40 protein-coding genes and 1 pseudogene are annotated in these 49,945 nt (G+C 72.8%); 30 read left to right on the top strand and 11 right to left on the bottom strand.

The features are described 5' to 3' along the window. Positions 1-162 precede the first annotated feature (162 nt). The 4 genes from ACFVX9_RS09075 to ACFVX9_RS09060 form a co-directional block, all read right to left on the bottom strand. The gene (locus ACFVX9_RS09075; RefSeq protein WP_380481725.1) at positions 163-2,616 is read right to left on the bottom strand and encodes a transglutaminaseTgpA domain-containing protein; all 2,454 of its coding nucleotides are present in this window, start codon (positions 2,614-2,616) and stop codon (positions 163-165) included. Beyond that, entirely contained in the window at positions 2,613-3,929 is a 1,317-nt protein-coding gene (locus ACFVX9_RS09070) for a DUF58 domain-containing protein (protein WP_380372163.1), read from the bottom strand. The genes ACFVX9_RS09075 and ACFVX9_RS09070 overlap by 4 nt, the downstream gene beginning before the upstream one ends. A 1-nt stretch (position 3,930) precedes the next feature. Continuing rightward, positions 3,931-4,875 (bottom strand): MoxR family ATPase, encoded by a 945-nt coding sequence (locus ACFVX9_RS09065; RefSeq protein ID WP_244293604.1) that lies wholly within the window; start codon positions 4,873-4,875, stop codon positions 3,931-3,933. Between the two features lie 373 nt (positions 4,876-5,248). Further along, complete coding sequence (locus ACFVX9_RS09060; RefSeq protein ID WP_063347243.1) at positions 5,249-5,791, bottom strand: carbonic anhydrase; 543 nt, start codon at positions 5,789-5,791, stop codon at positions 5,249-5,251. A 563-nt stretch (positions 5,792-6,354) separates the two neighbouring features. Between ACFVX9_RS09060 and rsmH the strand changes: the two genes are divergently transcribed. The 16 genes from rsmH (at position 6,355) to ACFVX9_RS08980 (ending at position 24,825) form a co-directional block, all read left to right on the top strand. After that, on the top strand, positions 6,355-7,329 hold the full coding sequence (gene rsmH, locus ACFVX9_RS09055; protein WP_063347242.1) for a 16S rRNA (cytosine(1402)-N(4))-methyltransferase RsmH: 975 nt from the start codon (positions 6,355-6,357) through the stop codon (positions 7,327-7,329). Positions 7,330-7,462: 133 nt separating this feature from the next. Then, entirely contained in the window at positions 7,463-7,948 is a 486-nt protein-coding gene (locus tag ACFVX9_RS09050; protein ID WP_380426413.1) for a cell division protein FtsL, read from the top strand. Continuing rightward, positions 7,945-10,137, top strand: a complete 2,193-nt coding sequence (locus ACFVX9_RS09045; RefSeq protein ID WP_380481722.1) for a peptidoglycan D,D-transpeptidase FtsI family protein — start codon at positions 7,945-7,947, stop codon at positions 10,135-10,137. Before ACFVX9_RS09050 ends, ACFVX9_RS09045 begins: the two co-directional genes overlap by 4 nt. 6 nt (positions 10,138-10,143) lie before the next feature. Further along, entirely contained in the window at positions 10,144-11,796 is a 1,653-nt protein-coding gene (locus ACFVX9_RS09040; RefSeq protein ID WP_079135533.1) for a UDP-N-acetylmuramoyl-L-alanyl-D-glutamate--2,6-diaminopimelate ligase, read from the top strand. Continuing rightward, positions 11,793-13,196, top strand: a complete 1,404-nt coding sequence (gene murF, locus ACFVX9_RS09035; protein WP_380481717.1) for a UDP-N-acetylmuramoyl-tripeptide--D-alanyl-D-alanine ligase — start codon at positions 11,793-11,795, stop codon at positions 13,194-13,196. Before ACFVX9_RS09040 ends, murF begins: the two co-directional genes overlap by 4 nt. Continuing rightward, positions 13,196-14,257 (top strand): phospho-N-acetylmuramoyl-pentapeptide-transferase, encoded by a 1,062-nt coding sequence (gene mraY / locus ACFVX9_RS09030; protein WP_063347238.1) that lies wholly within the window; start codon positions 13,196-13,198, stop codon positions 14,255-14,257. Before murF ends, mraY begins: the two co-directional genes overlap by 1 nt. Beyond that, positions 14,254-15,708 (top strand): UDP-N-acetylmuramoyl-L-alanine--D-glutamate ligase, encoded by a 1,455-nt coding sequence (gene murD, locus ACFVX9_RS09025; RefSeq protein ID WP_387981109.1) that lies wholly within the window; start codon positions 14,254-14,256, stop codon positions 15,706-15,708. The genes mraY and murD overlap by 4 nt, the downstream gene beginning before the upstream one ends. Before the next feature lie 68 nt (positions 15,709-15,776). Continuing rightward, a complete protein-coding gene (ftsW, locus tag ACFVX9_RS09020) occupies positions 15,777-17,147 on the top strand; it encodes a putative lipid II flippase FtsW (protein WP_063347236.1) in 1,371 nt (456 codons plus the stop codon). Positions 17,148-17,153: 6 nt separating this feature from the next. Further along, on the top strand, positions 17,154-18,260 hold the full coding sequence (gene murG / locus ACFVX9_RS09015; RefSeq protein ID WP_363368408.1) for an undecaprenyldiphospho-muramoylpentapeptide beta-N-acetylglucosaminyltransferase: 1,107 nt from the start codon (positions 17,154-17,156) through the stop codon (positions 18,258-18,260). Continuing rightward, a complete protein-coding gene (locus tag ACFVX9_RS09010) occupies positions 18,253-19,029 on the top strand; it encodes a cell division protein FtsQ/DivIB (RefSeq protein ID WP_387981108.1) in 777 nt (258 codons plus the stop codon). The genes murG and ACFVX9_RS09010 overlap by 8 nt, the downstream gene beginning before the upstream one ends. 363 nt (positions 19,030-19,392) lie before the next feature. Further along, positions 19,393-20,604 carry a cell division protein FtsZ gene (ftsZ, locus tag ACFVX9_RS09005; protein ID WP_063347233.1) on the top strand — a complete coding sequence of 404 codons (1,212 nt, stop codon included), beginning with the start codon at positions 19,393-19,395 and terminating at the stop codon, positions 20,602-20,604. Next, positions 20,601-21,332, top strand: coding sequence for a peptidoglycan editing factor PgeF (pgeF, locus tag ACFVX9_RS09000; protein WP_363368413.1), 732 nt, complete (start codon positions 20,601-20,603; stop codon positions 21,330-21,332). Before ftsZ ends, pgeF begins: the two co-directional genes overlap by 4 nt. Next, positions 21,332-22,138 carry a YggS family pyridoxal phosphate-dependent enzyme gene (locus tag ACFVX9_RS08995; RefSeq protein WP_079135532.1) on the top strand — a complete coding sequence of 269 codons (807 nt, stop codon included), beginning with the start codon at positions 21,332-21,334 and terminating at the stop codon, positions 22,136-22,138. Before pgeF ends, ACFVX9_RS08995 begins: the two co-directional genes overlap by 1 nt. 303 nt (positions 22,139-22,441) lie before the next feature. Next, the gene (locus ACFVX9_RS08990) at positions 22,442-23,044 is read left to right on the top strand and encodes a cell division protein SepF (RefSeq protein ID WP_031071810.1); all 603 of its coding nucleotides are present in this window, start codon (positions 22,442-22,444) and stop codon (positions 23,042-23,044) included. Between the two features lie 99 nt (positions 23,045-23,143). Continuing rightward, on the top strand, positions 23,144-23,425 hold the full coding sequence (locus tag ACFVX9_RS08985; protein WP_063347232.1) for a YggT family protein: 282 nt from the start codon (positions 23,144-23,146) through the stop codon (positions 23,423-23,425). 59 nt (positions 23,426-23,484) lie between these two features. Continuing rightward, the gene (locus tag ACFVX9_RS08980; RefSeq protein ID WP_387981107.1) at positions 23,485-24,825 is read left to right on the top strand and encodes a DivIVA domain-containing protein; all 1,341 of its coding nucleotides are present in this window, start codon (positions 23,485-23,487) and stop codon (positions 24,823-24,825) included. A 185-nt stretch (positions 24,826-25,010) separates the two neighbouring features. Here the strand turns inward: ACFVX9_RS08980 and ileS are convergent, their stop codons facing one another. Continuing rightward, entirely contained in the window at positions 25,011-28,139 is a 3,129-nt protein-coding gene (gene ileS, locus ACFVX9_RS08975; RefSeq protein WP_380372137.1) for an isoleucine--tRNA ligase, read from the bottom strand. Between the two features lie 641 nt (positions 28,140-28,780). Here ileS and ACFVX9_RS08970 point away from each other — a divergent pair. From ACFVX9_RS08970 to ACFVX9_RS08945, 6 genes are all read left to right on the top strand, one after another. Then, positions 28,781-29,248, top strand: a complete 468-nt coding sequence (locus tag ACFVX9_RS08970) for a TraR/DksA family transcriptional regulator (RefSeq protein WP_244293330.1) — start codon at positions 28,781-28,783, stop codon at positions 29,246-29,248. A gap of 165 nt (positions 29,249-29,413) precedes the next feature. Next, complete coding sequence (gene lspA, locus ACFVX9_RS08965; protein ID WP_079135530.1) at positions 29,414-30,067, top strand: signal peptidase II; 654 nt, start codon at positions 29,414-29,416, stop codon at positions 30,065-30,067. 60 nt (positions 30,068-30,127) lie between these two features. Next, a complete protein-coding gene (locus tag ACFVX9_RS08960) occupies positions 30,128-31,066 on the top strand; it encodes an RluA family pseudouridine synthase (RefSeq protein ID WP_063347228.1) in 939 nt (312 codons plus the stop codon). Between the two features lies 1 nt (position 31,067). Continuing rightward, complete coding sequence (locus ACFVX9_RS08955) at positions 31,068-31,529, top strand: GNAT family N-acetyltransferase (protein ID WP_063347227.1); 462 nt, start codon at positions 31,068-31,070, stop codon at positions 31,527-31,529. Positions 31,530-31,693: 164 nt separating this feature from the next. Further along, on the top strand, positions 31,694-34,504 hold the full coding sequence (locus tag ACFVX9_RS08950) for an alpha/beta fold hydrolase (protein WP_387981106.1): 2,811 nt from the start codon (positions 31,694-31,696) through the stop codon (positions 34,502-34,504). 56 nt (positions 34,505-34,560) lie between these two features. Beyond that, the gene (locus ACFVX9_RS08945) at positions 34,561-35,418 is read left to right on the top strand and encodes an ABC transporter permease subunit (protein WP_363368425.1); all 858 of its coding nucleotides are present in this window, start codon (positions 34,561-34,563) and stop codon (positions 35,416-35,418) included. A 105-nt stretch (positions 35,419-35,523) separates the two neighbouring features. Here the strand turns inward: ACFVX9_RS08945 and ACFVX9_RS08940 are convergent, their stop codons facing one another. Then, positions 35,524-37,245: an alkaline phosphatase D family protein gene (locus ACFVX9_RS08940; protein WP_387981141.1), complete on the bottom strand. Its 1,722-nt coding sequence runs from the start codon at positions 37,243-37,245 to the stop codon at positions 35,524-35,526. A 163-nt stretch (positions 37,246-37,408) separates the two neighbouring features. Between ACFVX9_RS08940 and ACFVX9_RS08935 the strand changes: the two genes are divergently transcribed. Next, positions 37,409-38,038, top strand: coding sequence for a dienelactone hydrolase family protein (locus tag ACFVX9_RS08935; RefSeq protein WP_063347223.1), 630 nt, complete (start codon positions 37,409-37,411; stop codon positions 38,036-38,038). Between the two features lie 28 nt (positions 38,039-38,066). Here ACFVX9_RS08935 and ACFVX9_RS08930 read toward each other — a convergent pair whose 3' ends face one another. Genes ACFVX9_RS08930 through ACFVX9_RS08920 form a run of 3 tightly spaced genes read right to left on the bottom strand, consistent with a single transcriptional unit; the run spans position 38,067 to position 40,626 of the window. Next, the gene (locus tag ACFVX9_RS08930; RefSeq protein ID WP_387981105.1) at positions 38,067-38,780 is read right to left on the bottom strand and encodes a response regulator; all 714 of its coding nucleotides are present in this window, start codon (positions 38,778-38,780) and stop codon (positions 38,067-38,069) included. After that, a complete protein-coding gene (locus tag ACFVX9_RS08925) occupies positions 38,777-40,039 on the bottom strand; it encodes a sensor histidine kinase (protein ID WP_387981104.1) in 1,263 nt (420 codons plus the stop codon). Before ACFVX9_RS08925 ends, ACFVX9_RS08930 begins: the two co-directional genes overlap by 4 nt. A 59-nt stretch (positions 40,040-40,098) precedes the next feature. Next, positions 40,099-40,626, bottom strand: a complete 528-nt coding sequence (locus tag ACFVX9_RS08920) for a GNAT family N-acetyltransferase (RefSeq protein ID WP_387981103.1) — start codon at positions 40,624-40,626, stop codon at positions 40,099-40,101. Between the two features lie 544 nt (positions 40,627-41,170). Here ACFVX9_RS08920 and ACFVX9_RS08915 point away from each other — a divergent pair. Genes ACFVX9_RS08915 through ACFVX9_RS08895 form a run of 5 tightly spaced genes read left to right on the top strand, consistent with a single transcriptional unit; the run spans position 41,171 to position 45,384 of the window. Then, the gene (locus tag ACFVX9_RS08915; protein WP_063347220.1) at positions 41,171-41,731 is read left to right on the top strand and encodes an RNA polymerase sigma factor; all 561 of its coding nucleotides are present in this window, start codon (positions 41,171-41,173) and stop codon (positions 41,729-41,731) included. Next, complete coding sequence (locus ACFVX9_RS08910) at positions 41,728-42,555, top strand: zf-HC2 domain-containing protein (RefSeq protein WP_387981102.1); 828 nt, start codon at positions 41,728-41,730, stop codon at positions 42,553-42,555. The genes ACFVX9_RS08915 and ACFVX9_RS08910 overlap by 4 nt, the downstream gene beginning before the upstream one ends. Before the next feature lie 32 nt (positions 42,556-42,587). Beyond that, the gene (locus ACFVX9_RS08905; protein ID WP_380372115.1) at positions 42,588-43,400 is read left to right on the top strand and encodes an ABC transporter ATP-binding protein; all 813 of its coding nucleotides are present in this window, start codon (positions 42,588-42,590) and stop codon (positions 43,398-43,400) included. Beyond that, complete coding sequence (locus ACFVX9_RS08900) at positions 43,397-44,797, top strand: hypothetical protein (RefSeq protein ID WP_387981101.1); 1,401 nt, start codon at positions 43,397-43,399, stop codon at positions 44,795-44,797. The genes ACFVX9_RS08905 and ACFVX9_RS08900 overlap by 4 nt, the downstream gene beginning before the upstream one ends. Continuing rightward, entirely contained in the window at positions 44,794-45,384 is a 591-nt protein-coding gene (locus tag ACFVX9_RS08895; RefSeq protein ID WP_387981100.1) for a hypothetical protein, read from the top strand. The genes ACFVX9_RS08900 and ACFVX9_RS08895 overlap by 4 nt, the downstream gene beginning before the upstream one ends. A gap of 66 nt (positions 45,385-45,450) precedes the next feature. Here the strand turns inward: ACFVX9_RS08895 and ACFVX9_RS08890 are convergent, their stop codons facing one another. Then, positions 45,451-46,407, bottom strand: a complete 957-nt coding sequence (locus ACFVX9_RS08890) for an SDR family NAD(P)-dependent oxidoreductase (RefSeq protein ID WP_387981098.1) — start codon at positions 46,405-46,407, stop codon at positions 45,451-45,453. A gap of 138 nt (positions 46,408-46,545) precedes the next feature. On the opposite strand from ACFVX9_RS08890, the gene ACFVX9_RS08885 reads away from it, so the two are divergent. Next, positions 46,546-47,139 carry a TetR/AcrR family transcriptional regulator gene (locus ACFVX9_RS08885; protein ID WP_387981096.1) on the top strand — a complete coding sequence of 198 codons (594 nt, stop codon included), beginning with the start codon at positions 46,546-46,548 and terminating at the stop codon, positions 47,137-47,139. A 102-nt stretch (positions 47,140-47,241) separates the two neighbouring features. Here ACFVX9_RS08885 and ACFVX9_RS08880 read toward each other — a convergent pair whose 3' ends face one another. Next, positions 47,242-49,233 carry a ricin-type beta-trefoil lectin domain protein gene (locus ACFVX9_RS08880; RefSeq protein WP_387981094.1) on the bottom strand — a complete coding sequence of 664 codons (1,992 nt, stop codon included), beginning with the start codon at positions 49,231-49,233 and terminating at the stop codon, positions 47,242-47,244. Between the two features lie 343 nt (positions 49,234-49,576). Between ACFVX9_RS08880 and ACFVX9_RS08875 the strand changes: the two are divergent. Further along, positions 49,577-49,945, top strand: a pseudogene (locus ACFVX9_RS08875) (two-component sensor histidine kinase); the annotation flags it as partial.

The raw sequence follows: 49,945 nt of genomic DNA, 5'->3' as shown, positions 1-49,945 counted from the left end.
CGGACGCTGTCGACGGGAAAAGAAGATTGTTAGTTTCGGACCCGCACACCCCCCGCCCGCTGGGGCGCGCACGCTGGGGACGAACGTGGGGGTGGGTGGTGGGTCGACTCCCCGCCCCGGCGTTCTCGTATCCGCGCGACGGCCCGTTCGCTCGGGCCCCGCTCAGGACTCCCCGGGGTCCTGCTCGGACTCCGGCTTGCGCTTGCGCCGGGAGACCACCCGCCGCACCGGGCCGGTGACCGCGGTGGACACCCGGCCGACCCTGGTGCCGACCGCCTCCCGGGCCGCCCGCAGGGCGTCGGAGATCCGCCACCACAGCTGGGCCGAGGACGGCGGCAGCAGCACCGCCCTGGTCCGCCCGGCCCGGCTGGCGGTGGCCCGCAGGCCCTGCCGGGCGGTCCGGACGTCGGCCGACAGCGGGGCGGTGGTGACCTGGCCGGCCGGAGCGTAGAGCACCCGTTCGGTGGCCAGCGCCAGCCGACCGGCGGCCGCCGCCGAGTCCGCGTCCAGCTCAGCCTTCTCGGTGATCCGCCGGGCGGCCGAGCGCGGGGTGTGTGACTCGTCCGGGGGAATTCCGACGTCCCAGGCGGAGTCGATCAGCTCGTCCCAGGCGGCCAGCACCTGGGCGTCGGTGAGCTCGGCCGGGCCACGGCCGGGCCCGCGCCGGCCGCCGGAGCCGAGCCGGCGCCGGCGCAGCGCCGACCGCCAGAGCATCGGCACCAGCAGCAGCGCGATCACCAGCACCACCACGGCGGCGCTGCCCAGGACCTGCCCGGACAGCAGCCAGGAGTCCTCGGCGGCACTGCTGACGGCCTTGCTCCTGTCGCCGCACTCACCCAGCTGGCGCTGCTTCGCGTCGCAGCCCTTGCTGTCGGTCGGCGCCGGGACCGGCGCCGAGCTCTGCGCGGAGGCGGTCGGCTGCTGGGACGGCGCGGTGGTCGCGGTGGTGGACTGCTCGGTGTAGCGCGGCTGGTTGCCGCGGCTCGGGGTGGGCTCGAAGCGCAGCCAGCCGTAGCCCGAGAAGTACAGCTCGGGCCAGGCGTGGTACATCCGGCCGGTCACCGAGTAGACGTTGCCGCCCTTGGCGTCGCCGGGGGTGAAGCCGACGGCCACCCGGGACGGGATCTTCAGGGTGCGGGCCATCGCCGCCATGGTGGAGGCGAAGTGGACGCAGAAGCCCTTGCGGTCGCGCAGGAAGACCGCGATCGCGTTGCTGCCGGTGCCGCCGTTGACCGCGGTGTCGTACTGGAACTGCGGGCCGGTGAACCAGTTCACCAGCGCCATCGCCCGGTCGTAGTCGTTCGTCGCCTTGGCGGTGACCTCGTGGGCCTGCTGCGCGACGACCGGCGGGAGGTCCTGGGGGAGGCTGGTGTAGTGGTCCCGGATGTCCTGCGGCGCGGTCGAGGCGGTGCGCAGCTCGTTCGCGGTGGGCCGCAGGTCCAGGGCGCTGACGTGGTAGCGCAGGCCGCGGATCGCCCGGTCGTTGGTCGGCAGGACGGTGCGGGTGAACGGGTCGAGCTTCCAGTCGGAGCGGTTGGGGACCTGGACGGAGGCGGCCGGATAGGGCATCGGCAGCCAGCTCTTCTCCAGCCGGTCGCTGATCTGGAAGTCGCCCTCGATCCGGGGGAGGTTGGCGTCCCGCAGGCCCTCGGGGGCGGGGAAGGAGGACGGGAGGTCGTTGACCGTGGTGCTGCCGAGCCGCCAGTTGGTGCCGTCGAACTGGTCCAGTGCCCCGGTGCGCAGGTAGACCTGGTCGGCGATTTCGCTGTCCAGGGTGTAGGTGAGCAGTTCGTTGTTGGTGGGCTTGGTGACCGCCGACTCCAGGCTGACCAGCGGGTCGAGGCTGGTGGCCGACCCGATGGAGCTCCTGCCCGAGGACCCCCCGGAGTCGGGGCTCAGCAGGCCGGAGTCCCAGTGCGGCAGGACGACCGGCAGCAGCAGCGCCGCGACCAGTGCGAGGACGCCGACCTGCTGGCCGCCCGGGCTGACCCGGCCGGAGCTCGTCCAGTTGCGCGAGCCGCCGTGGAAGACCCGGCCCCAGCGGGAGACCCGGTCCTGCCCCTCGGCGAACAGCAGCACCAGGTAGCCGGCCGACGCCAGGGCGAACCAGAGCCAGCTGCCGTGGTCCCCGGAGAGCCCGTTGCCGACCGAGTACAGCGCCAGCAGCGGCAGCCCGGCCAGCGCCGAGCGCCGGTACGTCACCGCGACGGTGTCCACCACGACGGCGACCAGGCCGACCGCGGCGACCAGGATCAGCCGAAGGCCCGGGTTGGGGGGCGCCGGGATGGCGTACACCTGGATGTCGTCCAGGCCGGAGCTGACGACGTGGTCGAGGGCGCGCAGCGAGGACGGCCCGGGCAGCACGCCGCCCAGCAGCGAGCCGGAGCCGGCGAAGCCGATCAGGATCAGCAGGAACAGCACCAGCAGCTGGCCGACCGGCACCGTCCAGCGGTACAGCGGGGCCCGCCGCAGGCCCGCGCCGACCGCCGCGATCACCGCGATCACCAGGAAGGCGTGGGTGACCCAGCTCCTGGTGGTGAGCAGCGGGGTCAGGCAGAGCGACGCGAGGGCGGTGGCCAGCGCCGAGTAGACGGTCAGTTTGGCCCGGGTGGTCACGCGCCGGTCTCTTCTCGGTAGGGGGAGGTCGTCTTGGCGCCGTCGGCGGCCTGCCAGAGGTCCGGGACGGAGTCCCCGGAGCTGACCGGCAGGACGGTCCAGCCGGCCTCGCGCAGCTGCCGGACCCGGTTGCGGAACTCGTCGCCGCCGGTGTTGGGGGCGAGCATCCGCAGGCCCGCCCAGGTGCCGGTGTCGAGGAGGAACGCGACGGCCCCGCCGGTGCGGTTGCGCAGCCGGGCCAGCCGGGCGGTCTGCGCCTCGTCGAGCTCGCCGAGCACGGCGACCAGCAGTCCCTCGCCGCCGGCGCGCAGCGGCTCCTCGGCGCGGGAGAGGCCGCCGCCGTCGGACAGGTCGGCCACCGCGAGCGCGTCCAGGATCAGCCCGGAGGCGTCGGCCGCGGTGTTGCCGCCGCCGGGGCCGGGCACCCACTGGCCGGTGTCGGTGAGCAGTTGGGTCTGGTAGCCGCGCTCCAGCAGGTGCGCGGCGACCGAGGCGGCGCAGCTCACGGCCCACTCGAAGGAGGAGGCGGGGCCGCTGCCCCGGTGGCCGATCTCCCGGGTGTCCAGCAGGACGGTCGCCCGGGCCCGCTGCGGCTGCTCCTCGCGGCGCACCATCAGCTCGCCGTACCGGGCGGTGGACTTCCAGTGCACCCGGCGCAGGTCGTCGCCGGGCCGGTACTCGCGCAGGATCACGTCGTCGTCGCCGGCCAGCGCCAGGGTGCGGGCACGGCTCTCGCCCTGGCCGCCCCACTCGCCGCTCAGCCGCACGTGCGGCAGGGCCTGGACCTGGGGGACGACGGTGAGGACGTCGGAGGCGGAGAAGGAACGGTTCACCTCGCACATCCCGAACGGGTCGGACAGCCGCAGCTGGAGCGGCCCGAGCGGGTAGCGGCCGCGCAGGTCGGAGCGGACCCGGTAGGAGACCTCGCGGTGGCCGCGCGGTTCGACCCGGTCCAGCACGAAGCGCGGGCGCGGCCCGAGCACGTACGGGACCTTGTCCTCCAGGAGCAGCAGCCCGGTGGGCACCCGGGAGACGTTGTCGACCCTCAGGTGGACCCGGGCCTCCTGGCCGGCCACCGCGCGACGCGGGCTCAGCCGGCGGCCGCTGGCCACCCGGTAGCGGGTGTTGGCGACCATCAGCGCGGCGGCCAGCGGCAGTGCGGCGAGCAGCACGCCGACGCGCAGCAGCGCGTCCTGGTCGAGCAGGTAGGCGCAGCCGACCGCGGTGACGCCGGCGGCGAGGAAGGAGCGCCCCCGGGTGGTGAGGCCGCGCAGCCCGGCCCGCAGTCCTGACGTCGGGTCGGACGGGGCCACCTCAGCCCCTCCGGACGGCCGGGCCGCCCTGCGGGCGCGGCAGCGGCAGCCGGGCGACCAGGTCGGTCACGATCTGCTCGGCGGTGCGGCGGCTGAGCTGGGTCTCGGCGGTCGGCATCAGACGGTGCGCGAGGACGGGCACGGCCAGGCGCTGGATGTCGTCCGGGGTGACGTAGTCGCGCCCGTCGAGCGCGGCGGCGGCGCGGGCGGCCCGGACCAGGTGCAGGGTGGCGCGCGGCGAGGCGCCCAGACGCAGTTCGTGGCTGGTGCGGGTGGCGCCGACCAGGTCGACGGCGTAGCGGCGGACCGGGTCGGCGATGTGCACGCTGCGCACCAGGTCGACCAGCTTGAGGATGTCGGAGGCGTGCGCCACCGGCTGGAGGTCCTCCAGCGGGCTGGCGCCGGAGTGCACGTCGAGCATCGCGAACTCGGCCTCGGGGCTGGGGTAGCCGATCGAGATCCGGGCCATGAAGCGGTCCCGCTGGGCCTCCGGCAGGGGGTAGGTGCCCTCCATCTCGACCGGGTTCTGGGTGGCCACGACCATGAACGGCGAGGGCAGCTCGTAGCTGGTGCCGTCGATGGTGACCTGGCGCTCCTCCATCGACTCCAGCAGTGCGGACTGGGTCTTGGGCGAGGCGCGGTTGATCTCGTCGCCGACCACGATCTGCGCGAAGATCGCGCCCGGGCGGAACTCGAAGTCGCGCTGGTGCTGGTCGTAGATGTTGGTGCCGGTGACGTCCGAGGGCAGCAGGTCGGGCGTGAACTGGATGCGGCGGACGGTGCAGTCGACCGAGCGGGCGAGCGCCTTGGCCAGCATGGTCTTGCCGACGCCGGGCACGTCCTCCAGCAGCAGGTGGCCCTCGGCGAGCAGGACGGTCAGTGCGATCCGGACGGCCTCCGGCTTGCCCTCGATCACGCTCTCGATGTTGGCGCGGATCCGGTCCACGACCGCGGCGAGCTCGGGAAGTCCGGCCCGGTGGTACCCGTCCGTCCCCTGGTCGCCCCCCGCAGAACTGCCGAGACCGGCCTGATCGCTGTAGCTCGTCACCCGTATACGCTCCCTGGCACCCTGTGCCCGCCTCACCCCGAGGCCGGACCCCACCCCATGCTTGACGCGGCCTTCCCAGGGGCGGTTCCGTCGGGGATCCGGCGCCGGGGCAGCGGCCTGCGGCCTGGCCGCCCCAGGTGGTTCGGGGTCTGACCGGCAGGCGCATTCTCCCCTGACCGGTGACCAGAAGTCACCCTCGGGAGGGCCCCGGATGCCCGGACGCCGTTGGCCGGGCGGTGCACGGTGCGGGGGCGGTGGTGCGGTACGGGGTTCAGTGGATTTCGCGCAGGAGCCCGGTGTGGACGTCGAAGACGAAGCCGCGGACGTCGTCGGTGTGCAGCAGGAAGGGCGAGGTGCGGACCCGCTGCATGGACTGGCGGACGTCGCCGTCGAGGTCGACGAAGGCCTCCACCGCCCACTGCGGGCGCTGGCCGACCTCCAGTTCCAGCTCGCGGCGGAAGTCCTCGGTCAGCCCGAGCAGGCCGCAGCCGGTGTGGTGGATCAGCGCGACCGAGCGGGTGCCGAGGGCGCGCTGACTGATGGTGAGGGAGCGGATGGTGTCGTCGGTGACGACGCCGCCCGCGTTGCGGATGACGTGGGCGTCGCCCAGTTCGAGGCCGAGCGCCGCGAACAGGTCGAGGCGGGCGTCCATGCACGCCACCACGGCGATCTTCTGGACCGGGCGGGCGTCCATCCCGCCGTCCCGGAAGGTCACGGCGTACTCGCGGTTGTCCGTGACGAAGCGGTCGATGATGGCGGGTCGCGGGGAGTCGGCAGCGTCGGTCGGCGTCGGCCGGTCGGGGGTCACTGTCATGGTGGCGACGTTAGTGCGATTCGGGCGCCCGCGGTGGGGAGGAGAGCTACAGATCGGGCCGCTGTGATCGAGCGCATAGCCACAACGGGCCGACCGCTCCACGCGTTCGGGAGGGTTTGTCCGGGCTGGTCCCGGAGCGCCCGCGGGGCGGGTGCGCGGGTGGGGCGCGCGGCCGCTCCCGCAGGCCCCCGGCCGGCACCTCCGCGGGGCCAGTCCCATGGCTGCGACCTGCGGTGATCCGTACCGCCGCCCGGGTGGTGCGCCGGAGCGGACCATTGACTGGCGGGGTCCGCGCGATAGAGTTTGCGGCGCAGTGGAGCACACCCGCCGGATCCCGTCAACCGGGCTTTTCCGGCCCGGGTGGCCCGGTCGATGCGGCCCGTGGCCTCCACCCGCTCCGTGCCCACCTGGCGCACCTTCCCCGGCGCCGGGCGGTCACGATCTTCCCCTTGGAGCGGGCGGGGACCACGGGCCGCGTCGTCGCGTCGTGCAGTGGTGGGCGAGAATGGTCGAAGCTCCCGGTCGTCGGGCTGCTCCGCACCTGAGGAAGGGCGCCACCGCGCATGACCACCAACGATCCGGGCCCCAAGCACGTTCCGGTCATGCTGCAGCGGTGCATGGACGCCCTGGCTCCGGCGATCTCGCGCCCCGGGGCGGTGGTGGTGGACGCCACCCTCGGCCTCGGCGGGCACAGCGAGGCGCTGCTCACCCAGTTCCCCGAGGTGCGGCTGGTCGCGGTGGACCGCGATCCGCAGGCGCTGAAGCTCTCCGGCGAGCGGCTGGCGCCCTTCGGCGACCGGGCCACCCTGGTGCACGCCGTCTACGACGAGATCCCCGAGGTGCTGGAGCGCCTGGACATCGACCGGGTGGACGGCGTCCTGTTCGACCTCGGCGTCTCCTCGATGCAGCTGGACGAGGCCGATCGCGGTTTCGCGTACGCGCAGGACGCGCCGCTGGACATGCGGATGGACCAGACCCGGGGGATCAGCGCGGCGGAGGTGCTGAACACCTACAGCCACGGTGCCCTGGCCCGGATCCTCAAGGTCTACGGCGAGGAGCGGTTCGCCGGGAAGATCGCCTCGGTGATCCTGCGGGAGCGGGAGAAGGAACCGTTCACCAACAGCGCGCGTCTGGTCGAGTTGGTGCGGAACGCCATTCCGGCGGCGACCCGCCGGACCGGCGGGAACCCGGCCAAGCGGACGTTCCAGGCGCTGCGGATCGAGGTCAACGGCGAGCTGGAGGTCCTGGACCGGGCGATCCCCGGAGCGCTGGAGGCCCTGGCGATCGGCGGTCGGATGGTCGTGATGTCCTACCAGTCGCTGGAAGACCGGCTGGTGAAGCAGTACTTCGCCGCCGGGTCGACCAACACCGCGCCGCCGGGGCTGCCGTTCATCCCGGAGGAGCACCAGCCCTGGCTCAAGCTGATCACCCGTGGTGCCGAGCAGGCCACGGAGGAGGAGATCGAGGAGAACCGGCGCGCCGCGCCCGTACGGCTGCGGGTGGCGGAGAGGATCAGGGACCGTAGCAAGCGGGGCTGAAACGTTGGCCCCGGCGGGGTCCGAAGGGCGGAGGAGAGCAGTGGGGCCGGTGGCCGGTGAGGTCCGGGCGGGGCGGGGATCGTTCCCCGGACAGGGCAGGGCGCGGATCACGGTCCGGCCGGGGCGGCGTCCGGTGCGGGGCCGCACGCCGTTCGCGGTGCTCGTGGTGGTGCTGCTCGCGGCGGGGCTGCTCGGGCTGCTGGCGCTGAACACGGCGCTCAACGAGGGCTCCTTCGAGCTGTCCCGGCTGCAGAAGCAGACCACCGTGGCGACCGACGAGAAGCAGGGCCTCCAGCACCAGATCGACCAGAGCTCGGCGCCGGACGCGCTGGCCCGGCGGGCCGCCGAGCTGGGCATGGTCCCGGCCGGCGGGATGGCCTTCCTGGACGTCCCGAACGGCGGCAAGGTGATCGGCACGCCCGGACCGGCGCAGGACAGCCCGCCGGTCAAGCGTTCGACGGTCGACCCGTGGCCGATGAAGCAGCCGGCGCCGAGCGCCCCGACGGGTGCGCCCCCAGGTGCACCGAGTCCGGCGGCGACGGCCGGTGACTCCGTGGTCCAGATCAACCCGGCCTCCCCGGCCGCGCCCGCACCGTCGACCGGAGGTGCGGGCCGATGAGCACGCCACGTCAGCCGTCCGGAGGCTCCGGCAACGGCCGCCGCCAGCCGCCCAAGGGCGCCGCGCCCCGCGCGGCCGCGCCGCGCGGCCAGTCCGCCGGCAAGGCCCAGCCCGCAAAGGGGCAGCCCGCGAAGGGACAGCCCGTCAAGGGACAGTCCGCGAAGGGGCAGCCGGCCAAGGGCCAGCCCGCCAAGGCCGCCGCCGCCCGTACACCCCGGGCACCGCAGCAGCGCCGCCCCGAGGGCCGCCCGCCGGCCCGGAGCCAGGCCGCCGTCCGGCCGCGCCGCCCGCAGCGCCCCAAGGCGCTCCGGCTGGCCGAGCCCAAGCGCCGCCTGCGGGTGATCACCGTGGTGATGTCGCTGGTGTTCTCGGTGTTCGCCGGCCGCCTGGTGCAGCTCCAGCTGCTGGACTCCGACGCGCTGGCCGCCGACGCCAACACCAACCGCTACCTGAACATCCCGATCACCGCCGAGCGCGGCTCGATAACGTCCTCCGACGGGGTGGCGCTGGCCGCCACCGTCGACGCGTACGACATCACCGCCGACCCGGCGATGTTCACCCCGGCGGCGACCGGCATCCCGGACGCCCCGGAGCAGGCGGCCGCCCTGCTGTCGCCGATCCTCGGCGTGCCCAAGGACAAGATCGCCGCCGACCTGCACACCCCCAAGACCCGCTACAAGCGGCTCGCCGCCCAGCAGACCCCGGCCACCAAGAGCCAGATCAGCGACCTCAAGGCGGGCCTGGAGAAGCAGGCCGGCTCGCGGACCTGCCAGGCCCAGAAGCGGCTGCTGACCAAGGCCGCCGACCAGGGCGGACGCACCCGGGTCGACAACGAGTGCGCCAACCCGCTGGCCGGGGTGTTCAACCGGGAGACCCAGAAGCGGATCTACCCCGCCGACGGCCTGGCCGCCAACCTGGTCGGCTTCGTCAACGGCGAGGGCGAGGGCGCCGGCGGCCTGGAGCTCCAGTACCAGAAGCAGCTCGCCGGCAAGGACGGGCACAGCAGCTACGCCCAGGCGGGCGGCCGGCTGGTGCCCACCGCCGGGGGCTCGATGGACCCGGCCGTGCCCGGCACCGACGTGAAGCTGACCATCAACCGGGACATCCAGTGGGCCGCCCAGCGGGCGCTCACCGACCAGGTCGCCAACTCCGGGGCGGAGAAGGGCTACGTCGTCGTCCAGGACGTGAAGACCGGTCAGGTCCTCGCGATGGCCACCGCGCCCGGCTTCAACCCGAACGACCTGAGCACCGCCAAGCAGTCCCAGATGGGCAACGCCGCGCTGGTCGACGCGTACGAGCCGGGCAGCACCGCCAAGCTGATGACCCTGGGAGCCGTCCTGGACACCGGCAAGGCCACCTGGGACACCAAGGTCACGGTGCCCTACCCGCTGGTCCGGGCCGGCCAGCAGTTCAAGGACGACATCGAGCACAAAACCTGGTACCTGACCCTGGCCGGGGTGCTGGCCAAGTCCTCCAACATCGGCACCATCGAGGCCATGGAGACGCTCGGCGACGGCGACCAGCTGAAGGCCAACCAGATCCTGGACAGCTACATGCGCAAGTTCGGCGTCGCCCAGCCGACCGGTCTGAACTTCCCCGGCGAGACGGCCGGGAAGCTCAAGAAGCCGGAGGACCTGGTCGCCTCGGAGAAGTACAACACCTCCTTCGGCCAGGGCCCGATGCAGATGAACGCGCTGCAGGCCACCTCGGTGTACTCGACCATCGCCAACGGCGGCGTCCGGGTCGCGCCCAGCATCGTCCAGGGCACCACCAGCCCGGACGGCAAGTACACCGCGACCCCGCCGGGCGAGCAGACCAGGGTGGTCGGCGAAGAGACCGCCAAGACCCTCACCTCGATGCTGGAGTCGGTCGTCGACGACGAGCAGGGCACCGGCGGCAAGGCCGCCATCCCCGGCTACCGGGTCGCCGGCAAGACCGGCACCGCCAACCGGGGGGCCGCCAACGGCGTCGGCTACGACGGCTACACCGCCTCCTTCATCGGCTTCGCCCCCGCCGACGCCCCCCGGTACACCGTCTCCTGCACCCTCCAGGGGCCGGTCAACGGCCACTTCGGCGGCCAGCTGTGCGGACCGGTGTTCAAGCAGGTGATGGAGTTCACCCTGAAGACCATGCAGGTCCCGCCCAGCGGCAGCGAGGCGCCCAACCTGCCCGTCGAGTGGAAGCCGTGAGCGAGCATGAGCAACGAGCGGGTCGGGCCGGACGGCGGCGCGGCGAAGGGCCGGTTTGGCCCTGGACACCCTTCGGCGGATAGCCTTCCCGCCGTGCCGAAACCCGATCAAATCACCGTGAGTCCGCCCCGCCCGGCCGGGACCGCCGCCCTGCCGCTCGCCGAACTGGCCCGCCAGCTGGGCCTCGACCCCGTCGAGGGGGGCCTCGTCAGCGGCGTCACCCACGACTCCCGGGCGGTGCGCCCCGGCGACGTGTACGTGGCCTTCCCCGGCGCCAACCACCACGGCGCGGCCTTCGCGGCCCAGGCCGCGGCGGCGGGCGCGGCGGCGCTGCTCACCGACCCGGCCGGCGCCGAGCTGGCGGCCGGCACCGGCCTGCCGCTGCTGGTCGTCGACCGGCCGCGGGCCCGGATGGGCGAGCTCGCGGCCGCCGTCTACGGCCGCCCCTCCGAGCGGCTGCTGATGATCGGGCTGACCGGCACCAACGGCAAGACCACCACCTCCTACCTGGTCGAGGGCGGCCTGCTCGGCGCCGGACGCGCCCCCGGGGTGATCGGCACCGTCGAGATGCGGGTCGGCGACGAGCGGATCAAGAGCGAGCGCACCACCCCCGAGGCCACCGACCTGCACGCGATCCTCGGCGTGATGGCCGAGCGCGGCGCGGACGCGGTGACCATGGAGGTCTCCAGCCACGCGCTGGTCTACGGCCGCACCGACGGGGTGACGTACGACGTCTCCCTGTTCAACAACCTCACCCCCGAGCACCTCGACTTCCACCCGGACATGGAGGACTACTTCCAGGCGAAGGCCCGGCTCTTCCAGCCCGGCAAGTCCCGCCACGGCGTGGTCAACGTGGACGACGAGTACGGCCGCCGGCTGGCCGCCGAGGCCAAGATCCCGGTGACCACCTTCTCCGCCACCGGCGCCGTCGAGGCCGACTGGCGGGCCGTGGACGTCCAGCTCGGCCCGGTCGGCTCCACCTTCCGGGTGCTCGGCCCGGACGGCGCCGAGGCCGACGCGGCCGTGCCGCTGCCCGGCCCGTTCAACGTGGCCAACGCGCTCGCCGCGATCACCCTGCTGGTCGCCGCCGGCCTGCCGCTGGAGCGGGCCGTGGCCGGCGTCGCCGCGGTGCCCGGCGTGCCGGGCCGGCTGGAGCGGGTGGACGCCGGACAGGCGTTCGTCGCCGTGGTCGACTACGCGCACAAGCCGGATGCCCTCCAGGCCGTCCTCGGCTCGCTGCGCGAGGTCACCAAGGGCCGGCTGCACGTCGTCGTCGGCTGCGGCGGAGACCGCGACCCGCACAAGCGCGGCCCGATGGGCGCCATCGCCGCCCGGCTCGCCGACACCGCCCTGCTGACCAGCGACAACCCGCGCAGTGAGGACCCGCTGGCGATCCTCGCCAGCATGCTGACCGGCGCCGCAGCGGTGCCCGAGGCCGAGCGCGGGACCGTCCTGGTCGTCCCCGACCGGGCCGAGGCGATCCGGATCGCCGTCGCCCGCGCCCACGCCGGGGACACCGTGCTGGTGGCCGGCAAGGGCCACGAACTTGGCCAGTACGTACGAGACGAGATCCGCCCCTTCGACGACCGGGAGGTGCTGCGCGAATCCATCACGCAGACCACGGCCGCCCGGGGCGACCGAGGAGTAGAGCAGCAGTGATCGCACTGACCCTCGCCGAGGTGGCCGCCGCAGTCGGGGGCACCCTGGACGGCGCCGACCCCGGCGCCCTGGTGACCGGCCCGGTCGAGGTCGACTCGCGGAAGGTGCGCCCCGGCGGCCTGTTCGCGGCCTTCGTCGGCGAGCACGTGGACGGCCACGACTACGCCGCCGTCGCGGTCGGGGCCGGCGCCGTCGCGGTGCTGGCCGACCACCCGGTCGGCGTGCCCGCCGTCCTGGTCGACAGTGTGGTGGACGCGCTCGGCAAGCTGGCCCGGACCGTGGTCGCCCGCGCCGAGGGCACCGCCGTCGTCGCGCTGACCGGCTCGGCCGGCAAGACCAGCACCAAGGACCTGATCGCGCAGCTGTTGCAGCGCATCGGCGACACGGTCTACCCGCCCGGCTCGCTCAACAACGAGATCGGCCACCCGATGACCGCGCTGCGGGTCGAGCCCGGCACCCGGCACCTGGTCATGGAGATGGGCGCCCGACACAAGGGCGACATCGAGTACCTCACCACGATCACGCCGCCCCGGATCGGCCTGGTGCTGAACGTCGGCACCGCGCACGTCGGCGAGTTCGGCTCGCAGGAGGCGATCGCCGAGGCGAAGGGCGAACTCGTCGAGGCGCTGCCCGCCGACGGCGCCGCGATCCTCAACGCGGACGACCGGCTGGTGCGCGCGATGGCCAGCCGTACCAGGGCGAAGGTGGTCCTGTTCGGGGAATCCCCGGACGCCCACGTCCGGGCGACGAACGTTCAGCTGGACGCCGCCGGACGGCCGTCCTTCACGCTCACCACCCCGGCCGGTTCCGCGCCCGTGCAGCTGCGCCTGTACGGTGAGCACCACGTCTCGAACGCCCTCGCCGCCGCTGCGGTGGCGGTGGAGCTCGGGATGTCCGTCGACGACACCGCGACCGCCCTGGGCGAAGCGGGTGCGCTGTCCCGCTGGCGCATGGAGGTCGTCGACCGGGCCGATGGTGTCACCGTCGTCAACGACGCCTACAACGCGAACCCCGACTCGATGCGGGCCGCGCTGCGGGCGCTGGTCTCGATGGGGGGACGCGGCCCGGAGCGCCGCCGCACCTGGGCGGTGCTCGGCGAGATGCGGGAGCTCGGCGAGGAGAGCCTGGCCGAGCACGACGCCATCGGGCGGCTCGCCGTCCGACTGGACGTCACCAAGCTGGTGGCGGTCGGTGGACGCGAGGCGGCCTGCATGGAACTCGGCGCGAGGAACGAAGGTTCGTGGGGTGAGGAGTCGGTGCTGGTGTCCGACGCGGACGCGGCGGTCGAGCTGCTGCGCAGTCAACTTCGGCCGGGGGATGTGGTCCTGGTGAAGGCGTCCCGTTCGGTGGGGCTGGAGAAGGTGGCCGAGGCCCTCCTCTCGGACGGTGTGGCCGCGTAATGAAGCAGATCCTCTTCTCCGGCATGATCGGCCTGATCCTGTCGCTGGCCGGCACCCCCGCCCTGATCAAGCTGCTCGCCCGGCAGGGCTACGGCCAGTACATCCGTGACGACGGGCCGAAGGCGCACCACAGCAAGAAGGGCACGCCCACCATGGGCGGCATCGCCTTCATCCTGGCGACCCTGATCGCCTACTTCGGGACCAAGGCGATAACGGGCGAGAGCCCGACCGCCTCCGGCCTGCTGGTGCTCTTCCTGACGGCGGGTCTGGGCCTGGTCGGCTTCCTGGACGACTACATCAAGGTGGTCAAGCGCCGCTCGCTCGGTCTGCGGGCCAAGGCGAAGCTGGCCGGCCAGTCCATCGTCGGCCTGGCCTTCGCCGTGCTGGCGCTGCAGTTCCACGACGACCGCGGGCTCACCCCGGCGTCCCAGCACCTGTCCTTCGTGCGGGACTACGGCTGGTCGATCGGCCCCGTGCTGTTCGTCATCTTCGCCTACTTCATGATCGCCGCGACCTCCAACGGCGTGAACCTGACGGACGGTCTGGACGGCCTCGCCACCGGTGCCTCGGTGATGGCCTTCGGCGCCTACACCTTCATCGGCGTCTGGGAGTACGGGCAGAGCTGCGCCTACTCCGTCACCGCGACCGTCAGCTGCTACGACGTCCGCGACCCGCTGGACCTCGCAGTGGTCGCCGCCGCCCTGATGGGCTCCTGCTTCGGTTTCCTCTGGTGGAACACCTCGCCCGCCAAGATCTTCATGGGCGACACCGGCTCGCTCGCCCTCGGCGGCGCCCTGGCCGGCCTGGCGATCTGCTCGCGCACCGAGCTGCTGCTGATCCTGCTCGGCGGCCTCTTCATGATCATCACCCTGTCGGTGATCATCCAGGTCGGCTCGTTCCGGATGACCGGCAAGCGCGTCTTCAAGATGGCGCCACTGCAGCACCACTTCGAACTCAAGGGCTGGAGCGAAGTCCTGGTCGTGGTCCGGTTCTGGATCATCCAGGGACTCTGCGTGGCCGTCGGCCTCGGCCTCTTCTACGCGGGATACCGGACCGGATGACGAACCCCCAGTTGATCAATTCGCAGTTCGTGAAGCTGCCCGTCGTCGTCGCCGGGCTCGGCGTCTCCGGCATCAGCGCCGCGCGCGTCCTGCACGGCCTCGGCGCCCACGTCACCGTGGTGGACGGCGGCAGCGGCGCGGGCCTGGCCGCCCGGGCCGCCGAGCTGGAGGCGCTCGGCGTCACCGTCCGCCTCGGCGACGGCGACAGCCTGCCCGAGGGCACCCGGCTGGTCGTCACCTCGCCCGGCTGGGCGCCCGACCGCCCGCTGTTCGCCGCCGCCGGGGCGGCCGGCATCGAGGTCTGGGGCGACGTCGAACTCGCCTGGCGCCTGCGCCGGCCGCTGCCCGCCACCGGCGAGCCCGCCCCCTGGCTGGCCGTCACCGGCACCAACGGCAAGACCACCACCGTCCAGATGCTCGCCTCGATCCTCACCGCCGCCGGCAGGCGCACCGCCGCCGTCGGCAACGTCGGGGTGTCGGTGCTGGACGCGGTCCTCGCCGAGGAGCCCTACGACGTGCTCGCCGTCGAGCTCTCCAGCTACCAGCTGCACTGGGCGCCCTCGCTGCGCCCGCACTCGGCGGTCGTGCTCAACCTGGCCCCCGACCACCTCGACTGGCACGGCTCGATGGAGGCGTACGCCGCCGACAAGGGCCGGATCTACCAGGGCAACGCCGTCGCCTGCGTGTACAACCTGGCCGACCCGGCCACCGAGGCGCTGGTCCGCGAGGCCGACGTCGAGGAGGGCTGCCGGGCGATCGGCTTCGGCCTCGGCGCGCCCGCCCTGTCGAACCTCGGCGTGGTCGACGGGCTGCTGGTGGACCGCGCGTTCGTGGCCGACCGGGCCAAGAACGCGGCCGAGCTGGGCGCCGTCGAGGACGTCAACCCACCGGCCCCGCACAACATCGCCAACGCGCTCGCCGCGGCGGCGCTGGCCCGGGCGTACGGCGTCGAGCCGAAGGCCGTCCGGGAGGGCCTGCGGGCCTTCCGCCCGGACGCCCACCGGATCGCCGAGGTCGGCGTGGTCGGCGAGGTCGCCTACATCGACGACTCCAAGGCCACCAACACCCACGCCGCCGCCGCCTCGCTGGCCTCCTACCGGCCGGTCGTCTGGATCGCCGGCGGCCTGGCCAAGGGCGCGACCTTCGACGACCTGGTCCAGGGCGCCGCCGGGCGGCTGCGCGCGGCCGTGCTGATCGGCGAGGACCGCGCGCTGATCCGGGAGGCGCTGGAGCGACACGCTCCGGATGTCCCGGTGATCGAGGCGGCCGAGGGCCAGACTGGCGCGGTGGCGATGGCGGAGGTCGTCCGGACGGCCGCCTCGCTCGCCCGGTCGGGTGACACGGTGCTGCTGGCACCGGCCTGCGCCTCGATGGACATGTTCACCAACTACGGCGAGCGCGGCGACCTCTTCGCCGCCGCGGTCCGGCAGCTGGCGGACTGCGGGGAGTGAGCCGAAGGGCCGTGCCGGGCCGAAGCGGCCCGGCGGCGGGTGAGCCGTGAAGAGAGAGTGAGCGGGGAGTGGCTGGGCAGGGCAGGGCGGGTTCCGGAGCACCGGAGCGGGAGGCCGCCGAGCCGTGGCGCGTGATCTCGGCCACCACGACCAAGTACAAGTCGGCCGGACCGCTGGCCCGGGTCCGGGCCTTCCGGTACCGGGTGCGGTACTGGCTGGACCGGCCGCTCACGCCCTACCTGCTCGTCATCGGCACGACGCTGCTGCTGGTGGTGCTCGGCCTGATGATGGTCTTCTCGGCCTCGCAGATCCTCGCCCTGGGCCAGCACCACTCGGCGCAGTACTACTTCCTCAAGCAGCTGATCGCGGCCATCCTCGGCCTGGTCCTGCTGATCGGCTTCGCCTCCGTGCCGCTGGCGGTGCTGCGGGTGATCGTCTACCCGGTGATGTTCGGGGTGATCGGCGCGCTCGCGCTGGTCGCCGTGCCCGGCATCGGGGTGCGGATCAACGGCAACCAGAACTGGCTGGACTTCGGCTTCTTCCAGTTCCAGCCCTCGGAGTTCGCCAAGCTCGCGCTGGTGCTCTGGGGCGCCGACCTGCTCGCCCGCAAGCAGAAGGCCGGCACCCTCACCACCTGGAAGCACCTGCTCGTCCCGCTGGTGCCGGGCGCCCTGCTGCTGCTCGCGCTGATCATGCTCGGCGGCGACATGGGCACCTCGATGATCCTGGTGGCGATGCTGTTCGCGATGCTCTGGATGGTCGGCGCGCCGCTGCGGCTGTTCGTGGCCACCGTCGGGGTGGCCGTGGTCGTCTGCACCGCGCTGGTGATCAGCGTCCCGCACCGGGCGGAGCGCCTGGGCTGTATCGGCGTCACCAAGCCCGACCCCGACGGGGCCTGCTTCCAGGCGCTGCACGGCGTCTACTCGTTCGCGCTCGGCGGAGGCTTCGGCACCGGCCTCGGTGCCGGCGTGGAGAAATGGGGCCAGCTGCCCGAGGCGCACACCGACTTCATCTTCGCCGCGACCGGCGAGGAACTGGGCCTGGTGGGGACGCTGTCGGTGATCGGTCTCTTCGCGGCACTAGGCTACGCGGGTATCCGTGTGGCCATCGGTACGAAGGACCCCTTCGTCAGGTACGCCGCGGGAGCCGCCACCACCTGGATCATGGCGCAGGCCATGATCAACCTGGGGTCGGCGCTGGGACTGCTGCCCATCGCGGGCGTCCCGCTCCCGCTGTTCTCCTACGGCGGTTCCGCCATGCTGTCGGCCATGTCCGCGATCGGAGTGCTGCTGTGCCTGGCGCGCAGCACCTCGGGCGCGAAGGCGGCGCTGGCCGCCCGGAGCAAGAACTCCCGGATCAGGAGACGACTGGCCCGGGTGCTGCCACGACGACGAACCACAGCGCGCCCGGCCCCGGGGCCGGCACGCAGGGAGCGGTGAATTTCGGTGCATGTCGTACTCGCCGGCGGGGGGACCGCCGGTCACATCGAGCCGGCGCTGGCCCTCGCGGACGCCCTCCGCAGGCACGACCCGTCCATCGGGATCACCGCCCTGGGAACCGAGCGCGGACTGGAGACCCGGCTGGTGCCGGAACGCGGCTACCAGCTGGAGCTGATTCCGGCCGTCCCGCTGCCCCGCAAGCCCACCCCCGAGCTGATCACCGTCCCCGGCCGGCTGCGCGGCACCGTCCGGGCCGCCCAGGAGATCATCGAGCGGGTCAACGCGGACGCCGTGGTCGGCTTCGGCGGCTACGTCGCGATGCCCGCCTACCTGGCCGCCAAGCGGGCCGGCGTGCCGATCGTGGTGCACGAGGCGAACGCCCGTCCGGGCCTGGCCAACAAGATCGGCGCCCGCTACACGGACTTCGTCGCGGTCTCCACGCCGGACAGCAAGCTGCGCGACTCCCGGTACATCGGCATCCCGCTGCGCCGGACCATCGCCACCCTGGACCGGGGCGCCGCCAGGCCGGAGGCCCGGCACTACTTCGGCCTCGACCAGCGGCTGCCCACCCTGCTGGTCTCCGGCGGCTCCCAGGGCGCGCGCCGGCTCAACGAGGTGGTCACCGCGATCGCCCCGCGGCTCCAGCAGTACGGCGTGCAGATCCTGCACGCCGTCGGCCCTAAGAACGAGCTGCCGCAGGTCGAGGACATCCCAGGGATGCCGCCGTACCGCGCGGTGCCGTACGTCGACCGGATGGACCTCGCCTACGCGGCGGCGGACCTGATGCTCTGCCGGGCCGGCGCCATGACCGTCGCCGAGCTGGCCGCCGTCGGGCTGCCCGCCGCGTTCGTCCCGCTGCCGATCGGCAACGGCGAGCAGCGGCTGAACGCCCAGCCGATGGTCAAGGCCGGCGGCGGCCTGCTGGTGGACGACGCCGAGCTGACCCCGGACTGGGTGCTGCAGAACGTGCTGCCGGTGCTCACCGACCCGCAGCGGCTGTGGGACATGAGCCGGGCCGCCGCCGAGTTCGGCCGCCGGGACGCCGACGACCTGCTGGTCGGCATGGTCTACGAGGCCATCCAGGCCTCCCGCGGCGGTCGCCGCCGTGGCTGACGGCCGGCTCGCCGACCCGTTGGAGGAAGAGCTGGAGGCCGAGGAGTCCGCTCCTCGGCTCCGGCTCTCCCGGCGGGGCATCGTGGTGCTGAGCGTGCTCGGCGCCGTGGTGCTGGGCGTGCTGGCCTGGGTGGTGTTCTTCTCCTCGGTGCTGGACGTGCGCGAGGTCGCGGTCCAGGGGCCGAAGGACGAGAAGCTGACGGCGGACCAGGTCCGCGAGGCGATCGGCGGGATCGGTGACGGCCCGCTGGCCAGAGTGGACCTGGACGCCGTCCAGCGCCGGGTGGAGGCGATCCCCCGGGTGGCGAAGGCCGAGGTGTGGCGGGGCTGGCCGCACACCCTGCGGGTGAAGGTCGTCCAGCGCACGGCGGTGGCGGCCGTCAAGGGGGAGGACGGTCAGTTCACCCAGGTGGACGCCGTCGGCGTGAGCTTCGCCACCGAGGCGGCTCCGCCGGAGGGGGTGCCGGTGGTGGAACTGCGGCTCAGTCAGCAGGCGAAGGACGCGGACGGGGTGATCTCCCGTGCGCAGCTGGTGCAGGGCGCGGTGTCGGTGGCCGCCGGACTGCCGCCCGAGGTGGCGAAGCGGGCCGGAGCGGTGCTGGTGCACTCGTACGACGATATTCAGCTGCAGCTCAGCGGGGGTGCGACGGTGCGCTGGGGGAGCCCGGAGCAGACCGATCGCAAGGCCCGGACACTGGTCGCGTTGATGGCTCAGAAGGGCTCGAACTTCGACGTGAGTGCGCCGGAGGCGCCGGCGGTGTCGGGATGATCCGGTAGGTTCTGTGCCTGAGGGAGGGGTTGACGCTGTGAAGTGTCGGCCCGACCCTTGGTGGTCACCCCGGTTTCATATGCCGGCCGATGATCACATAGGCTCAAAAGAAAAGGGGAAGCTCGGCGTGTTCGTTGAAACACGTGCCTGGAGCCACCTAGTGTCCTGTGTCACCAGACTGTGCCCCCTGGTGATGTGACGGAGGCACAGGACTAACCCTAAAGGTCAAGTTTAGGGTTGGGGTCGGCGGTCGGCATTTCGGACATTCAGTCAGAAACCAGGCTCCCTACCCATCGACATCCGTCGGTACGATCCCCCGTCGGGTCGGACCGACCCGGAAATTCGAGGCGAGAGGCCTTCGACGTGGCAGCACCGCAGAACTACCTCGCAGTCATCAAGGTCGTCGGAATCGGCGGCGGTGGTGTCAACGCCATCAACCGGATGATCGAGGTCGGTCTCAAGGGCGTCGAGTTCATCGCGATCAACACCGATGCGCAGGCCCTCCTGATGAGCGACGCCGACGTCAAGCTCGATGTGGGCCGTGAACTCACCCGGGGCCTCGGCGCCGGCGCCAACCCCGAGGTCGGCCGCAAGGCCGCCGAGGACCACCGCGAGGAGATCGAGGAGGTCCTCAAGGGGGCCGACATGGTCTTCGTCACCGCGGGTGAGGGTGGTGGCACGGGCACGGGCGGCGCGCCCGTGGTCGCCAACATCGCCCGTTCGCTCGGCGCCCTGACCATCGGCGTGGTCACCCGGCCCTTCACCTTCGAGGGCCGCCGCCGCGCCAACCAGGCCGAGGACGGCATCGCGAGCCTGCGCGAAGAGGTCGACACCCTCATCGTGATCCCCAACGACCGGCTGCTGTCCATTTCGGACCGCCAGGTCAGCGTGCTCGACGCGTTCCGCTCGGCCGACCAGGTCCTGCTCTCCGGTGTCCAGGGCATCACCGACCTGATCACCACCCCCGGCCTGATCAACCTCGACTTCGCCGACGTCAAGTCCGTCATGTCGGAGGCCGGTTCGGCGCTCATGGGCATCGGCTCGGCCCGCGGCGAGGACCGCGCCAAGGCGGCCGCCGTGATGGCGATCTCCTCGCCGCTGCTGGAGGCCTCGATCGACGGCGCCCGCGGCGTGCTGCTCTCCATCTCGGGCGGCTCCGACCTCGGCCTGTTCGAGATCAACGAGTCGGCCCAGCTGGTCAGCGAGGCCGCGCACCCCGAGGCCAACATCATCTTCGGCGCGGTCATCGACGACGCGCTCGGCGACGAGGTCCGGGTCACCGTCATCGCGGCCGGCTTCGACGGCGGGCAGCCGCCGGCGATCGTCCGCGACCCGGTGGTCAAGGCCACCCCCGCCGCGGCCACGCCGCCGGCCGCCCCGGAGCGCCCGGCCACCCGGCCGTCCTACGGGAGCATCGGCTCGGTGACCTCCCGTTCGGAGGGGGAGACCCACGCCTCGCCGCGCGCCACCGAGACCGTGACCGCCGCCCCGGTGCCGCCGCAGGTGCAGCCGGTCCGGCAGCCGTACGTCGAGAGCCCGGCGGAGGAGCTCGACGTCCCGGATTTCCTTAAGTGATCGATCACGCCGTACGCGCGGGTGCTCACTTCGCCTTCACCGACAGGTGGGGCGGGGTGAGCACTTCGCCGTACGGGGAGCTCAACCTCGGCGGGGCGGTGGGGGACGACCCGGAGACCGTCCGGGAGAACCGGGCGATCGCCGCCGGGGAGCTCGGGCTCGACCCGGCCGACGTGGTCTGGATGAACCAGGTGCACGGTGCGCAGGTCGCCGTGGTGACGCAGCGCCAGTCGCCGGGGGACGCCCCCACGGTGGACGCGGTGGTCACCGACCGGCCGCTCGCGCTCGCCGTCCTGACCGCCGACTGCACCCCGGTGCTGCTGGCCGATCCGGTGGCGGGCGTGGTGGGCGCGGCCCACGCGGGCCGGCCCGGGCTGGCGGCCGGGGTGGTGCCCGCGGTCGTGCGGGCGATGGTCGAACTGGGGGCCGAACCCGGCCGGATCGCCGCGGCCACCGGCCCGGCGGTCTGCGGCCGGTGCTACGAGGTGCCGGCCGGCCTGCGGGCGGAGGTCGCCGCGGTGGTGCCCGCCGCGTTCGCCGAGACCTCCTGGGGAACGCCGGCGCTGGACGTGGCCGAGGGGGTCGCGGCCCAGCTGGCCGCCGCCGGGGTCACCGAGTTGGTGCGGTCACCGGTCTGCACCCTCGAATCCGCGGACCACTACTCCTATCGCCGCGAGCAGCGCACCGGCCGGCTCGCGAGCTACGTCTGGTTGGGCTCTGATCATTGATGACGAACGACATCTACGGACCGTTCCCGGGGAGTCGCGGCGGCCTTCCCGACCAGAGCTGGCTGGAGACCCTGACGGAGGGGCAGCGGGCCCGGTACGAGGAGCTGGGGACCAACCTCGACGTGGTCGAGCGGCGGATCGCCGATGCCTGTGCGGCTGCCGGACGGCCGCGCGACGAGGTCACCCTGGTCGTCGTCACCAAGACCTACCCCGCCGAGGACACCGCGCTGTTGGCCGGACTGGGTGTGACGGATGTCGCGGAGAACCGCGACCAGGACGCCGCGCCCAAGGCAGAGCAGTGCAGAAACCTTCCTCTTGACTGGCACTTCGTCGGACAGCTGCAGACCAACAAGGTCCGCTCGGTCGTCCGGTACGCGAACCACGTGCACTCGGTGGACCGGCTGCGGCTGGTCGGGTCGCTCTCCGCGGCGGTGCTCAAGTCCGAGCGCCCGGAGCTGGGTTGCCTGGTGCAGGTGGCCCTGGACAAGGAGCACGGCGAGGGGGCCCACCGGGCCGGAGTCGCCCCGGAGGATGTCGCGGAACTCACGGACGCGATCGCCGACACGCCCGGCCTGCGGCTGGACGGTGTGATGACCGTCGCTCCGCTGGCCGGTCCGCTCGCCGGGGACCCGCTCCGCGCCTTCGAGCGGCTGACGGAAATCGCAACCGCAGTACGCACGACCCATCCTGCTGCCACCATGGTCTCCGCAGGGATGAGCGGTGACCTTGAGCAGGCGATTGCCGCCGGGGCGACACATGTGCGCGTCGGAACGGCGGTACTCGGAGTGAGGTCACCCCTCAGGTAACGTCACCGGGTAGTAGATCAGACTGCAGGACAAAATAGGACAGAATCTAGCAGCTCCTCGGAGCGCTAGCGAACCGTGGATCGCAGCTCCGCGGCCCCCACCCCAAGAACTCTGACCGGCCGTCGGCCTGACGGGCCGTCGTGGGTGGACCGCGGAATCCGCAGGCAGGGCCGCACGGCCTGGCCGCCGGGACGGAGCCGGTCCGCACGGAGCGAGCAGAGCGAGCGACCATCGGAAGGTGCGCGTTTCGCGAAGCCGCCACCGAGCGCCAGCGAGGTGGCTATGAGCGGAGGAGACAGGAGCATGGCCGGCGCAATGCGCAAGATGGCGGTCTACCTCGGCCTCGTGGAGGACGAGACGTACGACGGTCAGGGGTACGACCCTGACGACGACTACGACGCGGACCCCGAGCCGATTCGAACGGGACAGCGGACCGAGGACATCCCCCGGCCGGCCGCCGCGCCCGCCCCGGTCTCCTCGATCACCCCGCAGCCGGTTCCGGCCGCGGTGCCGATCCGGCAGGAGACCCCGAGGATGGCCCCCGTGTCGTCCATCACACCCGAACGCCGCCACAACCTGGAGAAGAGCGCCCCGGTGATCATGCCCAAGGTAGTGAACGAACGAGAGCCCTACCGCATCACCACGCTGCACCCGCGAACCTACAACGAGGCCCGTACCATCGGGGAACAGTTCCGTGGCGGGACCCCCGTGATCATGAATCTGACCGAGATGGACGACACCGACGCGAAGCGACTCGTAGACTTCGCCGCTGGACTCGTCTTCGGTCTGCACGGCAGTATCGAGCGCGTGACACAGAAGGTGTTCCTGCTGTCGCCTGCTAACGTCGATGTCACGGCGGAGGACAAGGCTCGGATCGCCGAGGGTGGGTTCTTCAACCAGAGCTGACCCGGCCACGACTTTACGTGTGGATCTGATCAACAGTGGATTAGCGACAGGTGACGAGCGGCGGGCCCGAGGGCCCGGAACCGGGGAGAGGGAAACGCGATGGACATCGTGTGGGCGGTGCTCTACTACGCCCTGACCGTCTTCCTGGTGTTCCTGCTTGTGCGACTGGTCATGGACTGGGTCTTCCAGTTCGCGCGTTCGTGGCGGCCCGGCAAGGCCATGGTCCTGGTCCTGGAGGCCACGTACACTGTCACGGATCCGCCGCTCAAGCTTCTTCGGCGGTTCATTCCGCCGTTGCGTTTCGGGGGCGTGGCGCTCGACCTGTCCTTCTTCGTACTGATGATCATTGTGTATGTCCTGATCTCGCTTGTGCGGCCCTAGTCGTAGGTGAGCGATGCGACAGGATGCCGGTGTGCCGACGATCACGTTGAGGTGAAGAGATGCCATTGACCCCCGAGGACGTTCGGAACAAGCAGTTCACGACCGTCCGCCTGCGCGAAGGCTATGACGAGGACGAGGTCGATGCCTTCCTCGACGAGGTCGAAGGAGAGCTGACCCGCCTGCTTCGCGAGAACGAGGACCTGCGCGCCAAGCTGGCCGCCGCGACTCGCGCCGCCGCGCAGAACCAGGCGAACATGCGGAAGGAGCCGCCGCAGGACGCCCGTTCCGGCGCCCCCGTCCCGGCTGCCATATCCGGCCCGCCGGTTCCCGGCCAGCAGGGCCCCGGTCCGCAGCAGCAGCAGATGGGCCCCGGTGGTCCGCAGCAGCAGCAGATGGGCGGCCCGCAGCAGCAGCAGCAGATGGGCAACCAGCCGCTCGGCCTGCCCTCCGGCGCCCCGCAGCTCCCCGCCGGCCCCCAGCAGATGGGCGGCCAGCAGCAGCAGATGAACCAGACCATGGGCGGCCAGCAGCAGCTGGTGCAGCCGATGGGCGGTCAGATGCTCCAGCCCATGGGCGGCCCCGGTGGTCCGCAGCAGATGGGCAACCCGATGGGCCAGGGCATGGGCCAGCAGCAGCAGATGCAGCCGATGGGTGGCCCCATGGGCGGCCCGCCGCAGCAGCAGATGGGCGGCCCGCTCGGCGCCCCCATGCAGCAGCAGGGCCCCGGTGGCGACAGTGCCGCCCGTGTTCTGGCGCTCGCTCAGCAGACCGCCGACCAGGCGATCTCGGAGGCCCGTTCCGAGGCCAACAAGATCGTCGGCGAGGCCCGCAGCCGCGCCGAGGGCCTGGAGCGCGACGCCCGTGCCAAGGCCGACGCCCTGGAGCGGGACGCGCAGGAGAAGCACCGCGTCGCGATGGGCTCGCTGGAGTCCGCGCGCGCCACGCTGGAGCGCAAGGTCGAGGACCTGCGGGCGTTCGAGCGCGAGTACCGGACGCGCCTGAAGTCGTACCTGGAGACCCAGCTGCGCCAGCTGGAGTCGCAGGCCGACGACTCGCTCGCCCCGCCGCGGATCCCCGCCACCGCGTCGCTGCCGCCGGCGGCCTCGTCGATGGCTCCGGCCGGTGCCGGTGCGATGAGCGGTGCCCCGGCCTTCGGTGGCAACCAGCCGGCCTTCGGCGGCAACGCGCCGTCGTTCGGTGGGCAGAGCTCCTTCGGCGGCAACCCGCCGGCGCCGAGCTTCGGCGGCCAGGCGTCCGGTGGCAACACCGGCGCGCCGCAGATGCAGCCGGCCGGGATGACGCAGCCGATGGCGGCCGTCCGCCCGCAGCCTCCGCAGCCGATGCAGCAGGCTCCGGCGCCGATGCGGGGCTTCCTGATCGACGAGGACGGCGACAACTGAGGTTGTAGCACGGCCTTTTGAGAGCGCCCCCTGTTTGACCCGCGGGTCGAACAGGGGGCGCTCTGCTGTGGTGCGGACGGGGGCGGGGGATGGGCGCGCGCGGGGTGGTGACGCCACTTCAGGGGCGCGCGGGTACGGCGAAGCCGCCGTCGCCCCGGGCGGGGTGACGGCGGCTTCGGAGTCGGTCAGGCCTTGCGGAGCTGGAAGGCGAGGCCGAGGGCTTCGTCGGCGAAGGTCTCGGAGTCCCAGTCGGCCGTGCCGGCGGCGAAGTCGGTGGCCAGGACCTCCTCGGCGACGAGGGGGCCGTGCTCGGCGATGGCCTCGGCGGTCTCCTCGGTGGTGGCCCGCCAGCGCAGGACGATCCGGTCGGCGACGTCGAGGCCGGAGTTCTTGCGGGCCTCCTGGATCTGGCGGATGGCGTCGCGGGCGACGCCGAGCCGCTTGAGCTCCGGGGTGATGGCCAGGTCGAGGGCGACGGTGGCGCCGGACTCGTTGGCGACGGCCCAGCCCTCGCGCGGGGTCTCGGTGATGATCACCTCGTCCGGGGAGAGGGCGACCTGCTCGCCGTTCAGCTCGACCGAGGTCTCGCCGTCGGCGCGCAGTTCGGCGGCCAGGCGGGCGGCGTCGGTGGCGGCGACCGCCTTGGCGACGTCCTGCACGCCCTTGCCGAACCGCTTGCCCAGGGCGCGGAAGTTGGCCTTGGCGCTGGTGTCGACGAGCGAGCCGCCGACCTCGGCGAGCGACTCCAGGGTGGAGACGTTGAGCTCCTCGGCGATCTGCGCGCGCAGGTCGGCGGGCAGCTCGTCCCAGCCCTGGGCGGCGATCAGCGCGCGGGACAGCGGCTGACGGGTCTTCACGCCGGACTCGGCGCGGGTGGCCCGGCCGAGCTCCACCAGGCGGCGGACCAGCGCCATGTGCCGGGAGAGGTCGGCGTCGATCAGCGACTCGTCCGCCTGCGGCCAGGTGGCCAGGTGGACCGAGGCCGGGGCGTCCGCGGCGACCGGGACGACCAGGTCCTGCCAGACCTGCTCGGTGATGAACGGGGTCATCGGGGCCATCAGGCGGGTGACCGTCTCCAGCGCCTCGTGCAGGGTGGCGAGCGCGGCCGCGTCGCCCTGCCAGAAGCGGCGGCGGCCGCGGCGGACGTACCAGTTGGACAGGTCGTCGACGAAGCCGGACAGCAGCTTGCCGGCGCGCTGGGTGTCGTACGCCTCGAAGGCGGCGTCGACCTCGCGGACCAGGGTGTTCAGTTCGGAGAGCACCCAGCGGTCCAGCTGCGGGCGGTCGGCCGGGGCCGGATCGGCGGCCGAGGGGGACCAGCCGGCGGTGCGGGCGTACAGGGCCTGGAAGGCGACGGTGTTCCAGTAGGTGAGGAGGGTCTTGCGGACCACCTCCTGGATGGTGCCGTGGCCGACCCGGCGGGCCGACCAGGGCGAACCGCCGGCGGCCATGAACCAGCGGACGGCGTCGGCGCCGTGCTGGTCCATCAGCGGGATCGGCTGCAGGATGTTGCCCAGGTGCTTGGACATCTTGCGGCCGTCCTCGGCCAGGATGTGGCCCAGGCAGACGACGTTCTCGTAGCTGTTCTTGTCGAACACCAGGGTGCCGACCGCCATCAGCGTGTAGAACCAGCCACGGGTCTGGTCGATCGCCTCGGAGATGAACTGCGCCGGGTAGCGCTTCTCGAACAGCTCCTTGTTCTGGTACGGGTAGCCGTACTGGGCGAAGGGCATCGAGCCCGAGTCGTACCAGGCGTCGATGACCTCGGGGACCCGGGTCGAGGCGCCGCCGCACTCGCGGCAGGCGAAGGTCACGTCGTCGATGTACGGGCGGTGCGGGTCGAGCTCGCTCTGGTCGGTGCCGGTGAGCTCGGAGAGCTCGGCCAGCGAGCCGACGCAGGTGAGGTGGCCCTCCTCGCAGCGCCAGATCGGCAGCGGGGTGCCCCAGTAGCGGTTACGGCTGAGCGCCCAGTCGATGTTGTTGTTCAGCCAGTCGCCGAAGCGGCCGTGCTTGACGGTCTCCGGGTACCAGTTGGTGGCCTCGTTCTCCCGGATCAGGGCGTCCTTGACCGCGGTGGTGCGGATGTACCAGGACGGCTGCGCGTAGTAGAGCAGCGCGGTGTGGCAGCGCCAGCAGTGCGGGTAGCTGTGCTCGTACGGGAGGTGGCGGAAGAGCAGGCCGCGCTCCTTGAGGTCCGCGACCAGGGCCTCGTCGGCCTTCTTGAAGAACTGGCCGCCGACCAGCGGGACCTCGGGGGCGAAGGTGCCGTCGGCGAGGACCGGGTTGACCACCGGCAGGCCGTACTTGCGGCAGGTCGCGAGGTCGTCCGCGCCGAAGGCGGGCGACTGGTGGACGATGCCGGTGCCGTCCTCGGTGGTGACGTAGTCCGCGTTGAGGACGTAGTGCGCGTTCTCGATCTCGACCAGGTCGAACGGGCGGCGGTAGGCCCAGCGCTCCATCTCGGCGCCGGTGAAGGACTCGCCGGTGGCCTCCCAGCCCTCGCCGAGGGCCTTGGCGAGCAGCGGCTCGGCGACGACCAGCTTCTCCTCGCCGTCGGTGGCCACCACGTAGGTGACCTCCGGGTGGACGGCGGCGGCGGTGTTGGAGACCAGGGTCCACGGGGTGGTGGTCCAGACCAGCAGCGCGGCCCGGCCGGCCAGCGGGCCGCTGGTCAGCGGGAAGCGGACGAAGACCGAGGGGTCGACGACGGTCTCGTAGCCCTGGGCCAGCTCGTGGTCGGACAGGCCGGTGCCGCAGCGCGGGCACCAGGGGGCGACCCGGTGGTCCTGGACCAGCAGGCCCTTGTCGAAGATCTGCTTGAGCGACCACCAGACGGACTGGACGTACGACGGGTCCATCGTCCGGTAGGCCTCGTCGAGGTCGACCCAGTACCCCATGCGGGTGGTCAGCTCGGTGAAGGCGTCGGTGTGGCGGGTCACCGACTCGCGGCACTTGGCGTTGAACTCGGCGATGCCGTACGCCTCGATGTCCTGCTTGCCGGAGAAGCCCAGCTCCTTCTCGACGGCGAGCTCGACCGGGAGGCCGTGGCAGTCCCAGCCGGCCTTGCGGGCGACGTGGTAGCCCTTCATCGTCCGGAAGCGGGGGAAGACGTCCTTGAAGACGCGGGCCTCGATGTGGTGGGCGCCGGGCATGCCGTTGGCGGTCGGCGGGCCCTCGTAGAAGACCCACTCGGGGCGGCCCTCGGACTGCTCCAGGCTGCGCTGGAAGATCTTGTTGTCCTGCCAGAACGACAGGATCTGGTGTTCGAGGGCGGGCAGGTCCACCTGTGCGGGGACGGAGTTGTAGGTGCTCATCGCGGGCGTCATACCTCCGGCGGATGTGAACGGGATCCGACGGAGGGACGAGACGGCGAGCCGCCCCGCGGTACCACCCTCCTTGGCCGCGGTGCTGCTGCGGCCCTCTTGTTTGGGCTTGCTGCCGGGTCTAGTGGGCCGGCCCGCGCGGTGGCGGGCGGCCGTTCTTCCGGCGGCTCCGGGGTGATCTTCCCGCCGTGCACACCCCCGGGCTCGCACCGTCCCCGGGTCGCTGGTGGCTGCGTACGTCGGTACTCGTCCCATCTGCGCCTTGCAGGGCCAGTGTATCGGCCGGGTGAGTCGGTTTGTCCAAATCGTTTTTCCCCGCGGTGGACGGCCGGGGCGCTCCGGGGCCGGCGGCGGTGGTGGTTAGGCGGGGGTGATCTGGGCACAAGTCTGGTCAGCGCGCGGGGCGTGGCGGCTGGGGCGGCTGCCTGGGTGGGATCATCATGGGGCGTCGGAATGTCATGTTGTGACCGGTTTTGATAGGGATTATCGTTCCGGCACTGGAGGCCGCCGGGAACCGGCGGCTCGATTCGTTCGTAGATGGGGTCGAAGCCATGGCTGAGAAGGCAACCGGCGCGGGTACCGCCACCAAGCGGGCACGCAAGGCCGTGGCGGCCGATCCAGGGGAGGGGACCGTGACCACTACCGCACGGCAGAAGAGCAGCACCGACACCGTCACCGTGCCGCGCGGCGCCGAGTCGGTGGACCCGGCCACGCTGCCGGTCCGGCCCGGCGAGGACCCGTGGACCACCGACGAGGTCCACGAGCTGCACACCGAGCTCATCAGCGAGCTGGAGCGGCTGCAGAACGAGATCGACGCCGCCGAAGCGGCCATCTCCGGCCTGATGCGTGACTCCAACGACGGAGCCGGTGACGACCAGGTGGACGCCGGTACGAAGAACATCTCGCGGGAGAGCGAACTCGCGCTCGCCAACAACGCCCGGGACAGCCTCGCCCAGACCGAGCGGGCCCTGACCAGGCTGGAGGGCGTCGGCTTCGGCACCTGCGAGTCCTGCGGGCAGGCCATCGGAAAGGCCCGGATGCAGGCCTTCCCCCGGGCCACGCTCTGCGTGCAGTGCAAGGCCAAGCAGGAACGCCGCTGACGCGGCCGACCGGGGCGGCGCAGGGGGTCGGGCTTGCCGTACGCTCGACCCCGTAACGTCGCCTGAATCCTTGGGACACGTCCGGTTCGGAGGTGTCCGGTACGGCGACCATGGGCCCACCCTCCCCCACCTCCAACCGGGGGAGCTCCATCGGCAGCGGAGCGGATCATCAGTACGCAAGGTTCCCCCCAGACGCGGGACGACGCCGTCCCGACCCCCGCCGAAGCCGTGGAGGTGGCCGTGGCCGAGCCCACCGAGCCCGCGGAGCCTGCCGAGCCCGCCGAGGCGACCGCCCCGGCCGCGGCGGAGGCGCCGAAGGGCCGTCGGCGGATCGGCGTGCTGATGGTCGTCGCGCTGCTCGCCTTCCTGATCGACTTCGGCAGCAAGCTGCTGGTCGTGGCCCGGCTGGAGAACCACGCGGCGATCAAGGTGATCGGGGACGTCGTCACCTTCCAGGTCATCCGCAACTCCGGCGCCGCCTTCGGCATGGGGCAGGCGCTGACCGTCGTCTTCACGATGATCGCCTCGGCCGTCATCGTGGTGATCTGGCGGATCGCCCGCCGGCTGTACAGCCTGCCCTGGGCGATCGCGCTCGGGCTGCTGCTCGGCGGGGCCCTGGGCAACCTCACCGACCGGCTGTTCCGCTCGCCGGGCGTCTTCCGCGGGCACGTCGTCGACTTCATCTCCGTCCAGCACTTCGCGGTCTTCAACCTCGCCGACTCGGCGATCGTCTGCGGCGGAATCCTCGTCGTGCTGCTCTCCTTCCGGGGCAGCAACCCGGACGGCACCGTCCACCAGCAGGGCGGCAAGACCGAGTAGCAGGGGCCCCGGGCGGTCGGGCGGGCGGCGGAGGGCCGCGGTTCCGGCATACTCGTACGGGTGAGTACCGCAGCGCAGATCCGCAGCCTCCCCGTACCCGACGGCCTGGAGGGCGAGCGCCTCGACGCCGCCCTCGCCCGGATGTTCGGTTTCTCCCGGACGAAGGCCGCCGAGTTGGCCGCCGACGGCAAGGTGACGCTCGACGGCGCCGTGGCCGGAAAGTCGGACCGGGTGACCGCCGGTTCCTGGCTGGAGGTCGAGATCCCCGCCCCCGCCGCCCCCGTGCGGATCATCGCCGAGCCGGTCGAGGGCATGCGGATCGTCCACGACGACGAGGACATCGTGCTCGTCGACAAGCCGGTCGGCGTCGCCGCGCACCCCAGCCCCGGCTGGACCGGCACCACCGTCATCGGCGGGCTCGCCGCGGCCGGCTACCGGATCTCCACCTCCGGCGCCGCCGAGCGCCAGGGCGTCGTGCACCGGCTCGACGTCGGCACCTCCGGGCTGATGGTCGTCGCCAAGTCCGAGCGCGCGTACACCGACCTCAAGCGGCAGTTCCACGACCGGATCACCGAGAAGCGCTACCACGCCCTCGTGCAGGGGCACCCGGACCCGCTGAGCGGCACCGTGGACGCGCCGATCGGACGGCACCCCAGCTCGGACTGGAAGTGGGCCGTGACCAAGGACGGCAAGCCGTCCGTCACCCACTACGACCTGGTCGAGGCCTACCGCTCGGCCTCGCTGCTCGACATCAAGCTGGAGACCGGGCGCACCCACCAGATCCGGGTCCACATGTCCGCGCTGCGCCACCCCTGCGTGGGCGACCTGACCTACGGCGCCGACCCGACGCTGGCCAAGCGGCTCGGGCTGACCCGGCAGTGGCTGCACGCCGTGTCGCTCGGCTTCGAGCACCCGGCGGACGGGCAGTGGGTCGAGTTCTCCAGCGAGTACTCGCCCGACCTGCGCAAGGCGCTCGACATCATCTCGTCGGAGAGCTGAGATGACGGCGGCCATCCGGACCGCGGCGGGCGCCGCGGACCTGACTCTGGTGCGGGACGTGCGGCGCGAGGTGTTCATCGTCGAGCAGCACGTGCCGGAGGAACTGGAGTACGACGAGTACGACGCGACCTCGGTGCACCTGCTGGCCGTGGCGGCGGACGGGACCGCGCTCGGGACCGCACGGCTGATCTTCGGGGAGCAGGCGCTGAAGCTCACCGGGGGTGTCGAGGGCCGGGTGCTGCTCGGACGCCTCGCGGTGGTGTCGGCGGCCCGGGGGACCGGGCTCGGGGCCCAGCTGGTGCGGGCGATCGAGGCGGCCGGGCTCGACCGCGGGGCCGTCGAGGTGGAACTGCACGCGCAGGTGGGGGCGCTGGGGTTCTACGAGCGGCTGGGGTACACGGCCGAGGGCCCGGTGTACGAGTCCGCGGGGATACCGCATCGGACGATGACGCGGGTGCTGTAGGGCTTCGGGCCCGGTCGTGCGGATCCCCGTGCCCCTGACGGGGTGCGGGGATCTCCGTTTTCCCGTGCGGTACCCGGACGCAACGGGGTGAACGGGGCGCAAGCGTCGGCTTCGGCGGTGGCCTTATCGGACGCCTACCCGGGGGGCGGATACGATCAGCCCCCATGGAGTTCGGTGGGGCGTGGCGCCGGTGGCGCAGCCGGGGTACGACGGTGCGGCGCAGGGTGGTGGCCGGTGCGGTGGCCCTGGTGGTGGTGGCCGGGGTCGGTACGGCGACGGTGGCGTCCGGCGGTGAGCCGGCGGTCCATCAGGAGGACCGTTTCCTCGCCATGCCGGAGACCCCCGGCAGTGACCAGCAGGTCCAGGTGGACACCTCCTTCTTCACCACCGGCACCACCCCGCGCCCGGCGGTCCTGCTCGCGCACGGCTTCGGCGGGTCCAAGGACGGCGAACGCGAACGCGCCCAGCAGCTGGCTCGACAGGGGTACGCGGTGCTGACCTGGTCGGCGCGCGGCTTCGGGCACTCGGGCGGGAAGATCGGCCTCAACGCGCCCGACCGCGAGGTCGAGGACGTCAAGCACCTGGTGGACTGGCTGGCCCAGCGGCCCGAGGTGCAGCTCGACGGGCCCGGCGACCCCCGGGTCGGCATCACCGGCGCCTCGTACGGCGGCGCCGTCTCGCTGCTGGCCTCCGCGTACGACCACCGGATCGACGCGGTGGCCACCCAGATCACCTGGTGGAACCTGGCCGACGCGCTGTTCCCGCAGGGCGTGCAGGGCTCGGGCGCCGTCGACGGCGTGTTCAAGAAGCTCTGGGCCGGGATCTTCTTCACCACCGGCGCGGCCGGCGACCTCGGCCCCTCCGGCGGCGCGCCGCGCGGCGGCGGGGCCGGGCCGGGGCAGGGCGGTTCCGGGCAGGGCGGCGACGCCGCGGGCGGGCCGGTCGGCTGCGGGCGGTTCCTGGAGTCGCTCTGCCAGATGTACGACCGGGTCGCCACCGCCGGGCACGCCGACCCGGAGGCCGTCGCACTGCTGGACCGCTCCAGCCCGTCCTCGGTGGCCGCGCAGCTCAAGGCGCCCACCCTGGTCGTGCAGGGCCAGCAGGACTCGCTGTTCCCGCTCGACCAGGGCGACCGGATCGCCCGGGCCGTCGCGGCCAACGGGGCGCCCGTCTCGGTGGACTGGTTCGCCGGCGGGCACGACGGCGGCACCGACACCAGCGCCCGGGTCGACGACCGGGTGACCGCCTGGTTCGACCACTACCTGAAGGGGCAGGGCGACGACACCGGCCCCGCGTTCCGGGTCACCCGCACCGGGGGCGTCGACTCCACCGGCTTCCAGGCCGTGCTGCGCGGCGCCTCCGCCGACCGCTACCCGGGCCTGGGCGGAACCGGCTCCCACGGCGTCGAACTGGCCGGCGGCGAGCAGACCATCGCCAACCCGCCCGGCGGCGCCCCGCCCGGGATCTCGACGCTGCCCGGGATCGGGGCGCTCAGCCAGGCCGCCTCGCTCGGCGCCGGGCTGTCGCTCGACTTCCCCGGCCAGCACGCCGCCTTCGACTCCGCGCCGCTGGGCCAGCCGCTGCACCTGACCGGGCAGCCCACCGTGCCCGTCCAGGTGCACGCCGACCGGCCGGACGCGGTGCTCTTCGCCAAGCTGTACGACGTGGGCCCGGACGGCAAGGCCGTGCTCCCGCAGCAGCTCGCCGCCCCGCTGCGGGTCACCGGCGCCGACGCGGGCCGCACCGTCACGGTCGCGCTGCCCGCCGTCGACCACACCTTCGCCGCCGGGCACCGGCTGCGGCTCGTCCTGGCCGCCACCGACCTCGCGTACGCCTCGCCCGTCGAGCCCGCCACCTACCGGGTCGCGCCGGCCGGGGCGCTCACCGTGCCGACCGACGACGAACTCGTCACCGAGGCCACGCCGCTGCCCGCGCGCACCTGGCTGCTGCCGCTGGCGGCCGTCGTGGTGGCGCTGGGCCTGGTGCTGTCGCCCCGGCTGCTGCGCCGCCGTCGGCGGGGGGCGGGCGACGGGCCGGCGTACGACCCGGCGCTGGCCGGGGTGCCGTTGCAGATCACCGGCCTGAGCAAGCGCTACAAGGGCGCCCAGGACCGTTACGCCGTACGGGAGTTGGGCTTCCGGGTGGAGCAGGGGCAGGTGCTCGGCCTGCTCGGGCCCAACGGCGCCGGCAAGACCACCACGCTGCGGATGCTGATGGGCCTGATCCGGCCCGACGCGGGCGAGATCCGGATCTTCGGCCACCTGGTGCGCCCCGGTGCGTCGGTGCTCTCCCGGGTCGGCGCCTTCGTCGAGGGCGCGGGCTTCCTGCCGCACCTCACCGGCCGGGCCAACCTGCGGCTGTACTGGCAGGCCACCGGCCGGCCGGAGGAGGACGCCCGCTTCGACGAGGCGCTGGCCATCGCCGGTCTCGGCGAGGCGCTCGACCGCGCCGTGCGGACCTACTCGCAGGGCATGCGGCAGCGGCTCGCCATCGCCCAGGCCATGCTCGGGATGCCGGACCTGCTGATCCTCGACGAGCCGACCAACGGGCTCGACCCGCCGCAGATCCGCGAGATGCGCGAGGTGATGATCCGGTACGCCGCCGCCGGCCGTACCGTCATCGTCTCCAGCCACCTGCTCGCCGAGGTCGAGCAGAGCTGCACGGACCTGGTGGTGATGGACCGCGGGCGGCTGATCACCACCGGCGCCGTCGGCGAGATCGTCGGCGCGGGCGAGCTGCTGTTCCTCGGGGTGCCCGCCGGGTACGAGCCCGGGTCGGTCGTCGAGAAGGTCGGCGCGCTGGCCGGGGTCGGCTCGGCGGAGGCCGTCGAGGGCGGGCTGCTGGTGCGCCTGGACGGGCTGGCGGCGCACGAACTGCTGGCCGAACTGGTGCGCCTCGGCGTGCCGGTGGAGAGCGCCGGGCCGCAGCGGCGGCTGGAGGACGCGTTCCTGTCGTTGATCGGAGGTGCGGCGTGAGCAGGGGTGCGAACGGTGGCGTGAGCAGTGAGGTGAGCAGCGAGGTGGGTGATGGCGTGAGCGGCGTCGTGTCGGCGGACCACGCCGAGGGGTACCGGGCGGGCCGGACGCTGCCGCTGCGGGTGGAGGCGATGCGCCAACTGCGGCGGCGCCGCACCCTGGTGATCGGTGCGGTGCTGGCCGCCCTGCCGTTCGTGATGCTGGCCGCGTTCCAGATCGGCGGCACCCCGAGCCGCCCCGACCGGACCACCTTCATCGACCTGGCCACCGCGTCCGGGCCCAACTTCGCCGCCACCATGCTGTTCGTGGGCACCGGCTTCCTGCTGGTCATCCCGGTGGCGCTGTTCTGCGGCGACACGGTCGCCTCCGAGGCGAGCTGGTCCTCGCTGCGCTACCTGCTGGCCGCGCCGGTGCCCCGGGCCCGGCTGCTGGCCCGCAAGTTCGCGGTCGGGCTGGCGTTCTCGGCGGTGGCGGTGGCGATGCTGCCGCTGATCGGGCTGGTCGTCGGCACCGCCGCGTACGGCTGGGGGGACCTCAAGCTGCCCACCGGGGCCAGCCTTTCGGCCGGGGAGGCGCTGCCCCGGCTGGCCGTCGCGGCGGCGTACGTGTTCCTCGCCGAGATCGTGATCGCCGCGCTGGCGTTCTGGCTCTCCACGGCGACGGACGCGCCGCTGGGCGCCGTCGGCGGGGCGGTGTTCGCGTCGATCATCACCGGGGTGCTGGACGCCGTCACGGCGCTGGGGGGCCTGCGGGAGTGGCTGCCCGCGCACTGGCAGTACGCCTGGGCGGACGCCCTGCAGCCGCAGTTGGAGTGGGGCGGCATGGTGCAGGGCGTCTCGCTGTCGCTGTCGTACGCGGCGGTGCTGCTCGCGCTGGCGTTCCGGGGGTTCGCGCGCAAGGACGTGGTGTCGTAGGGCCGTTGTGCTGCGGGCCCGCCGCGGGGGTGCGGCGGGCCCGGGGTGCGGCGGGCCCGGGGTGGGTGACCGGGGTGGGGCGCAGGGCGGGGGTCAGGGCTGGGGTCAGGCGATCGGGGCGTTCGCGCGCTCGATCCGCTGGGTGCCGGTGCGGGTGCGGTAGGAGCGGGTCCAGCTGCTGGTCGCGTCCTTGCGGGTGCGGTCGGAGAGGACGTAGTAGTCCATCTGGGTCTGCTCGGGGGTGATGTCCAGGACCCCGTAGCCGTGCGAGTCCAGGTCGACCCACTTGACGTGTGGGTTGGCCGCCTTGATCGCGGTGCCGGCCGCCAGCGAGACGGTCTGCGGGGCGACCTTCAGCAGGTCGTCGACGTTGTCGGAGGTCACCGAGGTGACCACGAACTCGGTGGCGACACTGCCGGACAGCGGGTAGGTGGCGGCCTCGTTCGGGACGTCGGCGGCCCAGGCGGAGTGGATGTCGCCGGTCAGGAAGACGGTGTTGGTGATGCCGTTCGTCTTGAGGTGGCCGAGCAGCTCGCGGCGGTCGTGGGTGTAGCCGTCCCACTGGTCGGGGTTGACCGCCACGCCCTCGCCGGGCAGGCCGAGCAGCTTGGCCAGCGGGCGCAGCAGGTAGTCGGGCAGCGAGAGGAAGGCGACCGGGGAGATCATCACCTCGTTGCCGATCAGTCGCCAGGTGGTGTCGGAGGCGGACAACCCGGCCTTGAGCCAGTCCAGTTGGGCGCGGCCGGTGAGGGTGCGGTCGGCCGAGTCGACGGCGCCGCTGCCCGTCTTCGCCTGCTGGGAGCGGAACGAGCGCTGGTCCATCAGGTGCAGGTCGGCGAGCTTGCCGTAGCGCAGGCGGCGGTAGGTGGTGCCGGCGATCGAGGGCCGGACCGGCATCCACTCGAAGTAGGCCTGCTTGGCGGCGGCCATCCGGTCGGCCCAGGCGCCCTCGGTGCCCGGGGTGTGGTTCTCGGCGCCGCCGGACCAGGCGTCGTTGGCGAACTCGTGGTCGTCCCAGATCGCGATGGTCGGGAGCTTGGCGTGCAGGTCCTGGAGGTCGTCGTCGGTCTTGTACTGGCCGTGCCGGGTGCGGTAGTCGGCGAGGGTGAGGATCTCGTGGGTGGGGGCGTGCGGGCGCACGACCGTGCCGCGGGCGCAGAACTCGCCGGTCTTGTACTCGTAGATGTAGTCGCCGAGGAAGAGGAAGGCGTCCAGGTCGCCGCGGGCGGCGAGGTGGCGGTAGGCGGAGAAGTAGCCGCCCTCCCAGTTGGCGCAGGAGGCGACGCCGAACCGCAGCCGGGAGAGGGCGGCGTCGGTGGCGGGGGTGGTGCGGGTGCGGCCGGTGGGGGAGACGGCGCTGCCGGTACCGGTACCAGTGGTGGCGGTGAAGCGGTACCAGTAGGGGGTGTCCGGGGTCAGGCCGCGGACGTCGGCCTTGACGGTGTGGTCGGCGGCGGCGGTGGCGGTCACCGTGCCGCTCGCGACGACGCGGGTGAAGGCCTGGTCGGCGGCCAGCTCCCAGCGGACCTCGGTGTCGGGGCCGAGGCCCGAGCCGGGGAGGGCCTCGGGGCGGGGCGTCACCCTGGTCCAGAGCAGGACGCCGTCGGGGAGGGGGTCGCCGGAGGCTATGCCGTGCAGGAAGCGGGGGGCGGCTTCGGGGGCCTGCGCGGGTTGGGCGGCTCCGGCGGCCTGGGCGGTCTGGGTGGCCTGGGCCGGCTCGGCGGCTTCGGCGGGGGTGGGGAGGGCGATCGGGAGGGCGGCGGTCGCGCCGGCGGCCAGCGCGCCGGCCTTCAGGACCTGGCGGCGGCGCGGGTGGGCAGGGGTCATGTCATGGACAAGATCGTTCACGTCCGGAAGGTTACCCGCTAGTAAAGTGTAGGTAAATCAGGTGACCTGACGATCCGTCGTGGAGCGGGCGGGTGTGGTTGCCTGGGGTGGGCGAGCGGGGGAGGCCGGGGCCGGCGGGCCGGGGAAGTCGGGTCGCCGGATCATGCGGGATCATGGGGGAGTACCCGCCCTCAGCTGCCGAAGGACCCCGACCGTGGCCCAGATCGTCCTCTTCCACTCCGCCCTCGGGCTGCGCTCCGCCGTCCACGCCGCCGCCGACCGGCTGCGCGCCGCCGGGCACACCGTGCACACCCCGGACCTGTACGACGGGCGGACCTTCGACGACATCGAGGCCGGACTGGCGTACCAGGAGGAGGTCGGCGGCAGCGAGGAACTGCTGCGCCGGGCCGTCACCGCCGCCGCTCCGCTGTCCGACGGCGGCCTGGTCTACGCGGGCTTCTCGCTCGGCGGCTCGCTCGCGCAGAACCTCGCCCTCGCCGACGACAAGGCCCGCGGCCTGCTGCTCCTGCACGGCACCTCCGACCTGCGCGAGGACGCGGCCACCGAGATCCCGGTGCAGCTGCACGTCGCCGAGCCGGACCCGTTCGAGACCGAGGACTGGCTGAACGCCTGGTACCTGGGGATGCGGCGGGCCGGGGCCGACGTCGAGGTGCACCGCTACCGGGGCGCCGGGCACCTGTTCACCGACACCGAGCTGGCCGACTACGACGCCGAGGCGGCGGAGCGGGCCTGGGCCATCGCGCTGGACTTCCTCGGCGAGCTGGATTCCTGACCGAGGGCGGGTGCCGGGGCGGGCCGGGTCAGCCGGCGAGCCCCGGCACCACCAGGCCGGACTCGTACGCGATCACCACGGCGTGGGTCCGGTTCTGCGCGCCGAGCTTGGTCAGCACGTTCCCGACGTGCGTCTTCACCGTCTCCAGACTCACCCTGAGCGACTCCGCGATCTCCGGGTTGGACTGGCCCGTGGCCATCGACCGCAGCACCTCCTCCTCCCGCACCGTCAACGCCGCCCGGGGCAACGCCTCGGCGGAGTCCAGCGGGCGGGCGGAGACCATCCGGCGCAGCGCCGCCGGGAAGAGGATCGCCTCCCCGGCCGCCGCCACCCGCACCGCCTCCGCGATCTGCCGCACCGGAAGCCGCTTCAGCACGAACCCGCTCGCCCCCGCGCTGAGCGCGGCGGTGACGTAGCCGTCGTTCTCGAAGGTGGTGATCACCACGACCTTCGGCGGCGCGGCCGACTCGGCCAGCAGCTGCCGGGTGGCCTCGATCCCGTTGCGGCGCGGCATCCGTACGTCCATCAGGACCACGTCCGGCCGCAGCCGCTGCGCCTGCTCGACCGCGTCGACGCCGTCGGCCGCCTCCCCGACCACCGTGATCCCCGGCTGCGCCGCGAGCAGGGTGCGCAGGCCGCTGCGGGTCACCTCGTCGTCGTCCGCGATCAGGAGGGTGACGGGGGTGCCGGTGGCGTTGCTCGGGGCGTCGGGCGCGGCGGCGGTGGGATCTGGGCCGGTCATGCCGACAACCGTACGGGCAGCCGGACGGCCAGCCGCCAGGCCTGGGGCCCGTCCGGCCCGGCCTCGATCTCGCCGTGCAGCAGCCGGACCCGCTCGGCCAGACCCGGCAGGCCGTGGCCGGAGGTCGGGAAGGCGCCCTGGCGCGGGCCCGCCCCGGTCCGGTTGGCCACGCTGAGCTCCAGGGTGTCCGGCCCGGCCGCCACCCGGACCTCGATCGGGCCGCCCGCTCCGTGCCGCAGCGCGTTCGTCAGCCCCTCCTGGAGGATCCGGTACGCCGCCCGGGAGAGCGTCCCCTGCACCTGCGCCAGCTCGCCGGACAGCTCCGGCTCCACCACCGCGCCGGCGTGCCGCAACCGTTCCAGCAGCTCGGGCAGGTCGGCCAAGGTCCGGGCCGGGGCCGCCCCCGACTCCTCCTCGCGCAGCGCGCCCAGCACGTAGTCCAGGTCCTCCAGAGCGGCCCGGGTCGACTCCTCGATGCTGCGCATGGCGGCCCGCGCCGCCACCGGGTCGGCGGAGAGCACCTCACCCGCCACCGCCGCCTGGATCGTGGCCGCCGTCAGGGTGTGCCCGATCGAGTCGTGCAACTCGTGGGCCAGCCGGTTGCGTTCGGCCAGCCGGCGCTCCCGCTCCGCCGCCAGCGCCAGCCGCTCGGCCGCCGACGGACCCAGCAGCTTCGGGGCCAGACCGCGCAGCGCGCCCGCCACCGCCGCGCACACCACCGGCGCCAGCAGCAGGCAGACCGCCGCCACCACCCAGCTCCAGACGCCCGTCAGCTGCACCGACCGGCCGGGCCAGCTCAGCCGGGCATCACCGGAGACCCAGCCGCCCGGCAGGGCCACGGCCGCGCCGAGCAGCACGAGGCTCACCAAGCCGCCCGCCCAGCCCAGCGCCACGTGCAGCACCAGCCACAGCGGGGTGCGCCAACGGTCGGAGCCGGAGGTGTCCGCCGCCCGGGCGCCGGACACCGGATCCGGCAGCGGCACCCTCAGCAGCCGGCGGACGCCGCCGATCAGCACCCGCCGGGTGGTGCGGGCCAGCCCGACCACGGCGAGCAGCGCCGCCCAGAACAGCAGGGTGAGCACCGCCCGTGCGAGGTAGGGGCCGGCCGGCCAGGCCATCATCGGCAGCATCGCGAACGGCAGTAGCGGCAGGCTCGCCAGCGCGCCGAAGAAGGCGAACAGCACACCCGAGTACGTGGAGCCGCGCAGCAGCGGCCGGATTCCCCTGATCATGATCACCAGTATTGCGGCGCAGCTCATGGGGGGCCTCCCCCGATCGGGGGAGCGTTCGCTCCGGCCTTCCTGCTTCGGCGGGACGGCTACGGCGAGGCGGCCCCGGCGGCATCGGCGCGGCCCCGGGTGAGCAGGCGGGTCGTGCTGCCGTCGTCCTCCGTGATGTCGCGGACGTGCCGGAAGCCGATCCTGCCCAGCAATGCCAGCGAAGCGAGGTTGGCGTCGGCGACCGTCGCGTGCACCTCGGCCAGCCCCAGGGCGGTGAAGCCGTAGTCGACGATCGCGGCCGCCAGTTCGGTGCCCAGGCCGCGGCCCCACGCCTCCGGGGCCAGCGCGTAGGCGATCTCGAAGCCCTCGACCACGGTGGTGGGCTTGATCTCGGCGTGCCCGACGAGGCGGCCGCCCTGCCGGACGGCCCAGACGTCGAACCGGTTCGAGGCGTACACCTGGGTGAAGATGCGGCCGAACAGGGCCCGGTCCTCGGCTTCGGACTGCGGGCCGTCGCCCATCCACCGGGACACCTCCCGGTCCTGGAACAGCGTCACGAAGTCCTCTTCGTCCGCGAGGACGTACGGGTCGAGCAGCAGGCGATCGGTACGCAGGGTCGGGGTCACGCCGGGCGACGGTACGGGGGCCGTCGTCCGCCCGGCAAGCGGTTTTCGGGAGGTTGGAGCGCCGGTGGCGATCGGGGAGTGCGAGCGGGCCGGTACCGGGTGGTCCTCGTGTCGGCCAGGCCGGTTCGGGACATGCTGCCGGTGTTCGACATCACCGTCGCGGCCGAGCCGGAGGCGGTGGCGGCCGAGATCGCGCTGCTGGCGCGGACGGCCGAGGACCGGTAGGGCGGCGGGGTGCTAGGTCCTGTCCGGCCGATCTTGCCGGGCCTGCGACGCCGGGCATCCCGCCTGGACGCACGCCCGAATCGCCCAAGTACGGCCCAGTACGAGGGCGATCCGGGCGCACGCCCAGCCGGGCGCCCAACGCCGCAGGCTGATCCGCCAAGATCGACCGGACAGGACCTAGCCACCGCAGGTGCCTGATCCGGGCGTCGAGGTCGCCGCAGCGCAGGAAGTCGGGTAGGCCGACTTCCTGCGCTGCTTTCATGTGACGCAGGTCACGTCGAATGCAGAACCTGCGCGCGGTCGCGGGCGTCTGGCTGGTGTGAGATCACGCAGGAGAGCACTGGACGAGCTGGACGAGGAACGCCTCGTCCGGCTGATCGCCAGAAGTGACCGCGCGGCGTTCGACGAGCTGTACCGGCGCACGTCGCCGTGGCTGGCGGTGCGGTTGCGCCGTCGCTGCGCGGACGAGCAGATCGTCGCCGAGGTCATGCAGGAGACCTATCTGGCGGTGTGGCGCGCGGCCGGCGCGTTCGCCGGGAGCGCCGTCGGCGGGACGGCCGTCGGGTGGCTGTGGACGATCGCGGCGCGCCGCCTCGTCGACGCCTTCCGGCGCCGTGCCCACCACGCCGAACCGCCGGTCGCCGCCGCCGAGCGGGCCGTGGTGCCCGCGGCGGAGGAGGAGGCGCTCGCCGGGACCGTCGGCGGCGACGTGGGCGACGCCCTGCGGCGGCTGGCGCCGGAACTCCGAGACGTACTGCAGGCGACGGTGCTCGACGGGCTCTCCGTCCGGGAGACCGCCGTCCTGCTCAGACTGCCCGAAGGCACGGTCAAGACCCGTGCCCGCCGGGCCCGGATCGCGATGCGGGAGGCGCTGGCATGAACGCGGAACACGCGTCGAGGCGGCTGATCGACGACTACGCGCGTGGTGACACGGCGATGGCCGCGGACACGGTGTGGGCACTGGAGGCCCACCTGGAGACGTGCGCGCCGTGCCGGAGCCTGCTGGCGGCCTCCGTGGCCACCGAGGCGCCCGGCGTCGCCGCGCTCGTCGACACCGTCCGGGCCGGTCTGGACGCGCAGTTGGACGCGGCCGTCGGGGCGCCCCGGAGGCGGCACCGCCCGACGTGGGTGTCGGCCTGGCTGACACCGGCCATGACCCCGTGGCTGGCGATGACCGCCGTCGTCACCCTGATGGCGATGCTGCTGGACGTGGCCGCGCCGGCGAAGGTCTTCGGCGGCTCCTCGATGGTGGCGCTGATCGCGCCCGTGCTGCCGCTGTGCGGTGTCGCCGCATCGTGGTCGCGCGGTCTGGACCCGGCGCACGAACTGACCGCCTCGACCGCCCGGGCCGGCCTGGCCCTGCTGCTCAGGCGCACCACCGCGGTCCTCGTGGTGGTCGTGCCCGGGCTCCTGCTGGGGGGATGGCTGACCGGGAACACGACGGCCGCGCAGTGGCTGCTGCCCTCCCTGGCCTTCACCTCCACCGCCCTGGCGCTGGGCAGCGTGGTCGGCGTGACCCGCGCCGCCGTGGGGCTGGTGGCCGCGTGGGGCGCTGCCGTCGTGGTGCCCACGTTCGTCACCGGCCGCATCCCCGCAGTCCTCGAACTCGCCCTGCACCGCGACCAGTTGCCCGTGTGGGGGCTGCTCCTCGCGCTCGGCGTCTGCGCCGTGATCACCCGCAGGGACGCGTACTCAACGCTGTGAAACCCATGTCCACCCTGGAAAGGGACCATCGCATGACGTATACGGCGAGCGCGGCCGACACCGCGCCGAAGACCTACGCCTGGGAGATCCGGGCCAGCGGCCTGAGGGTACGCGTCGGACGGAGCAAGATGGCCGTCGACGGGCTCGACCTCTCCCTGGGCATCGGCGCCCACGGGCTTCTCGGGCCCAATGGAGCGGGCAAGACCACCCTGATCCGGACGCTGGCCACCGTGCTGCGCCCCACCGAGGGCGAACTGGAGATGCTCGGCACCTCCCTGGGGGGCAGGGTGGGCGACCACCGGGCCCTGCGCCGCCAGATCGGCTACCTGCCGCAGGACTTCGGCTACTACAAGCGCTTCACGGTGCGCGAGTTCGTCGAGTACATGGCCTGGTTGAAGGAGGTGCCGAAGGCGGACATCCCCGGGGCCGTCCAGCGGGCCGTGGAACGGGTGGGCCTGGCGGACCGCGCCGACCACCGGATGAAGACCCTGTCCGGCGGCATGGTGCGGCGGGCCGGCATCGCCCAGGCCATCGTCAACTCCCCCGCGGTGCTGCTGCTGGACGAGCCGACGGCCGGCCTGGACCCGGCGCAGCGGCTGCGCTTCCGCGAACTGCTGCAGGACCTGGGCCGCGACACCTGCGTGGTCGTCTCCACCCACCTGGTCGAGGACGTCGCGGCCGCCTGCTCCGACGTGGTGCTGTTCGCCGACGGCCGCCTCGTCTTCCAGGGCACGCCGGACGAGCTCGGTGCCGCCGGCAGCGCCGACCACCCGGGCGACAGCCCCCTGGAGCGCGGCTACTCGGCGCTGCTCCGCAACTCCGGCCAGCAGGGGAGCGCCTGGTGAACGGACGTGTGCTGCGGACGGAGCTGAGGCGCTCCGCCGCCCCGTGGGCCGGCATCGTCGTGCTGGCCGGCAGCCTGGCGGTCTTCTTCCCGTTCGACGCGCTCTGGTGGCACGGCACTGCGGGGTGGACGGCCCAGTGGAGCACCATGGCCATGTGGACCCGGTCCCTGCTGGCCTTCTGGTGGCCGTTCGTGATCGGCATCGGGGCGGTGTACGGGCTGCGCGAATCCCGCTCGCGGATGACCGAGCTGCTGACGACCACGCCACTGCCGGCCTGGCGCCGTGCGGCGCTGCCGGCCGGTGCGATCGGGCTCGCGCTGGCGGTGGGCTTCGGTCTGCTGGTTCTGGTGGGCGGAGTCCAGGTGGCGGCCGGTCCGACCACCTACGCATCCCTCGGCTGGCTGCCGATCTCGCTGGTGGCGGCACTGTCCCTGGTCGCGGGCGCCGTGTTCGGCATGGGCGTCGCGCGGGCGCTGCCCTCCACCCTCACGCCGCCGGCCCTGGTGGTGATCGTCTTCGTGGGGACGGGCCTGTTCCTGCGCATGAACAACGAAGCGGCGGTGCCGACGGGCAGGGTGTCGAACCGGTTCGCCCAGCTGTCCCCGGCGACCGTGGAGCCGCGGCAGATGCTGCTGACCCTGTCCGGCTCCGTCCACCTCGGCCAGACGCTCTGGCTGCTCGGCCTGCTCGCCACCGGCTTCGCGCTGCTGGCGGCCGTGACCCGCCGGGCGCGGTTGCTCGCGGTGACTCCCGTCCTGGCCGGCCTGGGCCTGGCCCTGCTGGTGCTCCCGGCCGCCGCGCGCGACACCTACGTCGTCGACAAGGCCGCCGCGGCGCTGGTGTGCGACGGGCCGGTGTGCGTGACGCAGGCGAGCCGTTCACACCTCGCCGAGCTCGCGCAGCGCAGCAAGGAGGCGATGCCCGTGCTGCACGACGCCTTGGGCGACAAGGCGCCGACCTCGGTGCGGGAGGACACCGCGCTGCACGAGCTCGCCGCGCCACGCGAACTCTCCGCAGACGTGCTGCTGGTCGACTTCAACGACCGGATGCTCGCCGATGCGAAGGGTGACAAGCTGACCCGCGCGCTGATCGCCAGGGGCCTGGCGCCGAGCTGCTACCCGGACAACGACAAGGAGGGCGGGGGGAGCCACGACATCCCCGCCCAGAGCATCGCCGTGAGCTGGGCCCTCCACGACACCCAGCTCCAACCGCTGCAGGAGAAGGGCACCAGCCGGTACGCGCTCGAAACCTGGGCCGAGGCCGACCTCGCGTGGCAGAAGCTGATGGCGCTGCCGCCGGCCGAGCAGCGCTCGCGGATCGTCGAGCTGCACGCCGCCGCGCTCTCCTGCGAGGGGTACAAGCAGGTTCCGAAGCTGGCCGGGGGAGCGTCGCGATGAGGTGGCTGATGCTGTACGCGCGTTCACGGCAGGTGTCCACGTCGGCCGCCGCAGTCGCGCTCACCGCGCTGGTGGTGTGGGCCTTCAACCGGGGCGGCGGCACGGATGGGATGGACGCGGACGCGATCAACCCGATCGTGTACTTCGTGCTCGCCGCGAGCGTGGCGGCCGGCTCCGTCGGGCTCGGCGGGCAGGACGCCGCACTGGACAGGACGGCCGCGATCCGGTGGGCGCCCCGCCGGGCGGCGCACGCGCTGCTGATCGGCTTGGTCACGGGTGCGGCGCTGCTGGCGGTCCAGGCGGTGGGGCCGAGGTTCGCCCCCACCGAGGTCGTCGTCCGGGACACCGCGGGCCTGGCCGGCCTGGCCGCGCTCGGGGCGGTGCTGTGCGGGGCGCACCTCGCCTGGACCCTGCCGACCGCTTGGCTCGCGTTCGCCGTCCTCTCCCCGCCGCTGCCGCCCAACACCGTGGGGAAGGCGTTCGGTTGGATGTCCTACCCCCCTGGCACGGAGGCGTCGACCTGGACCGCGGTGGCCCTGCTGGTGACCGGCGCCGGGGTCTACGCCCTGGCCGGGCCGCGCAGGTAACGGGCCCGCCCCGCGCCCCGCTTCCCCCAGGCTCGCCGGGGGAGCGGGGCGTTCTGCTGCGGGCCGTCAGTCGCGGCTGCCCAGGGTGTCGCGCGAGACCTGCCAGAGCAGGGCGGCCGCCTCGGGGTCGAGGGCGTACTCGGAGACGCCGCTGCGGGCGCTGAGCTCGCCGCGGACGGCTTCGTTGCAGTCCTCGAAGTAGCGGCCGCTGACGCCCGCCAGCAGCGGCGAGGCCGCGAGCAGGACGGACGTCGCCGCGCCCTGCTCGGTGGTCTTCCACAGCAGTTCCGCGCCGTTGGCGGCCTGGGCGCGCAGCCGGTCGAGCTCCTCCTCGGAGACGTGGCGCTGGAGGGCGGTGCGGATGCCGCCGGGCATCAGGGCGTTGACGGTGATGCCGTCCGCCGCCCAGCGCTTGGCGGCCTCGACCGCGAACAGGACGTTGGCGGTCTTGGACTGGCCGTAGGCGGACCAGGGCTCGTAGGCGCGCTCGCGGAAGTGGATGTCCTCGAAGACGACGGGGGAGCGGTGGTGGGCGCTGGAGCTGACGGCCACCACGCGGGCGCCGCCGTCCCGGGCCAGGGCCGCGTGCAGGCCGGTGGCCAGCGCGAAGTGCCCGAGGTGGTTGGTGGCGAACTGGAGCTCCCAGCCCTCCGGCGTGCGGAGCTCGGGCGAGGCCATCACGCCGGCGTTGTTGACCAGGATGTGCAGGGGCCCGTCCCAGGCGGCGACGAACGCGGCGACGGAGGCCTGGTCGGCCAGGTCCAGCGGCGCGACCCGGAGGTTCTTGTTGCCGGTGGTCGCGGTGATGTCCTCGGCGGTGCGGGCGCCGGCGTCGAGGTTGCGGACCGCGAGGGTGACCTGCGCGCCCGCCGAGGCGAGGGCGCGTGCGGTCTCGACGCCGATGCCGGAGGCGCCGCCGGTGACGACGGCGCGGCGGCCGGTCAGGTCGACGCCGCAGATGACCTCGGCGGCGGTGGACTCGGCGCCGAAGGGGGTGGTGAGGCGCGGGGCGCTGGCGTTCATGATCGTTCCCGTCTGGTTGGGTGACCGGAGCTGGGGTGCGCGGGAGGGTGCGGCCGGTAGAGTGGAAACCGGAGGGCCCTCCGCATGTCTCCAGGTTAAGCGGAGGATCCTCCGCTTGCAACCCGAGGAGGACCAGCCGTGACCACCGCCGACCCCCGGCCGCTGCGCGCCGACGCGCGCCGCAACCGCGACCGACTGATCGAAGTGGCCGCACGGGCCTTCGCCCAGGACGGACCGGACGCGACGCTCGGAGCGATCGCCAAGGAGGCCGGCGTGGGCATCGGCACCCTCTACCGGCACTTCGCCACCCGCGAGGAACTCGTCGACGCGGCCTACCGCAGCGAACTCGCCAAGCTGTGCGACTCCGCCGCGGAGCTGCTGGACGGCACGGAACCCGACGCCGCATTGCGCGCCTGGATGGACGGCTTCGTCCGCTACATGACCACCAAGCGCGGGATGTCCGACGCGCTGCGCGCGCTCATAGCCTCCGGCGGGAACCCCTTCTCGCACAGCCGGGCGATGCTGACCGCCGCGATCACGCAACTCCTGCGGGCCGGGGCCGAGTCGGGCGTGCTGCGCGCCGACGTCGAACCGGAGGACGTGCTGTTCAGCCTCAGCGGCCTGTCCATGGCCGCGACGACCCCCGAGCACCACGCCCGGATGGAACGCCTCCTCGACCTCCTGATGGACGGCCTGCGCTACCACTCCGCCTCCGGGCGGGGCGTCGGCTGAGAACGGCCGAAGGGCGCCAACCGTACGGCTGGCGCCCTTCGTTCTTCGTCCTTCGTCCTTCGTCCTTCGTCCTTCGTCGTGACTGCGGCCTGGTGCGGCCGGTCAGAGGAGCTGGAAGGTCCACTCCTGCTTCCAGCCGCCCTCGCAGCTCCACACCCCGAGCTGCTTGAAGTCGGAGTCGTGGGTGAGGCAGTTGTCGTCGTCGATCTGGACCCGGTACTTGCCGTTGCCGAGGCCGACGAACTGCCACTTCTGGTTGGAGGTGCCGCCCCACGCCTGCTGCTCGGCGACGTAGGTGTCGGGGTTCTCGGTGAGGTTGTACCCGAGGTCGTTGACGATCCGGTAGCGGTCCCCGCCCAGCGGCTTGATCGTCCAGGTGGACCCCTTGTACCCCAGGATCCCGCCCACGATCGGCGCACCCCAGGTCGAGGTCTCGGTGGGGGCCGACGCGCCCAGGCCGTTGGAGAGCTTCAGGAACAGCGGGCGCTCGGTCGGGACGGTCGGCTTGGTGTCCGGCTTCGGGTCCGGCTTGGGCTTCGGGTCCGGCTTCGTCGGGGTGGTCGGGTCGGTCGGGGTGATCACGCCGCCGGAGGTGGACTCCAGCACCCACGCCTGCTGCCAGCCCGACTTGCACGTCCACACGCCGAGCTGCTTGAAGTCCGCGTCGTGGGCGAGGCAGTCGTCGTCGGAGATCCGGATCTGGTACTTGCCGTTGCCGACTCCGACGAGCTCCCACTTCTGCTGGGAGGAGTTGCTCCACGGCTGGAGTTCAGCCATGTAGTTGCCGTTCTCGGTGAGTTCCAGCCCGTACGAGCTGGTGATCCGGTAGCGACCGCCGCCGACCGAGGTGAGCTTCCACTTGGACTCGTTGCCACCCCGGAGGCCGGGGACGACCGGCGCGCCGGCGGAGCCGCTGACCGGGACGGCGCCCAGGCCGTTGTCGAGCTTCAGGTACACGTCGGCGCCATTGTTGCCGCCGCCTCCGCCGGGCGTGGGTGGGTTGGTGGTCGGCGGGGTGCCGCCCCAGGCCCAGTTCTGGTTGGGCGCGTCACGCCGGTCCTCGGAGCCGCAGGCCCAGGCCGCCACCGTGCTGCCGTTGGAGGTCCGGCCGTTGAAGTCGTCGATGCAGACGTCCTTGGACCGGTCGTCCATGTCCGTCATGTGCCGGAAACCGCCGCTGGCCGACATGTTCCAGCGCTGGCCGGGGATCTCCAGGCAGTCCCAGACCTGGAGCTTGGTCCCGTTCGCGGTCTTGTTGGCCTCCAGGTCGAGGCACTTGCCGTTGGCCGCCTGGAGCTTGTACCCGTTGTAGGTCCACTTCTGGGCGTCGCTGCCGTTGCACTCCCACATCTGCACGGGGGTGCCGTTCGCGTTGCCGTTGCCGTTGACGTCCAGGCAGGCGTGGTAGCCGGGGCTGGAGTCGGGGGTCAGGCTGCCGGTCCTGGTGCCGTAGCCGGACCGCGCGGGGAAGTGGATGCTGCGCACGTCGCCGTCGCACTTGTAGGGCCGCGCGGTGCCCGCCCGGCAGGTCCACGGCTCCTTCTTGACGGTGTCGCCGTCGTTGCCGATGAACGCCCAGTTCATGTACCCGCCGTCGCCGCGGTTGCGGAGGGTCGAGTCCCCCTGGAAAACCCAGATCCGGAATATGTCGTAGCCGGAGGGCTCCTTCTTCTCCTTGTCCATGAAATGGTTGAGCTTGTAGGTGGTGTCGATCAACACCCCCTTCATGTCGGACTTGTACTCGTTCTTGAACCACTCGGTGTCGTACAGGTCGGTGCCCACGGTCTTGAACACCATGACGTTGAACCCGGGAAACTTCGCGCTCAACTTCGACGCGGTGCTCTGGGTGAACTCCGCGTTGTCCAGCTTGTTGAGGTTGGCGGCGTTGCGCATGAGCCTGATCGTGTCGAAGGCGGAGCTGATCAGCGCGGTCATGCAGTTGCCGCCGCCCGGCGAGGCCGGGGTTCCACAGGTCTTGTCCGCGTGGAGGGGCGGCTCCGGCGCGGCCTGGGCCTGTGCGGTCAGGCCGGAGACCATGGCGACTGCGGCGATCCCGCAGGCCAGGGCGCGTTTGAGGCGGGACAGGGGTTTCATATCGGATTCATCTTTCTGGTCGGCAAGGATGGATCGTAGGTTCCGGAATCCTCCGTCTCGCGACTCCATACGGAATCCATATGGCGAGCCGGGAGGTCTTGACGCCTTTTCACGCACCGCCCCGGAACGGTGGACTCCGCGGACCGAACTCAATGCCGTGGCCGACCTCGGAAAGGTCAAGGACCCACCCTGGGCCGGTCAAGTCGGTGCCCCCTGCGGCTCTTCGGGGAGTCGATCGACCAGTGCTGCTCTGCCGAACGGCAGATGCCTGACGATCCGTCATGTGCTGGGGGGCGCACCGTTCCTCCGTCGTGCGTAGGCTCGGCCCGTGCAGACCGAACTGATGCCTGACACGCGTCGCCGCCGCGCGGTGTGTGCGGCGGCGACGGCAGTGGTCGCGGCCCCGGCGGCGATCGCCCCACCGAGTGCGTGGACCGGGGCCGTCGTCGCCGTCGCGGCGATGGCGACCGCGATCCTGCGCCGCCCGCTGGGCCCGGTCGCCCCCGTCCTGGCGGCCGGCCTGGTCGCGGGGCTCTCGCTCGTCGCGGACGCCGTCCATCCCGGACCGCAGGGGTTGGTGCTGTCGTGGCTCCCGGTCGAGTTCGCGGCCATGCTGGTGCTGGCCGGGAGGGTGATCCGGCGGGCGCCGGTCCGCCAAGCCGCCCTGGTCGGTTCGGCGTTGGCGCTCGCGCTGATGGCGCTCCCGCTGCGC

It is taken from the genome of Kitasatospora sp. NPDC058243 (genome assembly GCF_042882025.1).
Lineage (GTDB): Bacteria > Actinomycetota > Actinomycetes > Streptomycetales > Streptomycetaceae > Kitasatospora.
The sequence above is the reverse complement of the archived record's forward strand: the minus strand, read 5'-3'. Positions and strand labels throughout refer to the sequence as shown.

Coding starts and splice junctions, on each gene's coding strand:
- ACFVX9_RS09060 (WP_063347243.1), bottom strand. CDS start 5,791: ATGACAGTGACCCCCGACCGGCCGACGCCGACCGACGCTGCCGACTCC.
- rsmH (WP_063347242.1), top strand. CDS start 6,355: ATGACCACCAACGATCCGGGCCCCAAGCACGTTCCGGTCATGCTGCAG.
- ACFVX9_RS09045 (WP_380481722.1), top strand. CDS start 7,945: ATGAGCACGCCACGTCAGCCGTCCGGAGGCTCCGGCAACGGCCGCCGC.
- ACFVX9_RS09040 (WP_079135533.1), top strand. CDS start 10,144: ATGAGCAACGAGCGGGTCGGGCCGGACGGCGGCGCGGCGAAGGGCCGG.
- mraY (WP_063347238.1), top strand. CDS start 13,196: ATGAAGCAGATCCTCTTCTCCGGCATGATCGGCCTGATCCTGTCGCTG.
- murD (WP_387981109.1), top strand. CDS start 14,254: ATGACGAACCCCCAGTTGATCAATTCGCAGTTCGTGAAGCTGCCCGTC.
- ACFVX9_RS08995 (WP_079135532.1), top strand. CDS start 21,332: ATGACGAACGACATCTACGGACCGTTCCCGGGGAGTCGCGGCGGCCTT.
- ACFVX9_RS08990 (WP_031071810.1), top strand. CDS start 22,442: ATGGCCGGCGCAATGCGCAAGATGGCGGTCTACCTCGGCCTCGTGGAG.
- ACFVX9_RS08985 (WP_063347232.1), top strand. CDS start 23,144: ATGGACATCGTGTGGGCGGTGCTCTACTACGCCCTGACCGTCTTCCTG.
- ACFVX9_RS08980 (WP_387981107.1), top strand. CDS start 23,485: ATGCCATTGACCCCCGAGGACGTTCGGAACAAGCAGTTCACGACCGTC.
- ileS (WP_380372137.1), bottom strand. CDS start 28,139: ATGAGCACCTACAACTCCGTCCCCGCACAGGTGGACCTGCCCGCCCTC.
- ACFVX9_RS08955 (WP_063347227.1), top strand. CDS start 31,068: ATGACGGCGGCCATCCGGACCGCGGCGGGCGCCGCGGACCTGACTCTG.
- ACFVX9_RS08950 (WP_387981106.1), top strand. CDS start 31,694: ATGGAGTTCGGTGGGGCGTGGCGCCGGTGGCGCAGCCGGGGTACGACG.
- ACFVX9_RS08940 (WP_387981141.1), bottom strand. CDS start 37,245: ATGACCCCTGCCCACCCGCGCCGCCGCCAGGTCCTGAAGGCCGGCGCG.
- ACFVX9_RS08935 (WP_063347223.1), top strand. CDS start 37,409: ATGCGGGATCATGGGGGAGTACCCGCCCTCAGCTGCCGAAGGACCCCG.
- ACFVX9_RS08930 (WP_387981105.1), bottom strand. CDS start 38,780: ATGACCGGCCCAGATCCCACCGCCGCCGCGCCCGACGCCCCGAGCAAC.
- ACFVX9_RS08925 (WP_387981104.1), bottom strand. CDS start 40,039: ATGAGCTGCGCCGCAATACTGGTGATCATGATCAGGGGAATCCGGCCG.
- ACFVX9_RS08910 (WP_387981102.1), top strand. CDS start 41,728: ATGAACGCGGAACACGCGTCGAGGCGGCTGATCGACGACTACGCGCGT.
- ACFVX9_RS08905 (WP_380372115.1), top strand. CDS start 42,588: ATGACGTATACGGCGAGCGCGGCCGACACCGCGCCGAAGACCTACGCC.
- ACFVX9_RS08895 (WP_387981100.1), top strand. CDS start 44,794: ATGAGGTGGCTGATGCTGTACGCGCGTTCACGGCAGGTGTCCACGTCG.
- ACFVX9_RS08890 (WP_387981098.1), bottom strand. CDS start 46,407: ATGAACGCCAGCGCCCCGCGCCTCACCACCCCCTTCGGCGCCGAGTCC.
- ACFVX9_RS08880 (WP_387981094.1), bottom strand. CDS start 49,233: ATGAAACCCCTGTCCCGCCTCAAACGCGCCCTGGCCTGCGGGATCGCC.